Annotated in this window: 55 protein-coding genes (2 of these 55 running past the window's edge); 20 read left to right on the top strand and 35 right to left on the bottom strand. The window is 69.7% G+C overall.

Translation table 11 applies throughout. The annotated features are described in order from the left end of the window. The 3 genes in view from GL325_RS01355 to GL325_RS01345 are tightly spaced (at most 8 nt apart) and all read right to left on the bottom strand, a layout consistent with a single transcriptional unit that may run on beyond the window. Positions 1–359: the 5' end (the start) of an SPFH domain-containing protein gene (locus GL325_RS01355; protein WP_154594892.1), read on the bottom strand. The gene continues 724 nt to the left of window position 1, outside the view; 359 of the gene's 1,083 nt are visible here — the first part of the coding sequence; its start codon is at positions 357–359; its stop codon lies off the left edge, out of view. Further along, on the bottom strand, positions 360–809 hold the full coding sequence (locus GL325_RS01350; protein ID WP_154594891.1) for an NfeD family protein: 450 nt from the start codon (positions 807–809) through the stop codon (positions 360–362). An 8-nt stretch (positions 810–817) separates the two neighbouring features. Next, complete coding sequence (locus tag GL325_RS01345) at positions 818–1,621, bottom strand: ABC transporter ATP-binding protein (protein ID WP_187768362.1); 804 nt, start codon at positions 1,619–1,621, stop codon at positions 818–820. A gap of 51 nt (positions 1,622–1,672) precedes the next feature. Here GL325_RS01345 and serB point away from each other — a divergent pair, with 51 nt between their 5' ends. Beyond that, positions 1,673–2,905 (top strand): phosphoserine phosphatase SerB, encoded by a 1,233-nt coding sequence (gene serB / locus GL325_RS01340; RefSeq protein ID WP_187768361.1) that lies wholly within the window; start codon positions 1,673–1,675, stop codon positions 2,903–2,905. A gap of 10 nt (positions 2,906–2,915) precedes the next feature. Here serB and GL325_RS01335 read toward each other — a convergent pair whose 3' ends face one another. Further along, entirely contained in the window at positions 2,916–3,131 is a 216-nt protein-coding gene (locus tag GL325_RS01335; protein ID WP_154594889.1) for a dodecin, read from the bottom strand. 60 nt (positions 3,132–3,191) lie between these two features. On the opposite strand from GL325_RS01335, the gene GL325_RS01330 reads away from it, so the two are divergent. Both GL325_RS01330 and GL325_RS01325 read left to right on the top strand, forming a co-directional pair. Then, on the top strand, positions 3,192–3,473 hold the full coding sequence (locus tag GL325_RS01330) for a DUF3099 domain-containing protein (protein WP_154594888.1): 282 nt from the start codon (positions 3,192–3,194) through the stop codon (positions 3,471–3,473). Next, a complete protein-coding gene (locus GL325_RS01325) occupies positions 3,474–4,211 on the top strand; it encodes an SURF1 family protein (RefSeq protein WP_187768360.1) in 738 nt (245 codons plus the stop codon). Here the strand turns inward: GL325_RS01325 and GL325_RS01320 are convergent. From GL325_RS01320 to GL325_RS01280, 9 genes are all read right to left on the bottom strand, one after another. After that, positions 4,184–5,785, bottom strand: a complete 1,602-nt coding sequence (locus GL325_RS01320) for an ABC-F family ATP-binding cassette domain-containing protein (protein ID WP_154594886.1) — start codon at positions 5,783–5,785, stop codon at positions 4,184–4,186. The genes GL325_RS01325 and GL325_RS01320 overlap by 28 nt on opposite strands. Before the next feature lie 231 nt (positions 5,786–6,016). Beyond that, on the bottom strand, positions 6,017–6,376 hold the full coding sequence (locus tag GL325_RS01315) for a metal-sulfur cluster assembly factor (protein WP_146827855.1): 360 nt from the start codon (positions 6,374–6,376) through the stop codon (positions 6,017–6,019). Then, positions 6,373–6,828 (bottom strand): Fe-S cluster assembly sulfur transfer protein SufU, encoded by a 456-nt coding sequence (gene sufU, locus GL325_RS01310; RefSeq protein WP_154594885.1) that lies wholly within the window; start codon positions 6,826–6,828, stop codon positions 6,373–6,375. Before sufU ends, GL325_RS01315 begins: the two co-directional genes overlap by 4 nt. 1 nt (position 6,829) lies before the next feature. Continuing rightward, positions 6,830–8,062: a cysteine desulfurase gene (locus tag GL325_RS01305; RefSeq protein WP_154594884.1), complete on the bottom strand. Its 1,233-nt coding sequence runs from the start codon at positions 8,060–8,062 to the stop codon at positions 6,830–6,832. Positions 8,063–8,064: 2 nt separating this feature from the next. After that, a complete protein-coding gene (gene sufC, locus GL325_RS01300; protein ID WP_154594883.1) occupies positions 8,065–8,823 on the bottom strand; it encodes a Fe-S cluster assembly ATPase SufC in 759 nt (252 codons plus the stop codon). After that, positions 8,820–9,146 carry a non-heme iron oxygenase ferredoxin subunit gene (locus GL325_RS01295; protein ID WP_154594882.1) on the bottom strand — a complete coding sequence of 109 codons (327 nt, stop codon included), beginning with the start codon at positions 9,144–9,146 and terminating at the stop codon, positions 8,820–8,822. Before GL325_RS01295 ends, sufC begins: the two co-directional genes overlap by 4 nt. Further along, a complete protein-coding gene (sufD, locus tag GL325_RS01290; protein ID WP_187768359.1) occupies positions 9,143–10,324 on the bottom strand; it encodes a Fe-S cluster assembly protein SufD in 1,182 nt (393 codons plus the stop codon). The genes GL325_RS01295 and sufD overlap by 4 nt, the downstream gene beginning before the upstream one ends. After that, positions 10,321–11,757, bottom strand: coding sequence for a Fe-S cluster assembly protein SufB (gene sufB, locus GL325_RS01285; protein ID WP_187768358.1), 1,437 nt, complete (start codon positions 11,755–11,757; stop codon positions 10,321–10,323). Before sufB ends, sufD begins: the two co-directional genes overlap by 4 nt. Then, positions 11,754–12,464 (bottom strand): metalloregulator ArsR/SmtB family transcription factor, encoded by a 711-nt coding sequence (locus GL325_RS01280; RefSeq protein WP_187411371.1) that lies wholly within the window; start codon positions 12,462–12,464, stop codon positions 11,754–11,756. The genes sufB and GL325_RS01280 overlap by 4 nt, the downstream gene beginning before the upstream one ends. Before the next feature lie 127 nt (positions 12,465–12,591). On the opposite strand from GL325_RS01280, the gene GL325_RS01275 reads away from it, so the two are divergent. Both GL325_RS01275 and GL325_RS01270 read left to right on the top strand, forming a co-directional pair. Further along, entirely contained in the window at positions 12,592–13,110 is a 519-nt protein-coding gene (locus tag GL325_RS01275; protein ID WP_187768357.1) for a hypothetical protein, read from the top strand. A gap of 158 nt (positions 13,111–13,268) precedes the next feature. After that, positions 13,269–14,327, top strand: coding sequence for a DNA polymerase domain-containing protein (locus GL325_RS01270; RefSeq protein ID WP_187768356.1), 1,059 nt, complete (start codon positions 13,269–13,271; stop codon positions 14,325–14,327). On the opposite strand, the gene GL325_RS01265 is transcribed toward GL325_RS01270, so the two are convergent. Continuing rightward, a complete protein-coding gene (locus GL325_RS01265; protein ID WP_187768355.1) occupies positions 14,324–15,028 on the bottom strand; it encodes a GAF and ANTAR domain-containing protein in 705 nt (234 codons plus the stop codon). The two genes, GL325_RS01270 and GL325_RS01265, sit on opposite strands and share 4 nt — an antisense overlap. Positions 15,029–15,145: 117 nt before the next feature. After that, a complete protein-coding gene (locus GL325_RS01260; RefSeq protein WP_187768354.1) occupies positions 15,146–18,538 on the bottom strand; it encodes a M14 family zinc carboxypeptidase in 3,393 nt (1,130 codons plus the stop codon). 128 nt (positions 18,539–18,666) lie between these two features. On the opposite strand from GL325_RS01260, the gene GL325_RS01255 reads away from it, so the two are divergent. After that, the gene (locus GL325_RS01255) at positions 18,667–19,326 is read left to right on the top strand and encodes a DUF2510 domain-containing protein (RefSeq protein ID WP_187768353.1); all 660 of its coding nucleotides are present in this window, start codon (positions 18,667–18,669) and stop codon (positions 19,324–19,326) included. Here GL325_RS01255 and GL325_RS01250 read toward each other — a convergent pair. Then, positions 19,323–20,411, bottom strand: a complete 1,089-nt coding sequence (locus tag GL325_RS01250) for an ATP-dependent DNA ligase (RefSeq protein ID WP_187768352.1) — start codon at positions 20,409–20,411, stop codon at positions 19,323–19,325. The genes GL325_RS01255 and GL325_RS01250 overlap by 4 nt on opposite strands. A gap of 31 nt (positions 20,412–20,442) precedes the next feature. On the opposite strand from GL325_RS01250, the gene GL325_RS01245 reads away from it, so the two are divergent. Genes GL325_RS01245 through GL325_RS01235 form a run of 3 tightly spaced genes read left to right on the top strand, consistent with a single transcriptional unit; the run spans position 20,443 to position 23,017 of the window. Then, positions 20,443–21,387, top strand: a complete 945-nt coding sequence (locus GL325_RS01245) for an ABC transporter ATP-binding protein (RefSeq protein ID WP_255955333.1) — start codon at positions 20,443–20,445, stop codon at positions 21,385–21,387. Next, on the top strand, positions 21,384–22,154 hold the full coding sequence (locus GL325_RS01240; protein ID WP_154594873.1) for an ABC transporter permease: 771 nt from the start codon (positions 21,384–21,386) through the stop codon (positions 22,152–22,154). Before GL325_RS01245 ends, GL325_RS01240 begins: the two co-directional genes overlap by 4 nt. Beyond that, on the top strand, positions 22,145–23,017 hold the full coding sequence (locus GL325_RS01235; protein WP_230081282.1) for a heme A synthase: 873 nt from the start codon (positions 22,145–22,147) through the stop codon (positions 23,015–23,017). The genes GL325_RS01240 and GL325_RS01235 overlap by 10 nt, the downstream gene beginning before the upstream one ends. Here the strand turns inward: GL325_RS01235 and GL325_RS01230 are convergent. Genes GL325_RS01230 through GL325_RS01220 form a run of 3 tightly spaced genes read right to left on the bottom strand, consistent with a single transcriptional unit; the run spans position 22,911 to position 24,771 of the window. Next, positions 22,911–23,450, bottom strand: a complete 540-nt coding sequence (locus GL325_RS01230; protein WP_187411373.1) for a GNAT family N-acetyltransferase — start codon at positions 23,448–23,450, stop codon at positions 22,911–22,913. The genes GL325_RS01235 and GL325_RS01230 overlap by 107 nt on opposite strands. Continuing rightward, on the bottom strand, positions 23,447–23,815 hold the full coding sequence (locus GL325_RS01225) for a hypothetical protein (RefSeq protein WP_187411374.1): 369 nt from the start codon (positions 23,813–23,815) through the stop codon (positions 23,447–23,449). The genes GL325_RS01230 and GL325_RS01225 overlap by 4 nt, the downstream gene beginning before the upstream one ends. Before the next feature lie 20 nt (positions 23,816–23,835). Continuing rightward, on the bottom strand, positions 23,836–24,771 hold the full coding sequence (locus GL325_RS01220; protein ID WP_187411375.1) for a heme o synthase: 936 nt from the start codon (positions 24,769–24,771) through the stop codon (positions 23,836–23,838). A gap of 82 nt (positions 24,772–24,853) precedes the next feature. Here GL325_RS01220 and tkt point away from each other — a divergent pair, with 82 nt between their 5' ends. From tkt to pgl, 6 genes are read left to right on the top strand one after another with little or no spacing between them, the layout of a single operon-like run. Beyond that, a complete protein-coding gene (gene tkt / locus GL325_RS01215) occupies positions 24,854–27,037 on the top strand; it encodes a transketolase (RefSeq protein ID WP_187411376.1) in 2,184 nt (727 codons plus the stop codon). 24 nt (positions 27,038–27,061) lie between these two features. Beyond that, positions 27,062–28,150: a transaldolase gene (tal, locus tag GL325_RS01210; protein ID WP_187768351.1), complete on the top strand. Its 1,089-nt coding sequence runs from the start codon at positions 27,062–27,064 to the stop codon at positions 28,148–28,150. 1 nt (position 28,151) lies between these two features. Next, a complete protein-coding gene (locus tag GL325_RS01205; RefSeq protein ID WP_187768350.1) occupies positions 28,152–29,711 on the top strand; it encodes a glucose-6-phosphate isomerase in 1,560 nt (519 codons plus the stop codon). Next, entirely contained in the window at positions 29,708–31,225 is a 1,518-nt protein-coding gene (gene zwf, locus GL325_RS01200) for a glucose-6-phosphate dehydrogenase (RefSeq protein ID WP_187768349.1), read from the top strand. Before GL325_RS01205 ends, zwf begins: the two co-directional genes overlap by 4 nt. A 1-nt stretch (position 31,226) precedes the next feature. Further along, a complete protein-coding gene (locus tag GL325_RS01195) occupies positions 31,227–32,141 on the top strand; it encodes a glucose-6-phosphate dehydrogenase assembly protein OpcA (RefSeq protein WP_187768348.1) in 915 nt (304 codons plus the stop codon). A gap of 3 nt (positions 32,142–32,144) precedes the next feature. After that, the gene (gene pgl, locus GL325_RS01190) at positions 32,145–32,849 is read left to right on the top strand and encodes a 6-phosphogluconolactonase (protein ID WP_187768347.1); all 705 of its coding nucleotides are present in this window, start codon (positions 32,145–32,147) and stop codon (positions 32,847–32,849) included. Between the two features lie 15 nt (positions 32,850–32,864). On the opposite strand, the gene GL325_RS01185 is transcribed toward pgl, so the two are convergent. The 10 genes from GL325_RS01185 to uvrA form a co-directional block, all read right to left on the bottom strand. Beyond that, positions 32,865–33,221, bottom strand: coding sequence for an RNA polymerase-binding protein RbpA (locus GL325_RS01185; protein WP_373681474.1), 357 nt, complete (start codon positions 33,219–33,221; stop codon positions 32,865–32,867). After that, positions 33,218–33,454, bottom strand: coding sequence for a preprotein translocase subunit SecG (gene secG, locus GL325_RS01180; RefSeq protein WP_187411377.1), 237 nt, complete (start codon positions 33,452–33,454; stop codon positions 33,218–33,220). The genes GL325_RS01185 and secG overlap by 4 nt, the downstream gene beginning before the upstream one ends. Positions 33,455–33,467: 13 nt before the next feature. Continuing rightward, the gene (gene tpiA / locus GL325_RS01175) at positions 33,468–34,265 is read right to left on the bottom strand and encodes a triose-phosphate isomerase (protein WP_154594866.1); all 798 of its coding nucleotides are present in this window, start codon (positions 34,263–34,265) and stop codon (positions 33,468–33,470) included. Next, positions 34,262–35,458: a phosphoglycerate kinase gene (gene pgk, locus GL325_RS01170; protein WP_187768346.1), complete on the bottom strand. Its 1,197-nt coding sequence runs from the start codon at positions 35,456–35,458 to the stop codon at positions 34,262–34,264. Before pgk ends, tpiA begins: the two co-directional genes overlap by 4 nt. A 10-nt stretch (positions 35,459–35,468) precedes the next feature. Beyond that, a complete protein-coding gene (gene gap / locus GL325_RS01165; protein ID WP_187411379.1) occupies positions 35,469–36,467 on the bottom strand; it encodes a type I glyceraldehyde-3-phosphate dehydrogenase in 999 nt (332 codons plus the stop codon). Between the two features lie 96 nt (positions 36,468–36,563). Beyond that, a complete protein-coding gene (whiA, locus tag GL325_RS01160) occupies positions 36,564–37,547 on the bottom strand; it encodes a DNA-binding protein WhiA (RefSeq protein WP_154594865.1) in 984 nt (327 codons plus the stop codon). Positions 37,548–37,597: 50 nt separating this feature from the next. Continuing rightward, entirely contained in the window at positions 37,598–38,563 is a 966-nt protein-coding gene (gene yvcK, locus GL325_RS01155) for a uridine diphosphate-N-acetylglucosamine-binding protein YvcK (RefSeq protein WP_187768345.1), read from the bottom strand. Further along, positions 38,560–39,423 carry an RNase adapter RapZ gene (gene rapZ / locus GL325_RS01150; RefSeq protein WP_154594863.1) on the bottom strand — a complete coding sequence of 288 codons (864 nt, stop codon included), beginning with the start codon at positions 39,421–39,423 and terminating at the stop codon, positions 38,560–38,562. The genes yvcK and rapZ overlap by 4 nt, the downstream gene beginning before the upstream one ends. An 8-nt stretch (positions 39,424–39,431) precedes the next feature. Then, positions 39,432–41,375, bottom strand: a complete 1,944-nt coding sequence (uvrC, locus tag GL325_RS01145) for an excinuclease ABC subunit UvrC (RefSeq protein ID WP_187411380.1) — start codon at positions 41,373–41,375, stop codon at positions 39,432–39,434. A 36-nt stretch (positions 41,376–41,411) separates the two neighbouring features. Next, a complete protein-coding gene (uvrA, locus tag GL325_RS01140) occupies positions 41,412–44,270 on the bottom strand; it encodes an excinuclease ABC subunit UvrA (protein WP_187411381.1) in 2,859 nt (952 codons plus the stop codon). Between the two features lie 57 nt (positions 44,271–44,327). Here uvrA and GL325_RS01135 point away from each other — a divergent pair, with 57 nt between their 5' ends. Then, on the top strand, positions 44,328–44,981 hold the full coding sequence (locus tag GL325_RS01135) for an MBL fold metallo-hydrolase (protein WP_187768344.1): 654 nt from the start codon (positions 44,328–44,330) through the stop codon (positions 44,979–44,981). 42 nt (positions 44,982–45,023) lie between these two features. On the opposite strand, the gene GL325_RS01130 is transcribed toward GL325_RS01135, so the two are convergent. Beyond that, positions 45,024–46,262, bottom strand: a complete 1,239-nt coding sequence (locus tag GL325_RS01130) for a cytochrome P450 (RefSeq protein WP_255955324.1) — start codon at positions 46,260–46,262, stop codon at positions 45,024–45,026. Between the two features lie 118 nt (positions 46,263–46,380). Between GL325_RS01130 and GL325_RS01125 the strand changes: the two genes are divergently transcribed. Then, positions 46,381–47,796, top strand: a complete 1,416-nt coding sequence (locus tag GL325_RS01125) for an APC family permease (RefSeq protein WP_154594861.1) — start codon at positions 46,381–46,383, stop codon at positions 47,794–47,796. 15 nt (positions 47,797–47,811) lie between these two features. Here GL325_RS01125 and GL325_RS01120 read toward each other — a convergent pair whose 3' ends face one another. From GL325_RS01120 to GL325_RS01105, 4 genes are all read right to left on the bottom strand, one after another. Further along, positions 47,812–48,807, bottom strand: coding sequence for a TerC family protein (locus GL325_RS01120; protein ID WP_187411383.1), 996 nt, complete (start codon positions 48,805–48,807; stop codon positions 47,812–47,814). Positions 48,808–48,990: 183 nt separating this feature from the next. Next, positions 48,991–51,075: an excinuclease ABC subunit UvrB gene (gene uvrB / locus GL325_RS01115; RefSeq protein ID WP_154594860.1), complete on the bottom strand. Its 2,085-nt coding sequence runs from the start codon at positions 51,073–51,075 to the stop codon at positions 48,991–48,993. Positions 51,076–51,123: 48 nt separating this feature from the next. Beyond that, on the bottom strand, positions 51,124–51,654 hold the full coding sequence (locus tag GL325_RS01110; protein WP_187768342.1) for a carboxymuconolactone decarboxylase family protein: 531 nt from the start codon (positions 51,652–51,654) through the stop codon (positions 51,124–51,126). After that, positions 51,651–52,517: an SDR family oxidoreductase gene (locus GL325_RS01105; protein WP_187768341.1), complete on the bottom strand. Its 867-nt coding sequence runs from the start codon at positions 52,515–52,517 to the stop codon at positions 51,651–51,653. The genes GL325_RS01110 and GL325_RS01105 overlap by 4 nt, the downstream gene beginning before the upstream one ends. A 105-nt stretch (positions 52,518–52,622) precedes the next feature. Here GL325_RS01105 and GL325_RS01100 point away from each other — a divergent pair, with 105 nt between their 5' ends. Continuing rightward, complete coding sequence (locus GL325_RS01100) at positions 52,623–53,276, top strand: TetR/AcrR family transcriptional regulator (protein WP_154594857.1); 654 nt, start codon at positions 52,623–52,625, stop codon at positions 53,274–53,276. A 67-nt stretch (positions 53,277–53,343) separates the two neighbouring features. On the opposite strand, the gene GL325_RS01095 is transcribed toward GL325_RS01100, so the two are convergent. Beyond that, positions 53,344–54,684: an acetyl-CoA C-acetyltransferase gene (locus tag GL325_RS01095; RefSeq protein WP_223110943.1), complete on the bottom strand. Its 1,341-nt coding sequence runs from the start codon at positions 54,682–54,684 to the stop codon at positions 53,344–53,346. Between the two features lie 129 nt (positions 54,685–54,813). Here GL325_RS01095 and GL325_RS01090 point away from each other — a divergent pair, with 129 nt between their 5' ends. Both GL325_RS01090 and GL325_RS15855 read left to right on the top strand, forming a co-directional pair. Continuing rightward, a complete protein-coding gene (locus tag GL325_RS01090) occupies positions 54,814–56,145 on the top strand; it encodes a 3-oxoacyl-ACP reductase (protein ID WP_187768339.1) in 1,332 nt (443 codons plus the stop codon). Between the two features lies 1 nt (position 56,146). Continuing rightward, a protein-coding gene (locus GL325_RS15855) for a MaoC/PaaZ C-terminal domain-containing protein (protein ID WP_223110942.1) crosses the window boundary here: on the top strand, positions 56,147–56,723 show its 5' portion. 302 nt of this gene lie beyond the right edge of the window; only the first 577 of its 879 coding nucleotides appear in the window; its start codon is at positions 56,147–56,149; its stop codon lies off the right edge, out of view.

The following is a 56,723-nucleotide window of genomic DNA, read 5'->3' as shown; positions in this document are numbered from 1 at the left end:
AACGTGGTCGTCGTGAGCTGGTGGATGCCCTCGATGTAGTTGACGATCTCGTAGGTCGCGGCGACCGGGTTGTTGACCGTGTACAGGATGACCGTGTCGATCTCGACGGTCAGGTTGTCCTCGGTGATGACGCCCTGCGGCGGGAACGAGACGACCTGCTCACGCTGGTCGACGCGGTACTTGACCCGGTCGATGAACGGGATGATCAGGTGCGGCCCGGGCGTCAGCGTCGTGCGGTACTTGCCGAGTCGCTCGACGATCCCGGCGAAGTTCTGCGGGATGATCTTCAGACTCATCGCTGCGGTGGCGATCAGCAGCACCACCAGCAGGATGAAGAAGACCACGATTGCGGATTCCATTCAGCTCTCCTTCCGGACGACGCGGGCGATCGCACCGTCGATGGCGGCGACGAGCAACTCGTCGCCAGGTTCGTAGACGGCCTCGGGGTCCACGGGACGCGCGGTCCAAAGCACGTCGCCGATGAGGACGCGGCCGGCGAGCCGGTTGACCTCCTCGTCGACGATCGCCGAGTGACCGACCAGGCCGTGCTGACCCGAGGGCAGCGACGGTCCGTCATAGAGCCGCGCGACGATGCGGGGACGCACCAGCGCCAGCAGGGCGACCGAGACGACTCCGAAGAGTCCCAACGGGATGGCCAACGGCGCTCCGGCGGCGGCGGCCACCGCGGCGCTGAACGCCGCGATGCCGAACATGAGGAAGATGAGCTCGCCACTGGCCAGCTCGATGAGGCACAGGATCACGCCGAGCGCTGTCCACGTGACCCAGATGTCGTCCCCGAACCAATCCATGGCCCCTCCTAGTTCGCTCGGTGCCGTGCGGGTGGACGGCGGGCCGAGAAGCGTCCGGCGACGTGACTGACCTCGAGCCGCTGCCGGAAGGCGGTCGAGAGGTTCTGCGAGGTGAGGGTCTCCTCGATGGGCCCGGCCGCGACCACGCGGCCGGCCGAGAGCAGCAGCGCGTGCGTGAAGCCCGGGGCGATCTCCTCGAGGTGGTGCGACACCATCACGAGCGAGGGGCCGGTGGAGTCGGACGCCAGCGCCTCGAGGCTCTCGACGAGGTCCTCGCGGGCCCCCACGTCCAGGCCGGCGGCGGGCTCGTCCAGCAGGACGACCTCCGGGTCGGTCATGAGGGAGCGCGCCAGCAGGACCCGCTTCTTCTCGCCCTCGGAGAGGGTTCCGAAGGTCCGGTCGGCCAGGCCCGCGATCCCCAGCTCGGCCAGCATCGCCATCGCGCGGCGGTGGTCCTCGTCGTCGTACTCCTCGTTCCAGCGGCCCAGGACGGCGTAGGCGGCGGAGAGGATGAGGTTGCGGACCGTCTCGGTGGGCGGCACGCGCTCGGCGATCGCCGCGCTCGTGTGGCCGATGCGCGGACGGAGCTCGAACACGTCGACGGCGCCCAGGCGCTCGCCGAGGATCTCGGCACTGCCGGAGGTCGGGTGCATGTTGGCCGAGGCCACCTGCAACAAGGTCGTCTTGCCGGCTCCGTTGGGGCCCACGATCACCCAGTGCTCCCCCGGCTCGACGCGCCAGGAGACATGGTCCAGCAGCAGCTTGCCCGATCGCATGATCGTGACGTCGGTCAGGTCGAACACGGCGGTCACAGGCCCAACCTATCCGGTTCGTCGCAACCAACTGGCGATACCCTCGACACGATGAGCACGCCGGCTGCCGAACACGTCCCGACCCTGCACCTGACCGCCCCCACGGTCCTGGTCACCTTCAGCGGTCCCGACCGCTCCGGCGTGTCCACGCGGGTCTTCTCCGCGCTGGACGATCACGGCGTCGAGGTGATCGACGTCGAGCAGCTCGTGGTGCGTGGCCGGCTCGTCCTCAGCGTGCTGGTCACGACTCCCGACGACCTGCCCCGGTTCGAGTCGGACGTGACCCGCGTCGGCGCGGAGCTCGGCCTCGAGGTCGAGTCCGTCCACGGCACCGGCGACAACCGCCCCCGCCGCGTGGGTCGCTCGCAGGTGGTCGTGCTGGGCGCACCGCTCATGCCCGACGCGCTGGCGGCGCTGACCGAGGGCATCAACCAGCTCGGCGGCAACATCGACCGCATCGTGCGGATGGCCCGCTACCCGGTCACCGCGATCCGGATGGAGGTCTCGGGCGCCGATCCCGACGCCCTGCAGTCCGATCTCGCCGCGATCGGGCACCGGTACGGCACCGACGTGGCCGTGCAGGAGCACGGAATCCTGCGCCATGCCCAGCGCCTGGTGGTGATGGACGTCGACTCGACCCTCATCCAGGGCGAGGTCATCGAGATGCTCGCGGCGCACGCCGGCTGCCAGGAGGCCGTCGCCGAGGTCACCGAGCGCGCGATGCGCGGCGAGCTGGACTTCTCCGAGTCCCTCCACGAGCGCGTCGCCCAACTGCGCGGCGTGCCCGAGTCGGCCCTGGACGAGGTCTATGCCGGCCTCGAGTACACCCCCGGCGCGCGCACGATGATCCGCACCCTGAAGCGCCTGGGGTACCGCTTCGCGCTCGTCAGCGGCGGCTTCACGCAGATCATCGAGCGGATCGCCGACGACCTGGGCATCGACTACTTCGCGGCCAACGAACTGGAGGTGCGCGACGGTGAGCTGACCGGCCGCGTCGTCGGGCGGGTCGTCGACCGCGCGGGCAAGGCCGACGCACTGCGCGCCTTCGCGGGTCAGGCCGGCATCAACGTGCGCAACACCGTGGCCATCGGCGACGGCGCCAACGACTTGGACATGCTGGCCGCGGCCGGGCTGGGGATCGCGTTCAACGCCAAGCCCCTCGTGCGCGACCAGGCACAGACATCCGTGAACGTGCCGTACCTCGACGCGATCGTCTACCTCATGGGCATCACGCGCGAGGAGGTCGAGGCGGCCGACGCCGCCGACGGCACCCCCTCGGCGTGATGCGCGGTTCCTACTCGTCGTCCTCGAGGCGGAAGCCCAACTTCATCGTGACCTGGTAGTGCTCGACCTCGCTGTCGACGATCTGGCCACGGATCCCGACGACCTCGAACCAGTCGAGGTGGCGCAGGGTCTGGGCGGCACGGGCGATGCCGCTGTCGATGGCCTCGCTGACCCCGGCCGGGGACGTTCCGACGATTTCGGTGACGCGGTAGGTGCGGTTGCTCATGAAGCCATCGTCCCACCGCCGGGCGGCTGGCGGGCAGGAGCCACGGCGTAGAGTGGTCACATGGCACGCGGCGACTCCGAAGAGGTCCACTCGATCACGAGTGCGCGCGCGCCCCACAGCGCCGAGGTCGACCATCGCGAGCGCAACTACCTCATCTCGATGGCGATCCGCGTGGCGTGCTTCCTGGCCTTCGTGGCCGTCGACCACTGGATCCGCTGGGTCCTGCTCCTCGGCGCGGTCGTCCTGCCGTACATCGCCGTCGTGATCGGCAACTCCGCCATCCGCAATCCGGGCGACGGTCCGTCCCCGTTCGGCGTGGATCGCAAGGAACTGGACGGCTAGGTGTTGCGCTTCCTCCTGAGCCCGCGCTGGATCGGGCTCGCGATCTTCGTCGTGGCGATGGCGGTCACGTGTTACGTCCTCGGCGGCTGGCAGTACGACCGCTGGGAGCAGCGCAAGGCCGACAACGCGGTCGTCGAGGCCAACCTCGAGGCCAAGCCCGCCCCCGTCTCCGACGTGCTGGCCGACGGCTGGGACCCCGACCTCGAGTACCGCACGGTCTCCGCGACCGGAACGTTCGACTCCGCGCACGAGGTCACGGTGCGATTCGCCCACCGCGACAGCCAGCCGGGCGTCCAGGTCATCACTCCCCTACGGCTCACCGACGGCCGGGTCGTGCTGGTCGACCGTGGCTGGATCCAGGGCCCGCGCAACGGCGAGGCCCCCGAGGACGTCCCCGCGGCCCCGACGGGTCCCGTCACGATCACCGGCTGGCTGCAGCCGGCCAGCACCGCCGACACGGCCGCCACCACCCCGCGCGACGGCCAGGTCCGCGCCGTCAACAGCGCCCGCTGGACGAAGTTCCTCGGCAGTGAGCCGCTGCCGGGCTACATCGAGATGACCGAGCCGAAGCAGGACGGGCTGAAGGCGCCCGAGGATCCTGACCTCGGCACCGGACCGCACCTGTTCTACGCGCTCCAGTGGTACTTCTTCATGGGCCTCGCCCTGCTGGGGTACGTCTGGTTCGCCCGCGACGAGGTCCGCAACCAGCGTCAGGCCAAGCTGACCAGGTCGGCGTAGGAGTCGGACCAGAGGTCCTCCTCGCCGTCGGGCAGCAGCAGCACCCGGTCGGGCTCCAGCGCGTGCACGGCGCCCTCGTCGTGGGTCACCAGCACGATCGCGCCCTCGTAGGAACGGATCGCCGCCAGCACCTCCTCGCGGGACGCGGGGTCGAGGTTGTTGGTCGGCTCGTCCAGCAGCAGCACGTTGGCCGACGACACGATGAGGCTGGCCAGGGCCAGTCGGGTCTTCTCGCCACCGGACAGCACGCCGGCCGGCTTGGCCGTGTCGTCGCCGGTGAACAGGAACGAGCCCAGGACGCTGCGCGCCTCGGTGTCGGTCAGGTGCGGCGCGGCGCTCTGCATGTTCTCCAGCACCGAGCGTGAGGTGTCGAGCGTCTCGTGCTCCTGGGCGTAGTAGCCGATCTTGAGCCCGTGCCCGGGGATGATCTCGCCGGTGTCGGACTGGTCGACACCACCCAGCAGGCGCAGCAGCGTGGTCTTGCCCGCGCCGTTGAGTCCGAGGATGACGACGCGGCTGCCCCGGTCGATCGCCAGGTCGACGTCGGTGAAGATCTCCAGCGAGCCGTAGGACTTCGACAGGCCCGTGGCCATGAGCGGCGTCTTGCCGCAGGGCGCCGGCTTGGGGAACGCGATCTTGGCGACCTTGTCGACGACGCGCACGTCCTCGAGCCCGGCCATCATCTTCTCGGCGCGCTTGAGCATCTGCTGCGCGGCCGTGGCCTTGGACGCCTTGGCGCGCATGCGGTTGCCCTGGTCGATGAGTCGCTCGGCCTGCTTCATGGCCGTGGCGCGCTCGCGCTTGCGACGGGCCTCGTCGGCCTCGCGCTGCTTGAGGTACGGGCGCCAGCCCATGTTGTAGATGTCGATCTGGCCGCGGTTGGCGTCGAGGTAGAAGACCTTGTTGACCGTCTCCTCGACCAGGTCGACGTCGTGGCTGATGACCACGAAGCCGCCCGAGAAGTTCTTGAGGAAGTTGCGCAGCCACACGATCGAGTCGGCGTCGAGGTGGTTGGTCGGCTCGTCCAACAGCAGGATGTCGGCGTCCGAGAACAGGATGCGGGCCAGCTCGATGCGGCGGCGCTGACCACCGGACAGCGTGCTGAGCGGCTGCTCGAGCACGCGCTCGGGCAGACCGAGCGCCAGCGCGATCGTGGCCGCCTCGGACTCGGCCGCATAGCCGCCGCCGGCACCGAACTCGGCGTCGGCGCGCGAGTAGCGACGCATCGCGTCCTCGGCCACGGCGCCGTCCTCGGACGCCATGTCCTTCTCGGCCTGACGCATCCGGCGCAGCGCCTCGTCGAGGCCGCGGGCGGCCAGGATGCGGTCGCGGGCGGTGACGCTGGGGTCGCCGACGCGCGGGTCCTGCGGCAGGTAGCCGACCGTCCCCGTGCGGGTGATGCTGCCCTCGGCGGGCTCGCCGCCGGCACCGGCCAGCATCTTGGTCAGCGTGGTCTTGCCGGCGCCGTTGCGGCCGACGAGACCGATCTTGTCGCCACGGGCGACCTGGAAGGAGACGTCGGACATCAGGACGCGCGCGCCGAAGCGCAGCTCCACGTGGGAAGCGGTGATCATGGAAGAGCCTTCGTGAGGGTGGACGGGCGAGGACGCAGGGGTCGAGCAGAGGCTCGCGCGTCACTCCAGCCGGATCATGTCCACCGAGCCAGTCTACGGAGCCATCCCCCGCGGCGCGAAATCGTCCTCACTGCGCACATTTGGAAACGGATCCACGTTCTGATCGCTCAGTAACGTGGATCCGTTTCCAAAAGTGGAGATTGGGGTAGCGGTGGCGGGTCGCGGGGCGACTCAGCCGATGTTGAAGCCGAGGGCGCGCAGCATCTCGCGGCCGTCGTCGGTGATCTTGTCCGGGCCCCACGGCGGCATCCAGACCCACTCGATCCGGAAGTCGTTCACCAGGCCGTCGAGGGCCGCACGGGTCTGGTCCTCGATGACGTCGGTCAGCGGGCAGGCCGCCGACGTGAGGGTCATCTGGAGGATCGTGTTGCTGTGCTCATCGGTGTGGACGCCGTAGACGAGGCCCAGGTCGACGACGTTGATGCCGAGCTCGGGGTCGACGACGTCCTTCATCGCCTCCCAGATGTCCTCGTCGCTCGTGGCGCCGGGCTGCACGGTGACGTCGGGCAGATCGCTGTGGTCAGTGGTCATGAATCCTCCTTGGCCGAAGCTTGGGCGACGGCGTCCTTCCAGGCCATCCAGGACAGCAGTGCGCACTTCACGCGCGCCGGGAACTGCGCGACGCCCGCGAAGGCGATGCCGTCCTCGAGCACGTCCTCGTCAGGTTCGACCTGACCGCGGCCCTGCATGAGCTCCTGGAAGGCATCGAGTGTGGTCAATGCATCGCCGACGGTCTTTCCGACGACCAGGTCGTTCAGCACCGAGGCGGACGCCTGGCTGATGGAGCAGCCGACGGCGTCGTACGAGACGTCCGCCACCTGCTCCCCCTCCAGGTGCACGCGCAGGGTGATCTCGTCACCGCACGTGGGGTTCACGTGGTGGACCTCGGCCTCGTAGGGGTCGCGAAGTCCGGCCCCGTGCGGGCGCTTGTAGTGGTCCAGGATGATCTCCTGGTACATCGCATCGACGTTTGACGCGTTCATCTCACGCTCCGAAGTACGACTGGGTGTGGCGGATCCCCGCGACGAGCGCGTCGATCTCGGCCTCGGTCGTGTACAGGTAGAACGACGCACGCGTCGTGGACTGGACGCCGAAGTGCTGGTGCAACGGCTTGGCACAGTGGTGACCCGCGCGAACGGCGACGCCCTGCGAATCGAGCAGCTGCGCGACGTCGTGGGGGTGCACCCCATCGACGGTGAAGCTGATCGCTCCCCCGCGATCGACCGGCTCCTTGGGGCCGACGATCGTGACGCCCGGCAACTCGTTCATCGCGCTCAGTGCGTACGCGGTGATCTGCTGCTCGTGCGCCGCGACGTTCTCCATGCCCAGACCGGTCAGGTAGTCGACCGCCGCGCCCAGCCCGACGGACTGCGCGATCGGCGGCGTGCCGGCCTCGAACCGGTGCGGCGGCGCGGCGAACGTCGTGCGCTCCATCGACACCGTCTCGATCATCTCGCCGCCCCCGAGGAACGGCGGCAGCTCGGCGAGCAGGTCGTAGCGGCCCCACAGGACACCGATGCCGGTCGGGCCGACCATCTTGTGTCCGGTGAACGCGACGAAGTCGGCGCCCAGGGCGGCGACGTCGACCGGCAGCTGCGGCACGGCCTGCGACGCGTCGATCACGACGAGCGCACCGACCTCGCGGGCGCGACGGACGATCTCGGCCACGGGGTTGATCGTGCCGAGCATGTTCGACACCCACGTCACCGCGACGACCTTGGTGCGCTCGGTCAGCGTGTGCGAGTCGAGGTCGAGACGACCCTCGGGCGTCACGCCGTACCAGCGCAGGTCGGCGCCGGTGCGCTGCGTCAGCAGCTGCCACGGCACGAGGTTGGAGTGGTGCTCCATCTGGGTCACCACGACCTCGTCCCCCGCGCCGACGCGCCCGCCGTCACCCAGGACGCGCGCCACCAGGTTGAGCGCCTCGGAGGCGTTCTTGGTGAACACGACCTCCTCGCGGCGGGGCGCGTTGATGAACCCCGCCACCTTGTCGCGGCCCGACTCGAAGGCCTCACTGGCCTCCGCGCCGAGCTGGTGCATCGCGCGGGCGACGTTGGCGTTGTGCTCGAGGTAGTGACGCTCGATCGCCTCGACGACCTGACGCGGCTTCTGCGACGTGTTGGCGCTGTCCAGGTACACCAGAGGGCGGTCCCCCGCCATCGTCCTGGACAAGATGGGGAAGTCCTTGCGGATCGCCTCGACGTCGAAGCCGGCCATGATCAGAGAGCCGCCTTGAGGAACTTGTCGTAACCCGAGACCTCGAGCTCCTCGGCCAGCTCACGCCCGCCGGTCTCGGCCAGACGGCCGGCGACGAAGACGTGAACGAAGTCGGGGTTGATGTAGTTCAGGATGCGCGTGTAGTGCGTGATCAGCAGCACGCCACGGTCACCCTGCGCCGAGTAGCGGTTGACGCCGTCGGAGACGACGCGCAGGGCGTCGATGTCCAGGCCGGAGTCGGTCTCGTCGAGGATCGCGAACTTCGGGTTCAGCAGCTCGAGCTGGGCGATCTCGTGGCGCTTCTTCTCGCCACCGGAGAAGCCCTCGTTCACCGAACGCTGGGCGAAGGTCGGGTCGAGCGTCATGCGCTCGAGCGCCGCGTTGACGTCCTTGACCCACGTGCGCAGCTTGGGGGCCTCGCCGTCGATGGCGGTCTTGGCGGTGCGCAGGAAGTTCGCGACCGAGACGCCGGGAACCTCGACGGGGTACTGCATCGCCAGGAACAGGCCGGCGCGGGCGCGCTCGTCGACGCTCATCTCGAGGATGTTCTCGCCGTCGAGGAGGACCTCGCCGTCGGTGACCGTGTACTTGGGGTGTCCGGCGATCGAGTACGCGAGGGTCGACTTGCCGGAGCCGTTCGGGCCCATGATGGCGTGGACCTCGCCGGAGTTGATGGTCAGATCGACGCCGCGGAGGATCTCCTTGGCGCCGTCCTCGGTGTCGACGGACACGTGGAGGTTCTTGATCTCCAGGGTGCTCATACGTTTTCTCCTTGGTTGGGGAGGTCGACCCACACGGTCTCTCCCTCGATCTTGGTCTGGTAGACGGGAACCGGTTCGGTGGCCGGGAGGCCCAGCGCCTTGCCGGTGCGCAGGTCGAAGCGCGACCCGTGCAGGAAGCACTCGATCTCACAGCCCTCGACGTCGCCGTCGGACAGCGGGATCTCGGCGTGCGAGCACCAGTCCTGAATGCAGTAGACGGTGTCGCCGTCGCGCACGAGTGCCAGGTCATGGCCCTCGAACTCGATCCCGAGGGCGGCGCCCTCGGGGACGTCAGCGAGCTTCGCGACCTCCTGGAAGGTCATGCACCCACCGCCCCGGGGGTGCCGACCACGGTGGACAGCTCCTCCTCGATGGCGGCCAACAGGCGATCCTGCAGGTCCTGGACACCGACGCGGCGGATGATGTCGTTGAAGAAGCCGTGGATCACGAGGCGCTTGGCCTCGCTCGGGTCGATGCCGCGGCTCTGCAGGTAGAACAGGTGCTGGTCGTCGAAACGACCCGTCGTCGAGGCGTGCCCCGCGCCGGCGATGTCGCCGGTCTCGATCTCGAGGTTCGGCACCGAGTCGGCGCGGGCACCGTCGGTCAGCACGAGGTTGTCGTTCTGCTCGAACGTCTCGATGCCCTCGGCGATCTTGCGGATCAGGACGTTGCCGATCCACACGGTGTGCGCGTCCTGACCCTGCAGCGCGCCCTTGTACTCGACGTTGCTGCGGGTCTTGGGCGCCGTGTGGTCGACGAACTGACGGTGCTCGAGGTGCTGGCCGGCGTCGGCGAAGTACACGCCGAGTAGGTCCACGCTGCCACCGGTGCCCCGGTAGTCGACGTTCGTGGACGAGCGGACGAGGTCGCCGCCGAGCGTGAACTCGAAGAAGCGGACCGCCGCGTCACGGCCGACGCTGATGCCGTTCTGCACGGCGTGGACGGCATCGTCGTCCCAGTCGGCCAGGTTGATGACGTCCAGCTGGGCACCGTCGCCGACGACGTACGTGACGGTCGAGGCGTAGGTGGCCGAGCCGACGTGGTCGAAGGTGATCGTGGCCTTCGAGAAGGGCGCGACCTTGACCACGATGTGGCCCCACACGGTCCGCTCGGTCGAGGTGCCGCTGAGCGTGATGCGCGCGGGGGCGTCCAGCTCGCCGTCGATCGACAGCAGCGTGGCCCCTCCGGCGTTCTGCACGGCCAACGCGGACAGCCGGTCCAGCGGCGCGATGCCGCCGATCGCCTTGGCCTCGTCGGTGGTGATCGTGGTCAGCGTCGCGCCGGCGGGAAGCTCGTCCTTCCACTCCAGGTGCGCGTCCGACGGATCGCCGTCGAGCAGTCCGCGCAGCCGCTTGAGCGGCGTGAAGCGCCAGATCTCCTCCATGCCGGTCGGCTTGGGGTGGGCCTCGACGTCGTAGGACGGCTCGGGATGCAGGTGGCTCTGGACGTGGTCCAGCTCCAACGCGGCGGCCATCTGATCGGTGTGTTCGATGGTGGTCATCCGACAGCACCCTCCATTTGCAGCTCGATGAGTCGGTTCAGCTCCAGCGCGTACTCCATGGGCAGCTCACGAGCGATGGGCTCGACGAAACCGCGGACGATCATCGCCATCGCCTCGTCCTCCTCCATGCCGCGCTGCATGAAGTAGAAGAGCTGGTCGTCGTTGATCTTGGAGACGGTCGCCTCGTGGCCGAGGGTCACGTCGTCCTCGCGGACGTCGACGTACGGGTACGTGTCGGAGCGGCTGATCTGGTCGACCAGCAAGGCGTCGCACTTGACGGTGCTGGCCGAGCCGTAGGCGCCCTCGTTGACCTGCAACAGGCCGCGGTAGGACGTGCGGCCGCCGCCACGGGCGACGGACTTGCTCAGGATCGAGCTCGACGTGTTCGGCGCGACGTGCACCATCTTGGCGCCGGTGTCCTGGTACTGGCCCTCGCCGGCGAAGGCGATCGACAGCGTCTCGCCGCGCGCCTGCTCGCCCATCAGGTAGACGGCCGGGTACTTCATGGTGACCTTGGAGCCGATGTTGCCGTCGACCCACTCCATGGTGGCGCCGGCCTCGCACGTGGCGCGCTTGGTGACCAGGTTGTACACGTTGTTCGACCAGTTCTGGATCGTCGTGTAGCGGACGCGGGCGCCCTTCTTCACGATGATCTCGACGACCGCGGAGTGCAGCGAGTCGGTCTTGTAGATCGGCGCCGTGCAGCCCTCGACGTAGTGGATGTAGGAATCCTCGTCGGCGATGATCAGCGTGCGCTCGAACTGACCCATGTTCTCGGTGTTGATCCGGAAGTAGGCCTGCAGCGGGATGTCGACGTGGACGCCCTTGGGCACGTAGATGAACGAGCCGCCGGACCACACGGACGTGTTGAGCGCGGCGAACTTGTTGTCGCCGACCGGGATCACGGTGCCGAAGTACTCCTCGAAGAGCTCGGGGTGCTCCTTCAGCGCGGTGTCGGTGTCGAGGAAGATGACACCCTGCTGCTCCAGGTCCTCACGGATCTGGTGGTAGACGACCTCGGACTCGTACTGGGCCGCGACGCCGGAGACCAGGCGCTGCTTCTCGGCCTCGGGAATGCCGAGGCGGTCGTACGTGTTCTTGATGTCCTCGGGGAGCTCGTCCCACGTGGTCGCCTGCTTCTCGGTCGACCGGACGAAGTACTTGATGTTGTCGAAGTCGATCTGGTCCAGATCGGCGCCCCACGTCGGCATCGGCTTGCGGTTGAAGAGCTTGAGGCCCTTCAGGCGCAGGTCGAGCATCCACTGGGGCTCGTTCTTCTTGGCCGAGATGTCGCGCACGACGGCCTCGCTGAGGCCGCGCTGCGCGCTGGCTCCGGCGACGTCGGCGTCGTGCCAACCGAACTCGTAGTTTCCGACATCCTTCAGACCCGGGTTCAGGTCTTCGATCGAGGTCGTGTCGTTCGTGGTCGTCATGGCGACTCCCCTTCGTGGTGGGACACAGTGCTGGTGGTCTGGGCGGCGCGCGGCAGGTGCGTGGTGCACACGCCGTCACCGTGGGCGATGGTGGCGAGTCGCTGGACATGGGAGCCCAGCAGGTCCGCGAAGACCTCGGTCTCGGCCTCGCACAATTGGGGGAACTCCTCGGCGACGTGGGCCACCGGGCAGTGGTGCTGGCAGATCTGCTCGCCCAGCGGGGTCGAGCTGGCCGAGGCGGCGAAGCCGTCGGCGGTGAGGGCCTGGGCCAGCACCGACGCCTGCTCCTCGATCGGCACGCCGGACAGCAGTCGCTCGTAGCGGCTGCGGAAGTCGGCGAGCCGGTGCCGGGCGAAGTCCATGACGGCCGTGTCGCCACCGGTGGCGCGCAGGAAGCGCAGCGCCTCGGCGGCGAGGTCGTCGTAGGAGTGGGCGAACGTGTCGCGACCGGCGGCGGTCAGGGCGAAGACCCGGGCCGGACGGCCGCGGCGGCGCTGTCCGCGGATCCGCTCCTCGTGCGACTCGACGAGACCCTGCTCGACGAGGTGCTCGAGGTGGCGGCGCACGGCCGCGGGCGTGAGCCCGAGGCGGCTGGCCAGGCTCGTGGCGGTGCTCGGGCCGTTCTCGAGGATGCTCTCGGCCACGCGATCGCGCGTCGAGAGGTCGTCGACGTGCGACACCTCTTGATCCGCGTTCACGTATTTCACAACACCATTGTTGCGTTATTGATTCCGCCCGTTCAACGAAGGCTCCCCTCAGTGAGCCGGGCCTCATCGAGGACTGTCCCCGAAAACAAGACGCGCTGAAGCGCGTCACATCACTACGCTCACGACCATGCTGACTCCGAGGATGCGCACCGCGGCCGGCTCCCTGGCACTGGCGACCACGCTCCTCATGAGCGGGTGCGGCACCGAGGAGGGCGACCCCGAGGCGCCGGCGCCCACCACCGCACCGACCGCCGTGACCGAGAATGAGGTCGTCACCGTCCTCGAGGCGTTCTGGGCCGAGCGGGTACGCGTGGAGTCTTCGGGTCGCTACGACACCGCCGACTTCTCCGGGATCCTGAGCCGCCGGATGATCGAGCCCCAGAGCCAGCAGTACCGGCAGTTCGACGAGATGGGCTTCCGCCGGGTGGGCCGGCCCCAGTTGCGTGACTTCACCGCCGAGGTCGACGGTGACACGGCGATCGCCACGGTGTGTGTACAGGAGGACGAGTGGGGTGCCGAGGCTGACGTCCAGATCGCCGAGCCCGAGCCCCAGGGCTGGTACGCCAGCAGCCATCGCCTCGAGCGAGCCGGCGACGCGTGGCTGATCGGCGACACCGCCAAGCCCCCAGCCGGAGTGTCGTGCTGAGATCGGGGCCGTCTGGCCGCCGCCCCTTGGTTCACCCAGCGGTCGGACGCGTGCTCGATGACCTTCCGTCGCGCCGACCACCACCGCCAGCGCCGACGTTCCGGTGCTCGAAGTCCAATCGATCGTCACCAAGGTCGACTGACCCTTAGGGTCGGGCCATGGGGGCATCAGCAGTCGAGGTCGAGGCCGGCGGGCGCGCCGTGCGTGTCTCGAGCCCGGACCGGGTCATCTACGAGAAGACCGACCGCACGCCGGACATCACCAAACTCGAGGTCGTCGAGTACTTCGTCGCTGTCCAGGACGGGCTCATGCGCGCACTGCGCGAGCGTCCGACGACGCTCGAGCGGTGGCCCAAGGGCGTCCGTGAGGACATGGTCATGGCGACCCGGGCCGACAGCCACGGGGATGCGTTCTACCAGAAGCGGGTGCCCAAGGGCGCTCCCCCGTACCTCGAGACGGTGCGTATCCACTTCCCCTCGGGACGGCGGGCCGACGAGATCTGTCCCACCGAGATCGCGGTGGCCGCATGGGCCGCGCACATGGGCACGGTCACCTTCCACCCGTGGCCCGTGCGGCGCGCCGACGTCGACCATCCCGACGAGATCCGCATCGACCTCGATCCCCAGCCGGGCACCGACTTCACCGACGCCCAGCGCGTGGCCAAGGCCGCCAAGGAGCTGTTGGAGGAGATCGGCATCCGGGGCTTCGCCAAGACCAGCGGCAACCGCGGCGTGCACATCTTCGCCCGGATCGAGCCGCGCTGGACCTTCACCGACGTGCGCCACGCGGCCCTGGCCTTCGGCCGCGAGCTCGAGCGCCGCGACGACGGCGTGACCACCGCCTGGTGGAAGGAGGAGCGCGGCGAGTCGATCTTCGTCGACTTCAACCAGAACGCCCGGGACCGCACGATCGCGAGCGCGTACAGCCTGCGGCCGAAGCCGGGCGCCCCGGTCTCGACGCCGATGACGTGGGACGAGCTGTTCGCCGTGGAGGACCCGCGCGACTTCAACCTCACGACCGTTCCGGCGCTGCTCGAGCAGCGTCCGGACCCGTGGCGCGAGATCGACGACGTCCAGCACTCGTTGCAGACCTTGCTCGACTGGTACGACCGCGACGAGGAGAACGGCCTGGGCGAGATGCCCTATCCGCCGGACTACCCGAAGATGCCCGGCGAGCCCCGGCGCGTCCAGCCATCGCGCAAGAAGCAGGACGGCTAGGGCCCGGCGGACTCCGGGCGGAGACCCGGGTGGCCCATCAGCGAGCGGGTGCGCAACAGCTCCTGGGCCACCTCGATCAGCCGCACGTTCTCGGTCTGGGAGATCCGCCGCAGGTAGGCGAAGGCCGTCTCGGCGTCCAGGTCGTACACCTGCATCAGCACGCCCTGGGCCTGCCCGATGACGTTGCGACTGTCCAGCGCGACCCGCAGGTTGACGTTCGTCTCGGCGTTGGCGTAGGCCACGGCCGCATGTGAGGCGAGCAGCTCCAGCACCTCAAGGTCGGCGCGGGTGAACGCCGCCTCGCGAGTGTCGTAGACGTTCAAGGAGCCGAACCGCCGTCCTGCCGTCTCCATCCGCGCGCTGATGGTGGAGCGGTATCCCAGGTCTCGCGCCCGCAGGGACCAGCGCGGCCATCGGGCGTCCGGCAGCTTCACGACCAAGTAGGAGCTGGCCCCGGTGCGGATCGCATCGAGGCACGGGCCCTCGTCCAGCTCGGCCTGCAGGTCATGGGCGATCTCGACCGGCGCCGAGGTGCCGGCGAACGTCTCGACGCGGCCCTTGGCCTTGGCGAGCATGATGCCGGAGTCCTCACCCTTGACGGCGGTACGGGCGTACTCGGTGATGTGCCGGACTGCCTGCTCCGGCGCCTCGTGGACCTCGGCCGCCATGTCGATCAGCAGCCGGTGGAAGTCCTGATCCATGCCGCCCTCCCCCCGGTGCGCGACCTCGCGCGAGGCGCGGGACTCATCGTCGCACGAGTGGAGGCCATCGCGACCGCCCCGCCGAGTGATCGGCGGGGCGGCCCGGCGGCGGGACGATCAGCGGCGGACCGTGATCTTCCCCTTCTTCGTGGCGGCCTTCAGGTGGGCGTTGCCCAGGTAGGAGACCGTCACCCGCTTCGTGCCCCGACTCAGACGGGGCAGCTTGACCGAGCCCTTGCCCTTCGCATTGATCGCGATCACGTACGAGCGCGAGCCGACCCGCACGAGGGCCTTGCCGCGGGCGTTCACGCCCGCCGGGGCCTTGACCCTGACCGTGACCCGGGCGCGGGTCGTCGTCCTGACCTTCTTCGGCGTGACCTTGAGCGCCACCTTGGCCGTGGCCTTGGTGACCCGCAGGACGATCGGGCCCGCCGAGCTGGCGGGGACGCCGCCGGCGCCGCGGTAGGTCGCCGTGACGAGGCGTGCGCCTGTCGTGGCGAACGCGCCCAGCGCGACCGACGCGCGACCGTTGCGGTCGAGCGTGGCCGTGCGGAGTCGCTTGCCGTCGACGAACACGTCGACCACGCCTTCGCCCGCCGTGACATCACCGTCGCGGTCGACCGTGACCGTGACGGACGCCTTGGCACGCTTCTGACCGGCGACGACGCTCGTCGGAGACACCATGAGGTCGACGACTGCACTCGGCACGCCCGGGGAGGCCTGCACCTTCAGCGCCACGGGCTGCGAGGTGCTCCCTGCGAGCTCGGCGCTGCCGCCGAACTGCGCGGTGACCAGGCGCTGACCGGCCGAGGGGATCGCCGGGAGGGCGATCTCCGCCGTGCCGTCAGCGCGCAGATCGGCCGAGCCGACGGCCTCGTCGTCCACGAACACCGTGACGACGCCCTCGGGGTCGGGCTGGTCACCCGCACCGGTGGCGGCCACCTTGATGGAGGCGGTGACGCCGGTCTTCCCGGCACCGATCGTGTACCGATCGAGCGTCAGCGACGTCGACGTGGCCGGCAGCGGCGCCTCGTACCCGACTCGGGCGATCCACGTGCGGTAGTTGCCCTCGCGCCCCGGGACGAAGTTCCGCTCGACGTTGCCCCGGCTGTCGACGGCGATCCACCGGATCTCGGCGCCCTCGTCGACCTTGAGGCGCTCGCCACCCTCACGCAGACCGGCGGCCGCGTACATCGTCGAGTGCAGGTTCGGGACCGTGCCGTCGGTCGTGTAGAAGATGCTCGCCGGCTCGTTCGTGGTGAACTCGACGTTCACCTTGCCCTCGGCGGCGCTCGAGGTGACCTTCACCTCGCTGGCGGGCGACACCGTGTCGGTGTCGTGGTCCCGGGCGATGCGCAGCATCTCGATGAGGCCGTTGGAGAACTCCATGGCCTCCTGGTGGGCACCCGGTCCCTTCGGGTCCGTCGCCTCGAACGGCGGCTGGAAGGTCGAGCCGACCTCGAAGTCCCACGCGTAGATCCCGTACTTGTACCAGAGCATGTCGCCGGAGTTGCCCGCCGCCGAGTAGAGGGTGTCCACCACGCGACCGGTGCGCGCCGGGGTCACCGACAGGCCACGATGGCGCTTGATGGCGGTCAGGATCCGCGAGGACGAGCCCTGGAACAGCGACTCCTCGGCCAGCGTCGGCTCGGGCGCGGTCTCGCGGCCGGGGACCTTGTAGGCCGCCGGCGACCACATGAAGTAGTTGCCCGAGCTGTGGACGTTCATCGACCACTTCATATTCGGGCGCGCGGCGACCCAGTCGACGTTCTGGGACTCGGGCTCGCTCAGCTCGGCCGGACCCGCGAAGGTGCCGCTCGTGCACACGTCGTTCGCGCCCGAGTAGCCGTCGAAGAAGCTGTACTCGTCGTAGTTGCGGTTGACGTCCACTCCCCACTGGTCGCGGCCGTTCGCGTCGGTGGCGCCGCCGTCGGCGCAGTGACGCGTCATGTTCTTGCGCTGCGAGTTGTAGTCGTAGAACGAGTAGTGGCCGCCGTCGGGGTTGACCGACGGGAGCACCCAGATCTCCAGGTTGTCCACGAGCTCGCGCGTCGGCGCGTGCGTCGCGTAGTTGCGCAGGAGCCGCTCGGCGGTCTCGAGCGTCACCAACGGCGGGACCCACTCACGCGCGTGCTCCTGCGCGTAGAAGAAGACGCCCGGCTTGGAGCCGTCGCGAACCTTGCCGATCTTGATGGCGTAGACCTCGTGCGGGTTGCGCGAGACGTACTCGGGCGCCTTGAGGTTGTCGCTCAGCGTCGTCTCCGGCGTCGCCGGGACGACACCGGTCCCCGCGTTGCCGCGGTAGGTGGAGGCCGAGACGAGCGCGCTCGCCTCGGGGCTCGCCGCGACGGCGGCCGCGACCTCCGAGGCCGTGCTCGTGGCGATGCCCGTGCCGTCGGTGGCCGAGGAGATGGTGATCGCGCGGTCCGCGACCGTCACGCTCAGGGCCTGGTCCGCTGCGGTCGGGTGCACGACGCGCAGCGTGATCCCGTTGCCTCCCTCGTGCCCCAGCTGCTTCGAGTCGAACGCCACCCGACGCGGGTCGTCCGCCGACGTCGTCCCGGCCGGAACGACCGCCTGGGCCAGGCGACGGTAGCCGTTGGTCTTGTTGGGCAGCTCGACGATCTCGGCCAGCTGCGGGTAGTCGGTCGCCAACTGGTGGATGCGGTCGTAGAGCTGCGTCGGATCGAGGTAGGACGTGATGAAGTCCTGCTGGTAGCCGTCGCCCTTGAACGGGTCGGGTTCGTCGCCGGTGGGCAGCCAGTCCGTCACCTTGGCGATCGCGACGTCCCCGCCGGGGCTGGTGATCCTGATCCGGTCCGGGCGGCTCGTCAGCGCCTGCTCGCCCGTCGTGGGGCTGGCGCCGCGGTGGTAGAGGTAGACGTTCGCGTCGACGAAGCGGTTGATCGTCTGGGTCCCGCCGCTGCCGAACGCCGTACCGGGACCGCTGTCGCGCTCCACCGTCAGCGCCGTGTTGGCGTCCTGCCCGTTCGCCCACTTCGCCTCCACCGACAGCACGGGCGTGCCGAACACGGTGTAGTACTCGGCCCGGGTGATCTTCACGTCGGAGACGTCGGGATGCGTCGCCTCGTCCACGAAGGCCGCGTTGGCGGCCTTCGCGGCGCGGATCGTCGCGTCCCGCTGGTCGAGCGCCGCGTCGGTGTCCTGCTGCGTGTAGAGGGTCTCTCCGGTCTCGAAGCCCGCTGTGCGCAACGCCTTGGCCTCGTTCCCCGTGATGATCGCGCGCACCTCGAGACCGCCCGGACGCTGTTCCACGCCATGATCGAGATCGACACCCGTCGCGACGAGCCGGTCGAGCTCGGCCGTGCCGGGCACCGTGATCGACACGACGGACGGCACCTCGTCCGGGAGGCGCTCGAGGGACACCGCGGCCGGGCCCGGAGGCGCGGCGGAGGCGACGGGAACGATGCTGGCCGCGGCGAGGGCGGGCAGCGCCAACGCCAGGACGGCCGCGGAGGCCTTCCTGCGCAGCGGGAGGAATGAGGCCATCAGCGTGGGTCCTGTCCATGGGCGACATGGGGGGTGCCCACACCCTAGATGTAACGCAGATCACACCGCCACCATCAGTTTCCCGAGAGCCTGCCCGGCCGCCCCGGTCCCGGCCGTATCCTCAACGCGTGAACCAGAAGGCGCCTGCGGGCTGGTACGACGATCCGGCCGGCAGCGGAGGCCAGCGGTTCTGGAACGGTCAGGCCTGGACCGAGCGGGTCGAGCCCACCGGGTCCACCACGCGAGCCACGCCCCGGCCCTCGCGCGGATCGCGCGAGCGGCTCCCTGACGGATACATGCTGTTGAACGGTGAGCGGGTGCCCTTGGGCCAGCTGACGCCGCCTCCGTCGACGCCACCGCGCCAGTTCGGCCCCGTCGGCGCGAAGAACCGCGGCGTCGTCGTCGCCGCGGCCGTCGCGATCGGCGTCGTGGTGCTGTTCCTCGTGTCGTCGCTGGTCCCGACGGAGGACCCGGGGATCGACCTGGGCGACTGGTCCGGTGGCGATGGCGACTTCGCCGCCCGGTACACGCTCGAGGTCGACTCACGCGACGGCATGGGCGTGGACGTGATCTGGTCCGACGGCACCGACGAGTACACCGAGACTGCGGTCGACCCGGGCTGGAGCACCGACATCGGCGCCGTGGACGGTGGGGTCCGCCTGGACGCGACGGCGAACGACGGCCGGGACATCCCCACGTGCCGCATCCTCGACGCGGACGGGTCCGTCATCATCAAGGCCACGGCGGCCTACCCCGGCGGGACGGCGACCTGCCGCTGGAACGACTAGAGCAAGACGTTGTCGAGGTCGTAGCGGGCGACCTCCTCCAGCTGCGCGTACGTGCACGACTCGGGCTCGCGGTCGGGGCGCCAGCGCTGGAACCGCGCGGTGTGGCGGAAACGTGCCTGGTCGCCCTCGCCCTCCATGTGCTCGTAGGCGACCTCGACGACACGCTCGGGCCGCAGCGGCACGAACGACAGGTCCTTGGTGCCGGTCCACCGGCTCTGCCCGCCCGGCAGCCGTCCGGACGCCTGCGCCTCGTCGTCGCGCCACCGGTCCCAGGGGTGCGACTCACCCGGCGCCACCTCCAGCGGCGCGAGCTCCTCGATCAGCTCGGCGCGCCGACTCTCGGTGAACGACGCCGCGACCCCGACGTGCTGCAGGCGCCCGTCGTCGGCATGCAGGCCCAGCAGCATCGAGCCCAGCAGCGGCCGCTCGGAGGTCGAGTTCTTGTGCAGCCGGTAGCCGGCCACCACGACGTCGGCGGTGCGGGCGTGCTTGACCTTCACCATCGTGCGTCCGTTCGACGCGTACGGACCGTCGAGGCGCTTCGCGATCACGCCGTCCAGTCCGGCGCCCTCGAAGGTCGTGAACCAGCGCTGCGCCTCGTCGGGGTCCTCGGTGACCCGGGTGACGTGGATCGGCGCGGTCGCCGCGGAGAGCGCGTCGACGAGCGCCGCCCGCCGGACGGCCAACGGCTCGTCGAGGAAGGACCGGTCACCGAGGGCGAGCAGGTCGAAGGCCACGAAGGACGCGGGCGTATCTCGGCTGAGCATCGTCACGCGCGAGGCGGCCGGGTGGATGCGGTTGCTCAGTGCGTCGAAGCTCAGCCGACCGTCCATCGCGATCACGATCTCGCCGTCGAGGACGCACCGCTCGGGCGTGTGCGCGCGGACCGCCTCCACGACGTCCGGGAAGTACCGGGTCAACGGCTTCGTCGAGCGGCTGGTGATCTCGATCTCATCGCCGTCGCGGAAGATCAGCGCCCGGAAACCGTCCCACTTGGGCTCGTAGAGCCACTCGTCGCCGCGAGGCACCTGCTTGGCGGACTTGGCGAGCATCGGCGCGACCGGCGGCATCACGGGCAGGTCCATGGCTTCAACCTGCCACAACTAGAATGTTCTGGTGCCCTCGACGACGTCTGTTCCCGCCGTGGAGGTTCGCGACCTCGTCATGCACTACGGCCGCGGCGACGCGGTCGTCCGAGCGGTCGACGGAGTGAATCTGACGGTCCAGCCCGGCACGGTCACCGCGATCCTCGGACCGAACGGTGCGGGCAAGACCACGACCATCGAGACGTGTGAGGGCTTCCGCCGTCCCCAGTCCGGCACGGTGCGCGTGCTGGGACTCGATCCCGTCGCCGATGCCGAGGCACTGCGCCCCCGCGTCGGGGTCATGCTGCAGTCCGGCGGCGCCTGGCTCGGCGTTCGCGCCGGCGAGATGCTGCGCCACATGGCCTCACTCCACGCCACTCCCCTGCCGGTCGAGCCCCTCGTCGAGCGGCTGGGCATGGAGTCGTTCGTCCGGACGCCGTACCGACGACTGTCCGGCGGTCAGAAGCAGCGGCTCTCGCTGGCGATGGCGATCATCGGCCGGCCCGAGCTGGTCTTCCTCGACGAGCCCACCGCGGGCCTCGACCCGCAGTCCCGCCGCGCGACGTGGGACCTCGTCGACGAGCTGCGCTCCCACGGGGTCACGACCGTCCTCACGACGCACTACATGGACGAGGCCCAGGAGCTGTCCGACCACGTCCACATCATCGACGCCGGCCGCGTCATCGCATCCGGCACGCCGGACGAGCTCGTCGCCGTCGGCGCCCAGAACACGATCCGGCTGCGCGCCCGCGCGAGCCTGGACCGTGCCTCGCTGGCCGCCGAGCTGCCGCCGGGAGCGACGGTGGCCGAGCCCGAGCCGGGCCTCTACGTGCTCACCACCGAGGTGGACCCGTCCGTGCTGCACCGGGTGACCGGGTGGTGCGCCGCCCACGGCGTGCTGATCGACTCGGTCCTCGTCGAACACCAGACCCTCGAGGACCGGTTCCTCGAGTTGACCGGGCGGGACCTGCGATGACCTCACTCGACCTCTCCCCCGCCCCCGGCGCCGCCTCGCGCGGACGCCGGCTGGCAGCGCAGACCGCGATGGAGCTGCGGCTGACCCTGCGCAACGGCGAACAGCTGCTGTTGACGTTCGTCATCCCGATCCTGCTGCTCGTCGCCGGCTCGCGGTCGGAGCGCCTCGTCGGCGGGGACCGCCCCATCGACGTCGTCGCGCCCGGCGTGCTGGCGCTCGCGATCCTCTCGACCTCCTTCACCTCGCTGGCCATCGCGACGGCCTTCGAGCGCCGCTACGGGGTGCTCAAGCGCCTCGGCGCCACGCCGCTGTCGCGCAGCGGGCTCCTGGGCGGCAAGGTCGCCGCGGTCGTCGTCCTGCAGCTCGGCCAGTTCGTCGTCCTCGGCGCACTCGCCGTCGCGCTGGGCTGGCGTCCGTCCGGTGGCGTCTCCGGCTGGCTCTGGCTGGTCGTGCTCGCCCTGTTGGCCACCGTCGCCTTCGGCGGCCTGGGCCTGCTCATGGCCGGCACCCTGCGCGCCGAGGCGACCCTGGCCGGGGCGAACCTCGTGTACGTGCTCCTCCTGGTCGGCGGCGGTGTCCTGCTGCCGCTCGACCGCTACCCGGACGCCGTGGCCGAAGCGCTGAGGCTGCTGCCGTCCGGGGCACTGGGCGAGGGCTTGCGTGACGCCTTCGCCACCGGATCGCCCGGTACGTTCGTCGTGGTGGTGCTCGCCGCGTGGGCCCTCGTGGCCGCGGCCGCCGCCGGAAGGTGGTTTCGATGGGAATGAACACAGTCTCGCGACGCACGGTGTCGCAGTCGACGGTCGAGAAGTGGGCGTGGGCCAACCTCGTCGCCAACACCCTGATCATCCTGACCGGCGGCCTCGTCCGGCTGACCGGCTCCGGCCTGGGCTGCCCGACGTGGCCGCGCTGCACGGACGAGTCGTTCGTGCCGCACGGAGCGCTCGGCTGGCACGGTGTCATCGAGTTCGGCAACCGCACCCTGACCTACGTGCTCATCGTCATCGCGATCGGCACCGTGCTCGCAACGTGGCGCTGGACCGGAGCCACGCGCAACCAGCTGCGTCTCGTGCTCGGCATCGCCATCGGGATCCCGTTCCAGGGCGTCATCGGCGGCATCACCGTGCTGACCGAACTGAACCCGTGGATCGTGTCGCTGCACCTGATCCTCTCGATGGCGCTGGTCGTCGCCGCGACGATCTTCCTGGTCACCCTGCGCCCGGACGAAGGCACCGTCGGGCGCGTCCCGGCGTGGATCGTCCAGGGTGCCTACGTCGTCCTGCTGGCCGTGATCTACATCGGCACGATCGTGACCGGCAGCGGACCGCACGCCGGTGACGCCAGCGCGCCGCGCAACGAGCTCGACCCCGCCTGGTGGAGCCGGATCCACGCCATCAGCGTGTGGCTCTTCCTGATCCTGACCGTCGCCGCGATCGTCCTCACCCGGGGTCGTGCACGCAAGGCCGGCGCGTGGGTGCTCGTGGCCGGACTGGCCCAGGGCCTCATCGGCTACGTGCAGTACTTCACTGATCTGCCGATCGTCCTGGTCGCGGCGCACCTGGTCGGGGCGGCCGTTCTGTTGGCGCTGGCCACGCGGTGGCTGCTGACGGCGCGTCCCGTCGCATCGTGAGGGTGCCCTCGTCGTCCGGCTCGCGTCCGACGAGCTCGAACCCGCAGCCGGCGTAGAACGCGATCCCCGCGGCGTTGTCGGCCATCACCCGCAGGGACAGCGGCCGGCGGCCCGCGCGAGCGACCACGGCGTCCACCAGCGCGTGGCCGACCCCGTGCCGGCGCGCCTGCGGTGCGACCCACATCGAGATCAGCTCAGGGGCGTCGGCCGTCGACAGCCCCACCATCCCGACGTCCTCACCGGCATCGTCGACGGCCAGGAAGATGCCCTCAGCCGAGGCGATGCGCTCGCGCCACTGATCCTCCGGGGTCCGAGGGCCGAGCCGGTGGGCCGAGCACGCGAACGCCGTGGGGTCCAGGGCCAGGGCGCGCGAGCGCACGTCACGCCAGCGGCGCCAGTCGTCAGGCTCGAGCTGCTCGATCCGCACGGTCACGCAGCCGGTCGGCCCTTGACGTCGACCCGGCGACGCACCGCCCACGAGCCCACGATCACCACGGTGGCGGCGATCGCCGCCCCGGCGGTGACCATCAGCCAGCCGATGGCGAACATGCCGCTGTCGTCGTCGGACCAGCTGGACCAGCAGCCCGCCGAGATCCCGACCACGGCCGAGACCACGAGGGGCAGCAGGTCCATCGTGCGCGCGAGCCAGCCGGCGGCCACCGCGATGACGAGCAGGACGACGACGAGCCCGGCCACCTGGCCGACCGTGTACTGGTCGTCGGAGTCGGTACCGAGGAAGATCCACCACGCGGCGAAGGCAGCGGCGGCGGGCAGGATCCAGACGAGGAAAGCGCGCATGACGCGAGCCTACGGCGTCGTCAGCCGATGAAGGGATCGACCGCCGCAGCGACGAACAGCAGCGCGAGGTACGCGTTGGAGAAGTGGAACAGGCGCATCGGCTTGATGATCGACAGTTCCTCGGTCTCGCGGGCACGGGCGCGCAGGTCGTAGGCCTCGATGAGGAACACGATGCCCAGCAGGATCGCCATCGACGGGAAGAACCAGCCCGTGTCGGCGACCGGCCAGACCACCAGCGAGGTCAGGACCGTCGCCCACGTGTAGCGGACGATCTGCCGGCCGACCTCGGCCGACGGCACGACCGACGGGAGCATCGGCACGTTCGCCGCCGAGTAGTCCTCGCGGTAGCGCATCGCCAGCGCCCAGAAGTGCGGCGGGGTCCAGAAGAAGACGACGAGGAAGAGCAGGAACGGCGTCCAGGCCAGCTCGTTGGTGACGGCCGTCCAGCCGATCAGCGGCGGGAAGCAGCCCGCGGCGCCTCCCCAGACGATGTTCTGGGTCGTGCGGCGCTTGAGGATCATCGTGTAACCGACGACGTAGAAGACGTTGGCGGCCAGCGCCAGCGCCGAGGACAGCCAGTTGACCGTCAGTCCCAACCAGGCGGTCGAGAGCACGCCCAGCACCAGACCGAAGACCAGCGCCTCCCGCGTGCCCACGTGATGGCGCGGCAGCGGCCGGCGGGCGGTGCGGCGCATCTTCTGGTCGATGTCGGCGTCCACGACGCAGTTCAGAGCGTTCGCGGAGCCGGCCGAGAGGGAGCCACCGATCAGCGTGGCCACGACGAGCCACAGGTCGGGAACGCCCTTCTGGGCGAGGAACATCACCGGAACCGTGGTCAGCAGGAGCAGTTCGATGATGCGGGGCTTGGTCAGCGCCACGTACGCGAGCACCACATCGCGGCGCCCGGGCCGATCGATACGGGTGTGCTCGTCGGCGGCGTGCGGAGTGACGGTCACATGGCAGAGTCTAATGCCCGGCGGATAGGCTCAGGAGGCAGACCTTGTTCGACCGACCTCGTGACGACCCAGGAGTTCCGCGGTGACCCACAGCCCCCACGCATCTGAACCGACGCTCGACTGGTCGGAGTTGGACGACCGCGCCGTCAACACCGCGCGGTTGCTGGCGGCCGACGCCGTCCAGAAGGCCGGTCACGGCCACCCCGGAACCGCGATGAGCCTGGCGCCTGCCGCCTACCTGATCTACCAGAAGTTGATGCGGCACGATCCCGCCGATCCGTCGTGGATCGGGCGCGACCGCTTCGTGCTGTCATGCGGCCACTCGAGCCTCACCCAGTACATCCAGCTGTACCTGGCGGGCTACCCGATGACGCTCGAGGACCTCCAGTCCCTGCGCACCTGGGGCAGTCAGACGCCGGGTCACCCCGAGTACGGCCACACCCCCGGCGTCGAGGTCACCACCGGCCCGCTCGGCCAGGGCGTCGCCAACGCGGTCGGCATGGCCATGGCCGCCCGCCGCGAGCGCGGCCTCTTCGACCCGTTCGCCGGTCCGGGCGAGAGCCCGTTCGACCACGACATCTACGCCATCTGCTCCGACGGCGACCTGCAGGAGGGCGTCTCGGCCGAGGCCTCCTCGCTCGCCGGCCTGCAGCAGCTGGGCAACCTCACCGTCCTGTACGACGACAACAAGATCTCCATCGAGGACGACACCGACGTCGCGTTCACCGAGGACGTCGCGCTGCGCTACGAGGCCTACGGCTGGCACGTCCAGACCGTCGACTGGACCCACGGCGGCGGCGAGTACCGCGAGGACGTCCACGCCCTCGCCGACGCGTTCGCGGCCGCGAAGCGCGTCACCGACCGCCCGAGCCTCATCGTCCTGCGCACGATCATCGCCTGGCCCGCACCGAACGCCCAGAACACCGGCGCCTCGCACGGCTCGGCCCTGGGCGCCGACGAGATCAAGGCCACCAAGAAGCTGCTCGGCTTCGATCCCGAGGTCGACTTCGCCGTCGCCGACGAGGTCCTCGAGCACACCCGCCAGGCCCTGGAGCGCGGCGAGGCGGCGCACGAGGAGTGGCAGACCCGCTTCGACCTCTGGGTCACGGCCAACGGCGAGCGCAAGGCACTGCTCGACCGGATGACCCGCCACGAGCTGCCCGAGGGCTGGGACGCGAACCTCCCGGTCTACGAGCCCAGCGAGAAGGGTGTCGCCACCCGCGTCGCCTCGGGCGACTTCCTCACCGCCGCCGCCGCGACCCTGCCGGAACTGTGGGGCGGCTCGGCCGACCTGGCCGGCTCGAACAACACGACCCCCAAGGACCAGCCCTCCTTCCTGCCGCCGCAGAACTCGACCAAGAAGTTCACCGGCGACTGGTACGGCCGGGTGCTGCACTTCGGCATCCGCGAGCACGCGATGGGCTCGATCATGAACGGCATCGCGCTGCACGGGCCCACCCGCCCGTACGGCGGCACGTTCCTGGTCTTCAGCGACTACATGCGCCCCGCCGTCCGGCTGGCCGCGCTGCAGGAGCTGCCCGTCACCTACGTCTGGACGCACGACTCGATCGGCCTGGGCGAGGACGGACCGACGCACCAGCCGGTCGAGCACCTCGCCGCCCTGCGCACGATCCCGGGCCTCGACGTCGTCCGCCCCGCGGACGCCAACGAGACCGTGGCCGTCTGGTCGACGATCCTGCAGCGCCATCACCGACCCGCCGCCCTGGCGCTGAGCCGGCAGAACCTGCCGGTCTTCCCCCGCGACGGCGAGTACGCCCCGGCGTCCGACGCCGCCAAGGGCGCCTACATCCTGCTCGACTCCCCCGCCGACCTGCACCACGCGACGCCCGACGTCATCCTCGTGGCCACGGGCTCGGAAGTGCAGCTGGCCGTGGCCGCGCGAGCGGCCCTGGCCGAGGAGGGCATCGCGGCGCGCGTCGTCTCGATGCCGTGTCGCGAATGGTTCGAGGAGCAGGACCAGGCGTACCGCGACAGCGTGATCCCGCCGCACGTGCGCGCTCGCGTCGCCATCGAGGCGGCCGTGGCGTTCGGCTGGCGCGACATCGTCGGCGATGCCGGACGCATCGTCTCGCTGGAGCACTTCGGCGCCTCGGCGTCGTACTCCGAGCTGTACGACCGCTTCGGCATCACCGCCGTCGCGGCGGTCGAGGCGGCCCGCGAGTCCATCCAGGCGGCGCAGCACGAGGGCGGAGTCCCCGTGTTCGCCCGGCCCACGGGACCGGTGCTCCCCGACACCACCCACTGAACCCCATCACCAGGAGTGATCGACATGACCGAACGACTGAAGGCTCTCAGCGACGCGGGGGTGTCGATCTGGCTCGACGACCTCTCGCGCGAGCGGATCGAGACCGGCAACCTGGCCGAGCTGGTGACGGATCGCTCCGTCGTCGGGGTCACCACGAACCCGACGATCTTCGCCTCGGCCCTCTCCAAGGGCGAGCGTTACGAGAAGCAGGTCGCCGAGCTGAAGGCGGCCGGCGCCGACGTCGACGCCACGGTCTTCGCCCTGACCACCACGGACGTCCGTGACGCGTGCGACGTCCTGCGCCCCGTCTACGACGCCACGGACGGCTTCGACGGCCGGGTCTCGATCGAGGTGGAGCCGGGCCTGGCCCGGGACACGGACGGCACGGTCGCGATGGCCGAGAAGCTGTGGAACGAGATCGACCGCCCCAACGTGATGATCAAGATCCCCGCCACGCGCGAGGGTCTGCCCGCGATCGCCGCGGCCATCGCCAAGGGCATCAGCGTGAACGTGACGCTGATCTTCTCCCTGGAGCGCTACCGCGGCGTCATGGACGCCTACCTCTACGGCCTCGAGCAGGCGGCGGCCGAGGGTCGCGACCTGTCGAAGATCCACTCGGTCGCGTCGTTCTTCATCAGCCGCGTCGATGCCGAGGTCGACGGGCGCCTCCCCGAGGACAGCCCGCTGCGCGGCAAGGCCGCCCTGGCGAACGCCCAGTTGGCCTACGCGACCTTCCAGGAGATCTTCGGCTCGGACCGGGCGAAGGCCCTGCTGGCGAAGGGCGCCCACCCGCAGCGGCCGCTGTGGGCCTCCACCGGAGTCAAGGACCCGGCCTACTCCGACACCCTCTACGTCACCGAGCTGGTCGTGGACGGCACCGTGAACACCATGCCCGAGAAGACGCTCGAGGCGTTCGCCGACCACGGCGAGGTCAAGGGCGACACGGTCACCGGCCGCGGCGACGAGGCGCAGCGCGTCTGGGACGAGCTGGAGGCGCAAGGCATCACCTACGACGAGGTCGTCGAGGGTCTCGAGACCGAGGGACTCAAGAAATTCGACGACTCGTGGACCGAGTTGCTCGAGACCGTCCGCGCCGAGCTCGACAAGGCCTGACATGACGTACCGGCTCCGCATCCACGTACCCCAGGACGAGTCGGTCGACGCGGCCGTCGAGGGACTCGTCGAGGAACGCTTCGCCTCCCGGCTCTTCGACGAGGACGGGACCCTGTGGGGTCCCGAGGCCGAGTCGGAGGCCTCGATCCGGCTGTCCTGGGTGACCCTGCACGAGTCCTCGCGGGCCCTCGTGCCGGACATCGTCGCGCTGCGCGACGACCTGCGGTCCCGGGGCATCACCCGTGTCGTGCTGTGCGGCATGGGCGGGTCGTCGCTCGCACCGGAGGTCATCTGTGCGGCCGCGGGAGTTCCGCTCGACGTGTTGGACTCCTCCAACCCGGACATGGTGCGGTCGGCGATCCGCGACCTGGAGTCGACGGTCGTCGTCGTGTCCAGCAAGTCCGGCGGCACGGTCGAGACCGACAGCCAGCGCCGGATCTTCGAGCAGGCCTTCACCGACGCGGGGCTCGACCCCCGTGACCACCTGGTGATCGTGACGGACCCGGGCTCGCCCCTGGACGAGGAGGCGACGGCGGCGGGGTACCGCGTGTTCCGGGCCGACCCTCACGTGGGCGGCCGCTACTCGGCGCTCACCGCGTTCGGGCTCGTCCCCAGCGGCATCGCCGGCGCCGACATCGCGACGCTGCTCGACCAGGCCGGCGAGCTCGTCCCCGAGCTCAGCGCCAATGAGACCGGCAACCCCGGTCTGCGCCTGGGCACCGCGCTCGGCGTCGCCGCCCAGCAGGGCGTCGACAAGGTCGTCCTGTACGACCACGACCAGCACGGGCTCGGCGACTGGATCGAGCAGCTGGTGGCCGAGTCCACGGGCAAGGAGGACACCGGCATCCTGCCGGTCGTCGCCCAGTCCCCCGACGACCCGATCACTGCCGACGAGTTCGTCGCCCACCTCGGCACGAGTGAGGCCCCGGATCGTCCGTGGGCCGCGGGCGTGGAGGCCTCGCTCGGCGCCCAGTTCATGATCTGGGAGGTCGCCACCGCGGTCGCCGGCCGACTGCTGTCGATCGACCCGTTCGACCAACCGGACGTCGAGAGCGCCAAGGCCGCGGCGCGCGAGCTGCTCGGCGGCAACGCCTCGCTGCCCGAGCCGGACCACGTGGGTGAGGTCGCGGACATCTACGGCTCGTCCGCAGCCACGATCGAGGACGCGATCTCCGCGCTGCTCGACCAGGTGGGCGAGCACGACTACCTCGCGCTGCAGTTCTACCTCGACCGCTGGGCCCTGGCCGGGCTGGAGTCCCTCGCCCCGGCGGTGTCGGGCCGGATCTCGCGACCGGTGACCTTCGGATGGGGCCCGCGGTTCCTGCACTCGACGGGTCAGTACCACAAGGGCGGGACGCCACGCGGCGTCTTCCTGCAGGTGACCGCCGACCCCGTGCAGGACGTACCCGTGCCGGGGCGCGACTTCACCCTCGGTCAGTTCATCGTCTCCCAGGCCGCCGGCGACGCCAGCGTGCTGCGCGACAAGGGCCGCCCCGTGCTGCGACTGCACCTGCACGACGTCGAGGCGGGTCTGGCCGCGATCAAGGACGCCCTGGCATGAACCCCAACCCCCTGCGCGACCCACGCGACCGGCGGCTGCCGCGGATCGCGGGGCCTTGCACGGTCGTGATGTTCGGGGTCACGGGCGACCTGGCCCGCAAGAAGCTGATCCCGGCGATCTACGACCTCGCCAACCGCGGCCTCCTGCCCCCGGGCTTCGGGCTCGTGGGGTTCGCCCGGCGCGACTGGGGGGACGGCACGTTCGCCTCCCTGCTGAAGAAGGCCGCCAAGGCCGGCGCCCGCACCGAGTGGAGCGAGACCGTCTGGAAGCAGCTCGCCGCCGGGATCCGCTTCGTCCCGGGCCAGTTCGACGACGACGATGCCTGGGAGGAGCTCGCCAAGACGCTCACCAAGCTCGACGAGCGCCAGGGCACGGGCGGCAACCACGCGTTCTACCTCTCGATCCCGCCCGGCCTCTTCCCCACGGTCGTGTCCAAGATCGACGAGCACGGGCTGGCCAAGCCCGGCGAGGGCTGGCGCCGGGTCGTCATCGAGAAGCCGTTCGGCCACGACCTCGAGTCGGCCAAGGAGCTCAACCACCTCATCGGCAACGTCTTCGAGGCCGAGTCGGTGTTCCGCATCGACCACTACCTCGGCAAGGAGACGGTCCAGAACATCCTGGCGCTGCGCTTCGCGAACCAGATGTTCGAGCCGGTCTGGAACGCCAACTACGTCGACCACGTCCAGATCACCATGGCCGAGGACATCGGCATCGGTTCGCGCGCCGGCTACTACGACGCCATCGGCGCCGCGCGGGACGTCATCCAGAACCATCTGCTGCAGCTGCTGGCACTCGTGGCGATGGAGGAGCCCGTCGCCTTCGACGCGTCCAGCCTGCGAGCCGAGAAGCAGAAGGTGCTCCGCAGCGTGCGGCTGCCCGACGACCTCGACAAGCACACGGCGCGCGCCCAGTACGTCGAAGGCTGGGCCGGCGGCCAGCCCGTCGTCGGGTACCGCGGCGAGGAGGGCATCGACGACGGCTCGTTGACCGAGACCTACGCCGCGCTGCGACTCGACATCCACACCCGCCGCTGGGCCGGTGTCCCCTTCTACCTGCGCACCGGCAAGCGACTGGGCCGGCGCGTCACCGAGGTGGCCGTCATCTTCAAGAAGGCACCGCACCTGCCCTTCGAGAACATCGACGTGACCGAGCTGGGCCACAACGCGCTGGTGATGCGGATCCAGCCCGACGAGGGCGTCACGATGCGCTTCGGCGCAAAGGTGCCCGGCACGACGATGGAGATCCGCGACGTCAACATGGACTTCGTCTACGGCGGATCCTTCGTCGAGAGCAGCCCCGAGGCGTACGAGCGGCTCATCCTGGACGTGCTCCTCGGCGACCCGCCGCTGTTCCCGCAGCACCGCGAGGTCGAGCTCTCCTGGGAGATCCTCGACCCCGTGATGGACCACTGGGCGCGCAAGCGCACGATCGACACCTACGAGGCCGGCACGTGGGGGCCCCAGTCGGCCGACGAGATGCTGGCCCGCGACGGACGCGTCTGGAGGCGACCCTGACATGGACATGGTCCTGGAGGACACCAACGCCTCGGCGGTCGCCAAGGCACTGACCAAGGGTCGCGCCCTCGCGGGCAGCCCGGCGATGGACATGGTCCTGACGCTGCTCATCGTCACCGACGAGGACAACGTGGCCGAGGCCATGAAGGCCGCCAACGTCCTGCAGCACGAGCACCCGTCCCGCGTCCTGGGCGTCATCCTCGGCGACGGGCGCGGCAAGCCCCGCCTGGACGCCCGCGTGCGGGTCGGCGCGGGATCGCCCGGCGAGTCGGTGTTGCTGCGCATGTCCGGTCCGCTGGTCAAGCACTCCGAGTCCGCCGTCCTGCCGCTGCTGCTGCCCGACTCCCCCGTCGTCGCGTGGTGGCCGGGCATCGGCCCGCAGGAGCCGTCGAAGGACCCGATCGGTCGTCTCGCCCGGCGGCGTCTGACCGACTCCGAGCGCACCCCCTCCCCCGTCACGTGGCTGCACCAGCTCGCTCCGGGATACAGCCCCGGCGACAACGACCTGGCGTGGACGCGGCTGACCCTGTGGCGTGCCCTGCTGGCCGCCGCGCTGGACCAGACGACGGGAACCGTGTCGGGCGGCCGGATCCAGGCCGACGACATCAACCCGGTCGCGGTCCTGCTGCGCGCCTGGCTCGAGTGCCGACTGAAGGTGCCCATCGAGTTCGTCGACGACGACTCCGGACCACAGATCCAGCGCGTCACGCTCTTCACCGACGTCGGTGACATCGACATCCGGCGGGTCGACACGATGAGCTGTGAGTTCAGCGTGCCGGGCTCGGCGTCGCGCATCGTGCCGATCCGGCGCCGCACGATCCCCGAGTTGCTGGCCGAGGACCTCCGACGCCTGGACGCCGACGAGGTGTACGGCGAGACCTTGGCGCACCTCGACGGCAACACGACGAAGGGATGAGCGATGACCATTCGCATCTTCGACAGCGGTGACGACCTCGCCCTGGCGGTCTCGCGGCAACTGGCCTCTCGGGTGCAGTCCATCCAGCTCACGGACCGCACGCCGCGACTGGTGCTGACCGGCGGCTCGATCGCGACCAAGATCTACGGACGCCTCTCGGCCGAGAGCGGCGCCCGGTGGTCGGCGGCGCACTACTGGTGGGGCGACGAGCGCTTCGTCCCCGAGGGCCACGAGGATCGCAACGACCGTCAGGCCCGGGAGGGCTTCCTGGACCGGCTCGCCGTTCCCGACGAGCACATCCATGCGATGCCGGCCCTCGATGGCGGCCTCGAGATCGCCGAGGCGGCCGACGCGTACGCCGCGCAACTGCCGGAGGAGCCGTTCGACGTCGTGCTGCTCGGGGTGGGCCCCGATGCCCACATCGCCTCGCTCTTCCCGGGGCACCCGCAGGTGCACGAGGTCGAGCGGCTGGCGGTCGAGGTGCTGGACTCCCCCAAGCCGCCGCCGGAGCGGATCACGCTGACCTATCCGGCCCTGAACCACACGCGTGCGACGTGGTTCGTCGTGTCGGGCGCCGACAAGGCCGAGGCGGTCGCGAAGGCTCTGGCCGGCACGCCGATCGACGAGGCGCCGGCCGCGGGCGCCCGCGGGATCGAGGAGACCATGTGGTTCCTCGACACCGCGGCCGCGTCGAAGCTGCCGCGCTGAGCGCGGCGGCCCCGATCAGAAGATGATCTCGCCCGCCTTGCGCTTGCTGCGCAGGGTGTCGAGGGCTTCCTTGAGGATGTCGGCGGCCTCGGTCTCGGAGCGACGCTCCTTCACGTAGGCCAGGTGCGTCTTGTACGGCTCGGTCTTCGGCGCATCCGGCCGGTTGTCCGAGTCCATGCTGGCGGGCATGCCGCACTTGGGGCAGTCCCACTCGACGGGCACCTCGGCCTCGATCGCGAACTGCAGCGTGATCGAGTGGTCGTTGGTGCAGAAGTACGAGATGAACTGACGGGGGGCCGCCTCGCCGCGCTCGGCCTCGCCCATGGGGCCGGAGCCGATGCGGCTGCCGCGAATCGCGCCGGCGGCCATCAGTTGCTCACCTTCAGCAGCAGGCCGAGCGCGAAGACGCACACGACCCACACCGCCGCGGTACCGACCGTGATGCGGTCGAGGTTGCGCTCGGCGACGGACGAGCCGCTGAGCGAGCTCGACACACCTCCGCCGAACATGTCGGACAGGCCGCCACCTCGGCCCTTGTGCATGAGCACGAGGACAATCATGAGCAGGCTGCTCAGGGTAAGCAGCAGGGAGAACGCGATGACCACGTCTCTCCTTTCGTCAGGACCCCGCGAGGTCGGGCATGTCGTAGAACCGGACGATCCCGGCGAACTCCTCCGCGACCAGACTGGCCCCGCCGACGAGCGCGCCGTCGACGTCGGGCTTAGCCATGATAGCGGCCACGTTCGCGGCCTTGACCGATCCACCGTACAGAATACGTGTCTGGTCGGCCACGTCCGCACCCCAGGTCTCGGCCAGGCGGCCACGGATGGCCGCGCACACCTCCTGGGCGTCCTCCGGAGTGGCGACCTCGCCCGTGCCGATGGCCCAGACCGGCTCGTACGCGACGACCAGTCCGGCGACCTGCTCGGCCGTGAAACCGGCCAGCGAGCCGTCGAGCTGGCCCAGCGTGTAGGCGACGTGCTCGCCGGCCTGGCGGACCTCGAGGCCCTCGCCGACGCACACGATCGGGGTCATGCCGGCGGCGAGCGCCTTGGCGGCCTTCTCGTTGACGAGCTGGTCGGACTCGTGGTGGTACTCACGTCGCTCGGAGTGACCGACGACGACGTAGGAGCAGCCCAGCTTGGCCAGCATCGCCGCCGAGATCTCGCCGGTGTACGCCCCGCCGTCGTGCGACGAGACGTCCTGCGCGCCGTAGCCGATCGGCAGCTTGTCGCCGTCGATCAGTGTCTGGACGCTGCGCAGGTCGGTGAACGGCGGGATGACGACGACCTCGCTCTTGGCGTAGTCGTGCTTCTTGTCCGACAGGGTCCACGCCAGCTTCTGGACCAGGACCACCGCCTCCTGATGGTTCAGGTTGGACTTCCAGTTGCCCGCCATCAACGGGGTACGCGTCATGCCTTCTCCTCCAGAACAGCCAGACCCGGGAGCGTCTTGCCCTCGAGGTACTCCAGGCTGGCGCCACCACCGGTCGAGATGTGACCGAACTGGTCGTCGGTGAAGCCCAGCTGCCGCACGGCGGCCGCGGAGTCGCCACCACCCACGACGGACAGGCCGTCGACCTCGGTCAGCGCCTGCGCGACCGTGCGGGTGCCAGCGGCGAACGGCGCCATCTCGAACACGCCCATCGGGCCGTTCCAGAAGACCGTCTTCGCGCCACGGATCACGTCGGCGAACGCCTCGGCGGACGCCGGTCCGATGTCGAGCCCCATCTGGTCGTCGGGGATCTGGTCGACCGTGACGGTGGTGGCCGGCGCATCGGCCTTGAACTCCGGCGCCACGACGACGTCGGTCGGCAGGACGATCGAGACGCCCAGCTCCTGGGCCCGGGAGAGGTACTCGCGGGCGACCGGGATCTGGTCCTCCTCCAGCAGCGACGAGCCGACGCCGTGGCCCTGGGCCGCGAGGAAGGTGAAGACCATCCCGCCGCCGATGACCAGGGTGTCCGCCTTCGTGAGCAGGTGGTCGATGACCCCGAGCTTGTCGGAGACCTTCGACCCGCCCAGCACGACCGCGTACGGCCGCTCGGGCGACTCCGTGAGCCGCTTGAGCACCTCGACCTCGGCTTGGACGAGCCCGCCGACGGCGGACGGCAGACGCTTGGCGATGTCGTAGACGCTGGCCTGCTTGCGGTGCACGACGCCGAAGCCGTCGGACACGAACACGTCGCCCAGCGCCGCGAGCTCGTCGGCGAACGCGCCGCGCTCGGCATCGTCCTTGCTGGTCTCGCCCGGGTTGAACCGGACGTTCTCGAGCAGGGCGACCTGACCGTTCTGGAGCTCCTCGACCGTGCGCTGCGCATCGACACCCACGGTGTCGGACGCGAAGCGCACGGTCTCGCCGAGGAGCTCGCTCAGTCGCGAGGCGACCGGCGCCAGGGAGTACTGCGGGTCCGGCTGGCCCTTGGGCCGGCCCAGGTGCGCCATCACGATGACGCGCGCACCCTCGTCGACCAGCTTCTGGATCGTCGGGACGCTCGCGCGGACGCGACCGTCGTCGGTGATCGTCGTGCCGTCGAGCGGCACGTTCAGGTCACTGCGGACCAGGACTCGTTTGCCCTTGAGCTTTCCCAGGTCGTCGATCGTCTTCACGACGAGCTCCTCAGAGGGAGGAGCCGACGAGGGACGTCAGGTCGACGAGGCGGTTGGAGTAGCCCCACTCGTTGTCGTACCAGCCGACGACCTTGACCTGATCGCCGATGACCTTGGTCAGCGGCGCGTCGAAGATGCACGAGTGCGGATCGGTGACGATGTCGCTCGAGACGATCGGGTCCTCGTTGTACTTGAGGAACCGCGAGCCCTCGGCGGCCTTGCGGACGATCTCGTTGATCTCCTCGACCGACGTCTCACGGCTGGCCGTGAACGTCAGGTCGGTGGCCGAGCCGGTCGGGACCGGGACGCGCAGCGCGTAGCCGTCGAGCTTGCCCTTGAGCTCGGGCAGGACGAGCGACACGGCCTTGGCGGCACCCGTCGACGTCGGCACGATGTTGAGAGCGGCGGCGCGGGCGCGACGCAGGTCCTTGTGCGGGGCGTCCTGCAGGTTCTGGTCCTGCGTGTAGGCGTGGATCGTGGTCATCAGACCGCGCTCGATGCCGATGCCGTCGTTGAGGGCCTTGGCCATCGGGGCGAGGCAGTTCGTCGTGCACGACGCGTTGGAGATGATCGTGTGCGATCCCGCGTCGTAGAGGCCGTCGTTGACGCCCATGACGATCGTGATGTCCTCGTTCTTGGCCGGGGCCGAGATGATGACCTTCTTCGCACCGCCGTCGATGTGCGCCTTCGCCTTGGTGGCGTCGGTGAAGAAGCCCGTCGACTCGACGACGATGTCAGCGCCGACCGAGGCCCAGTCGAGGTTCGCGGGATCGCGGTCCTCGAAGGCGACGATCTTCTGATCGCCGACGTAGATCGCCGTGTCGTCGAAGTTCACGTCGGCATCCAGGCGACCCAGGATCGAGTCGTACTTGAGCAGGGTGGCCAGCGTCTTGTTGTCGGTCAGGTCGTTGACGGCCACGATCTCGACGTCGGCTCCGGCGGCACGGGCCGCCCGGAAGAAGTTACGGCCGATGCGGCCGAATCCGTTGATACCTACGCGAACAGTCACGGGATGCTCCTGGAGTTGCCGGGTGAGAGATGCGTTACCTCTTCACCCTACCGAGACCTCCGCTCACGGCACACCGGGTACCGGGCCGCGGACCCCTCAGCCGTCCCCGAGCTGGTCCGGATGCAGACCGGCCTCCGTGTCGGGGATGCCCAGATCGTGGGCCCGCTTGTCCGCCATCGCGAGCAATCGCCGGATCCGCCCGGCGATCGCGTCCTTCGTCAGCGGCGGATCGTGCAACTGTCCGAGCTCCTCGAGGCTGGCCTCGCGGTGCTGGACGCGCAGGTCGCCGGCCATCCGCAGGTGGTCGGGCACGTCCTCACCGAGGATGTCCAGCGCGCGCTGGGCGCGAGCCCCCGCGGCGACCGCCGCGCGGGCGGACCGGCGCTGGTTGGCGTCGTCGAAGTTCGCCAGCCGGTTCGCGGTCGCGCGGACCTCGCGCCGCATCCGGCGCTCCTCCCACGCGAGCAGCGTCTCGTGGGCCCCCAGGCGGGTCAACAGCGCACCGATCGCCTCACCGTCGCGGATCACGACCCGGTCGCCACCACGGACCTCGCGGGCCTTGGCCGAGACGCCGATGCGGCGAGCGGCGCCCACCATCGCGAGCGCGGCCTCGGGGCCGGGACAGCCGATCTCCAGCGCGGAGGAGCGGCCCGGCTCGGTCAGGGAGCCACGGGCCAGGAAGGCGCCACGCCACGCGGCGACGGCATCACAGGACGGACCGGAGACGACCTGGGGCGGCAGGCCACGGACGGGGCGGCCGCCACCGTCGACCAGGCCGGTCTGGCGCGCGAGGAGCTCTCCGCCGCGGGCGATCCGGACCACGTACAGCGTGGTCTTCCGGACTCCGGCACCCTGCTGGACGATGATCTCGCTGTCGTGACCGTAGACGTCGGCGATCTCCTGACGGAGGCGCCGGGCGGCGGCGGCGGTGTCGAGCTCGGCCTCGATCACGATGCGGCCCGAGACGATGTGCAGGCCTCCGGAGAACCTGAGTGTGGTCGACACCTCGGCCTTGCGGCAGCATGCCTTCGTCACCGGGATCCGGGCCACTTCCGCCTTGACCTGTGCCGTCATCGCCATCGACCAACCCACCTCCAGTTCAGCGGTCCCGAGAAGCCCGCTGGCCCACTCTATGCCTGCGTTGGTGACCCTGGGGCGAACGTGGTGGCAAAGACCTCGGCGAGGGCCTGTGGATCGTGCTGATCGGGCCGGGTGGACGACCGCACGTCCGCCATCACGAGCTCGGCGCCCAGCGCCCGGGCGGCGTGCTGAAGCGAAGGAACGTCGACCGTGGTGTGCGCGTCGGCGACCACGACGTCCAGGTGCAGATCCGGCGCATGGGCGGCGAGCACCTCCAGGTGCTCCGCCGGGCTCAGGTGCTCGGTCTCGCCCGGTTGCCCGACGAGATTCAGCACCAGGGCCCGCTTGGCCGGCGTGCGCAGCAGCGCCTGGCGCAGCTGCGGGACCAGCAGGGTGGGCATCACGCTGGTGAACCACGACCCCGGCCCGATCGTCACCCACTCCGCGCTGTCCAGTGCCGCAACGGCCTGGGGGCACGCCGGCGGATTCGCCGGGTCGAGGCGCACGCCCAGGATCCGACCGGAGGTCGTCGCGACCTCGACCTGCCCGCGGACGAGCTCGACGTGCTCGGGCGAGCCGAACTCGACGTCGGCCTCGATGTCGAGCGGCACGTTGGCCATCGGCAGGACACGACCGCGCGCGCCGAGCAGCTCGGCGACGAGGTCCAAGCCGGACACCTGGTCGCCCTCCATCTCCCACAGCGCCGCCAGCAGCAGATTGCCGACGGGGTGGCCCGCCAGGGGCCCGTCTCCCCCGAAGCGGTGCTGCAGGATCTCGGCCCAGGCCCGGCCCCAGTCGTCGTCGCCGCACAACGCCGCGAGCGCCATCCGCAGGTCACCGGGCGGCAGGATGCCGAACTCGGTGCGGAGCCGCCCCGACGAGCCCCCGTTGTCCGCGACGGTGACGATGCCGGTGAGGTGGTGCGTGACCCGACGCAGGGCCGACAGCGTCGCCGCCAGCCCGTGTCCCCCGCCCAGCGCGACGACCGCGGGGCCGTCGTCGCGTGCGGGGCTCATTCCCGGCCCAGGTCGCGGTGGACCACGAGGGTGCGCACCTGCTGCGCGCGCAGTCGCTCGTCGAGGGCCTCGGCCATGGCGACACTGCGATGGCGCCCACCCGTGCAGCCGATGCCGACGGTGAGGAACAGCTTGTCCTCACGCAGGAACCCGTTCGTGATCATCGACAGCAGCTCGACGTACCGGTCGAGGAAGTCCTGGGCGCGGTCCTGGACGTAGACGTACTCGCGCACCGGATCGTCCTGGCCGCTGAGCGGGCGGAGCTCCTCGATCCAGTAGGGGTTCGGCAGGAACCGCATGTCGGCGACCATGTCGGCGTCGATCGGGATCCCGTACTTGAAGCCGAAGGAGACGATCGTGACGTGCAGGCCGCGTTCGTCCTCGACCTCGAAGGTCTGGCGGACCCGGTGGGCCAGCTGGTGGACGTTGAGCCGGCTCGTGTCGATGACGAGGTCGGCCCGTCCCCGGATGGCACGCAACAGCTCACGCTCGCGGACGAATCCGTCCATGAGCCGCCCCTGACGGCTGAGCGGGTGGGGACGGCGGGCGGCCTCCTGGCGGCGCACGAGCACCTCGTCGGCGGCCTCGAGGTAGAGGGTCCGGACGTTGATCCCCGCGTCCAGCACGGCCTCGATGGCGTCGACCAGCCCGAAGAAGAACGTGCGGGACCTCGAGTCGACCACGACGGCGAGGCGGTCGATGTCCTCGGCGGCGTCGACCGAGGCGACGAGCTCCTCGAGCATGCCCGGGGGCAGGTTGTCGACCACGTAGTAGCCGAGCTTCTCCAGCGCCTTGGCGGCGGTGCTGCGGCCCGCGCCGGTCATGCCGGTGACGAGGACGAACTCGGTCAGCTTGGTCATGGTCGGTCTCAGTCCTCCAGGATCTCGCCGGTGGCCATGTTGACCGCCGGGGCCGGCGACTCTCCCTCGTGGAGTGCCGCCACGATGGATTCTGCCGTAGCCGGGCCGATCCCGGGGACGACCGTGATCTCCTCCACACTCGCCGCCCGCAGTTTCTTCAGTGAACCGAAGTGACGCATGAGGGCACGACGCCGCGTCTCGCCCAGTCCGGGCACCGGGTCGAGCAGGCTCTCGACCATGGACTTGCTGCGCCGCTGGCGGTGGTGGGTGATGGCGAAGCGGTGCGCCTCGTCGCGCACGCGCTGCAGCAGGTAGAGGCCCTCGCTGGTGCGCGGCAGGATCACCGGGTCCTCCTCGCCGGGCAGCCACACCTCCTCGAGGCGCTTGGCCAGACCGCACAGCGCCACGCCGGTCACACCGAGGGCCTCCATCGCCTGCCGGGCGGCCTCGACCTGGGGCGGTCCACCGTCGACCACGACGAGGGACGGCGCGTAGGCGAAGCGGCGCGGCTTGCCGGTCTCGGGATCGATCCCGGGCTCGGTCTCGCCCTGGCGCTCGACCGCCCGCAGGTGGTGCGTGAACCGGCGCGTGATGACCTCGTGCATCGCGGCGACGTCGCTCTGGCCCTCGTGACGGACGGTGAACCGGCGGTACTCGGACTTGCGCGGCAGTCCGTCCTCGAAGACCACCATCGACGCGACGATCTCGGTGCCCTGCAGGTTCGAGACGTCGAAGCACTCGATGCGCAGAGGCGGAGCCGGCAGCTCGAGCGCCACCTGGATCTCCTCCAGGGCCCGGCTCCGTGTCGTGAGGTCGCCGGACCGCTTGAGCTTGTGACGGGCCATGGACTGCTTGGCGTTCTGCTCGACGGTCTCGAGCAGCGCCCGCTTGTCACCGCGGCGCGGCACCCGCAGCGTGACCTTGCCGCCGCGGCGCTCGGTGAGCAGCTCGGCGACGGCGTCGTGATCGGCCGGCAGCTCGGGAACGAGCACCTCACGCGGGATCGCCGAGGGCGCCACGTCGGAGTACAGCGTCATCAGGGCGCTCTGGACCAGCTCCGGCAGACCGGCGTCGTCGCCCTTGTCGGCCACCCAGCCGCGCTGACCGCGGATGCGGCCGCCGCGGACGTTGAAGATCTGGACGGCGACTTCGAGCGGGTCGTCGACGAAGCCGAGCACGTCGGCATCGGTGCCGTCGCCGAGCACGACGGACTGCTTCTCCAGGACACGGCGCATCGCCATCAGGTCGTCGCGGTACTTGGCCGCGAGCTCGTACTCCTGGGCGGCGGCGGCGTCGCGCATGCGCTGCTCGATCCCGCGCTCGAACCCGGCGGTCTGACCGCCCATGAACGCCAGGAAGTCGTCGACGATCTTGCGGTGCTCCTCGGGCGAGACCCGGCCGACGCACGGCGCCGAGCACTTGCCGATGTCACCGAGCAGGCACGGACGTCCGGCCGCCTTGGCCCGCTTGAACACGCCGGCGCTGCACGAGCGCATCGGGAAGACCCGCAGCAACGTGTCGACGGTGTCGCGGATGGCCCAGGCGTGACCGTAGGGCCCGAAGTAGCGCACGCCCTTGCGCTGGGCGCCGCGCATGACGAGCACGCGCGGGATCTCCTCCCCCACCGTCACCGCCAGCCACGGGTACGACTTGTCGTCGCGGTACTTGACGTTGAAGCGCGGGTCGAACTCCTTGATCCAGGAGTACTCCAGCGCCAGCGCCTCGACCTCGGTGTTGACCACCGTCCAGTCGACCGACGCGGCCGTGGTGACCATCTGGTGCGTGCGGGGATGCAGGTTGCCGAGGTCCTGGAAGTACGAGCTCAGCCGCGGCCGCAGGCTCTTGGCCTTGCCGACGTAGATGACCCGTCCCTGCTCGTCACGGAACCGGTAGACCCCCGGACTCGTCGGGATCTCACCCGGCCGCGGGCGGTAGGTCGACGGATCAGCCACGGTCCCACCCTAGGTGCCCGGTCACCGCGACCGGGCTCATGACAGCAGGGGCTTGAGGAACCGGCCGGTGTGGGACTCCGGATGCGCCGCCACGTCCTCGGGGGTGCCCTCGGCGACGACCATGCCGCCGCCGCTGCCGCCCTCGGGACCCATGTCGATGATCCAGTCCGAGGCCTTGATGACGTCGAGGTTGTGCTCGATGACGATCACGGAGTTTCCGGTGTCGACGAGGCGCTGCAGCACGATGAGCAGCTTGCGGATGTCCTCGAAGTGCAGACCCGTGGTCGGCTCGTCGAGCACGTACACCGTGCGGCCGGTGGACCGCTTCTGCAGCTCGGACGCGAGCTTGACGCGCTGCGCCTCGCCGCCGGACAGCGTCGGGGCGGGCTGGCCCAGGCGGACGTAGCCCAGACCGACGTCGACCAGGGTGCGCAGGTGGCGGGCGATGGCCGGGATGGCCTCGAAGAAGTCGACGGCCTCCTCGATCGGCATGTCCAGGACCTCGGCGATCGTGCGTCCCTTGTAACGGACCTCGAGCGTCTCGCGGTTGTACCGCGCACCGTGGCAGACCTCGCACGGGACGTAGACGTCCGGCAGGAAGTTCATCTCGATCTTGATCGTGCCGTCGCCGCGGCACGCCTCGCACCGGCCGCCCTTGATGTTGAACGAGAACCGGCCCTGCTGGTACCCGCGCATCTTGGCCTCGGGCGTCTGCGCGAAGAGCTTGCGCACGTGGTCGAAGACGCCGGTGTACGTGGCCGGGTTCGACCGCGGGGTGCGACCGATCGGCGACTGGTCGACGTGAATCACCTTGTCGACATTCTCGGTGCCCTCGATCGTGCGGTGCCGACCGGGGATCGTGCGCGCCTTGTAGATCTGGCGGGCGAGCGAGGTGTAGAGGATGTCGTTGACCAAGGTCGACTTGCCCGAGCCGGACACGCCGGTGACCGAGACCAGCTGACCCAGCGGGAACGAGACGTCGACGTTGCGCAGGTTGTTCTCGCGGGCGCCCTTGACCGTGAGCTGGCGGGACTTGTCGCGCGGGCGACGCGTCTCGGGCACCGGGATCGAGGCGCGGCCAGACAGGTACGCGCCGGTCATGGAGTCGGGGTTGGCCAGCAGCTCGTCGACGGTGCCCGAGACGATGACCTGTCCCCCGTGCTCGCCGGCGCCGGGGCCGATGTCGACGACCCAGTCCGACGCGCGGATCGTGTCCTCGTCGTGCTCGACGACGATGAGCGTGTTGCCGAGCTTCTTGAGTCGCACGAGCGTCTCGATCAGCCGGTGGTTGTCTCGCTGGTGCAGGCCGATGGACGGCTCGTCCAGCACGTACAGGACGCCGACCAGTCCGGCACCGATCTGGGTGGCGAGCCGGATGCGCTGGGCCTCGCCGCCGGACAGCGAGCCCGCCGCACGGTCGAGGGCCAGGTAGTCCAGGCCGACGTCGAGCAGGAAGCGCAGGCGCTCGTGGATCTCCTTGAGCACCCGCTCGCCGATCTGGCGCTCGCGGTCGGTCATGACCAGGGTCTGCAGGTACTCGGCCGCCTCGGCGATCGACAGGTGGCAGACCTCGGCGATGTTCTTCTCGCCGAACTTCTCGGACTCGAGCGTGACCGCGAGGATCACCGGCTTGAGCCGAGTGCCCTTGCAGGTCGGGCACGGGACCTCGCGCATGAAGCCCTCGAGCCGCTCGCGACTGGTGTCGGAGTCGGTCTCGGAGTGGCGCCGCTCGACGAACGCGCGGGCGCCCTCGAACTCGGCCCAGTAGGAGCGCTGGCGGCCGTACCGGTTCTTGTACTGGACGTGGACCTTGGTGGAGTGCCCGTTCATGAGGGCGTCCTGGACCTCGGGCGACAGGTCGCGCCACGGAGTGTCGACGTCGAAGCCCATCTCGTCGCCCAGGGAGCGCATGAGCCGCAGGAAGTAGTCCGACACCTGGGTGTAGCTCCACGCCGTGATCGCGCCCTCGGCCAGCGTCTTCTCGGGGTCGGGCACGAGCAGCTCGGCGTCGACCTCCTTGCGCGAGCCCAGACCGTGGCACTCGGGGCACGCGCCGTAGGGCGCGTTGAACGAGAACGAGCGGGGCTCGAGCTCGTCGACCTGGAGCGGGTGGTCGTTCGGGCACGCAAGCTTCTCGGAGAAGCGGCGGCGCCGGTTCGGGTCGTCCTCGTCCAGCCCGACGTAGTCAATGATGACCAGGCCGTCGGCCAGTCCCAGTGCCGTCTCGACGGACTCGGTCAGGCGCTGCTTGGACGAGGGCTTGACGGTGAGGCGGTCGACCACGACCTCGATCGTGTGCTTCTTCTGCTTGGCCAGCTTCGGCGGCTCGTCGGCGAGCATGTGCATCTCGCCGTTGACGATGGCGCGGCTGAAGCCGCCCTGCTGGAGCTGGCGGAACAGCTCGACGTACTCGCCCTTGCGACCGCGGATGACCGGCGCGAGCACCTGGAACTTGGTGCCCTCCTCGCCGGACTGGATGCGGTCGACGATCTGCTGGGGGGTCTGGCGGGCGATCGGCTCGCCGCAGGTCGGGCAGTGGGCCCGGCCGGCGCGCGCGTAGAGCAGGCGCAGGTAGTCGTAGACCTCGGTGATCGTGCCGACCGTCGAGCGCGGGTTGCGCGACGTCGACTTCTGGTCGATCGAGACCGCGGGCGACAGACCCTCGATGAAGTCGACGTCCGGCTTGTCCATCTGCCCCAGGAACTGGCGCGCATACGCCGAGAGCGACTCGACGTAACGGCGCTGGCCCTCGGCGAAGATGGTGTCGAACGCCAAGGACGACTTGCCGGACCCGGACAGGCCGGTGAAGACGATGAGGGAGTCCCGGGGTAGATCGACGGAGACATCCTTCAGGTTGTGCTCGCGGGCACCCCGGACTACGAGACGATCAGCCACCTATCCAGCGTACTGACCGAGCCTGACAGAAACCTCTCGACGGATAGGCTCGGAACCATGACGTACACCGGAGAGGTCACCGTCGGCGGTCCGCCCGACACCCGCGAGGCCGGCGACCTGCAGATCACCAAGATCGCCGTGGGTCCGATGGCCAACAACGCCTATCTCCTGCGCTGCGCCCTCACGGGTGAGCAGGTGCTGATCGACGCCGCCGACGAGGCTCCGAGACTGCTCGAGCTGATCGGCGACGGTGGCCTCGCCCGCGTCGTCACGACCCATCGCCACGGCGACCACTGGCAGGCCCTCGCCGCGGTGGTCGAGGCCACCGGCGCCGAGACCGTCGCCGGTGAGGACGACGCCGACGAGCTGCCGGTCCCGGTCGACGTGCGGGTGCGTACCGGCGCCCGCGTGCGGGTCGGCTCGTGCGAGCTGGAGGTGATCGAGATCGTCGGCCACACGCCGGGCTCCATCGTGCTGGCCTACGACGACCCCGACGGCATCACCCACCTGTTCACCGGGGACTCGCTGTTCCCCGGGGGCGTCGGGAGGACGTGGTCCCCCGACGACTTCATCCGTCTCGTCAACGACGTCGAGACGAAGATCTTCGACCGGTTCGACGACGACACGTGGTTCTACCCGGGCCACGGCGACGACTCGACGCTCGGCGCCGAGCGCGCCAGCGTGCCGGACTGGCGCGCCCGCGGATGGTAGCCTTCGGCTGCTCCGCTGTGGATCCGATCGGGCGGACGTCCCTCAGAAGGTGACGGGAAGGGACTCGATCCCGAAGACGAAGCTGAGCTGACGGAACTCGAGGTCGGACTCCGGCACGGCCAGGGCGAGATCGGGGAATCGGTTCAGCAGCTTCGGCAGCGCGATCCGCAGTTCCATCCGGGCCAGCTCGGCCCCGATGCACCGGTGGATGCCGTGGCCGAACGCGAGGTGCCCGCTCGCCGGGACCCGCGCCGGGTCGAACACGTCGGGCTGGTCCCCGGCACTGGCCCCGTCGCGGTTGGCGCCGCTGAGCGAGACCAGCAGGACGTCGCCGGCCTTGATCGACTCGCCGAAGAGCTCCATGTCCTGCTTGGCGAAGCGCGGGAACGCCACCTGCACGACCGAGAAGTAGCGCAGCAGCTCCTCGATGACCCGGTCGAGGGTCTTGCGGTCGCCGCTGCGGACCAGCTCGGCGTAGGCGGGGTCACGGGTCAGCACGATCGTGCTGAGGGCGATCATGCCCGCGGTCGTCTCGTACCCGCCGGTGAAGACACCGTCGGCCAGCCCGGCGAGGTCGTGATCGGTGATCGTGTCGCCCTCGTTGCGGATGATCTGGCCGATCAGGCCGGGCCCGGGCTCCTTGCGCTGGCGTGCCACCGCGTCGAACAGGAACTCGCGCTGCTCCGAGACGGCGCCGAAGGCGGCCGCTCCCCCGTTGGTCGCGTCGAACCGCGCGCTACCCAGTTCGGCGAAGGCCTGCCGGTCCTCGTAGTCCAGGCCCAGCAGGGCGCAGATCGTGTTGAACGGGATGGGGAACGCCAGCACCTTCGCCAGATCCGCCCCGGGGCCGGCGGCCTCGAGGTCGTCCAGGGCGCGGTCGACGAACTGCTCGATCAACGGCTCCAGCCGGGCGAGGCGGCGCATCGTGAACTCGGGCGTGATGATCTTGCGCAGGCGCGTGTGGACCGGCGGATCGGTGAAGCCCAGTCCCCCGATGTCGTCCGAGGTCGCCGGCCCGTCGCCGGAGAACAGGTGACGGATGTCCGTCGAGTAGATGTCGCGGGCCGTGAGGACCTCGCGCGCCTGCTCGTGACCGGTGACGAGGTACGCCGTGAAGTCGAACGGCAGATCCAGGCGGTGCAGGGGTCCGGAGTCGCGGATCTGCGCCAGTCGCGGCACCGGGTCCAGACCCACCCGTTGCAGCGGCGTCTTCGTCGGCTCGGGGATGAACGTGAAGCTCGCGAGGTCGATGCCGCGCTTGGCCACATGGCGTCGGGCCACCGACGTCACCACCCGCGCGCGGACTTCCCGCAACCATCTCACCCGACACACGATATCGGTCGGGGTTGCCGGATCGGACACGCGGCGCGACTCTGTAGGCACAACCTGAGGGGGATCCATGGCGTCGACGACCGATCAACCCGAACAGCCCACGGAACTGCGGCGTGTCCTGGGGCCGAAACTCTTGTTGCTCTTCATCATCGGCGACATCCTCGGCACCGGCGTCTACGCGTTGACCGGACAGGTGGCCGCCGAGGTCGGCGGAGCGGCCTGGCTGCCCTTCGCGGTCGCGTTCGCGGTGGCGCTGCTGACGGCGCTGTCCTACCTCGAGCTCGTCACGAAGTATCCGCAGGCGGCCGGTGCGGCGCTCTACGTGCACAAGGCGTTCGGCATCCACTTCCTGACGTTCATCGTCGCCTTCACCGTCATGTGCTCGGGCATCACGTCGGCGTCGACCGCCTCGCGCGCCTTCGCCGCGAACCTCGCCGTGGGGATCGACTGGGAGGCCTCGAACCTGCAGGTCATGGCGATCGCCCTGGCTTTCATGCTGCTGATCGCCGCGATCAACCTGCGTGGCGTCAGTGAGGGCGTCAAGACCAATGTCGTGCTGACCCTCATCGAGCTGTCAGGCCTGCTGCTGGTGATCCTGGTCGGGCTCTACGCCGTCGCCGGCGGCGACGCCGACTGGGGGGCGGTCGTCGCGTTCGACACCCCGGACGACAAGAGCGTCTTCCTCGCCGTGACCACCGCCACCTCGTTGGCGTTCTTCGCGATGGTCGGCTTCGAGGACGCCGTCAACATGGCCGAGGAGTGCCACGAGCCGAACCGGATCTTCCCCAAGATCATGCTGACCGGACTGGGCGTCACCGGAACGATCTACATCCTGGTCTCGATCTGCGCGGTCGCGCTCGTACCGGTCGGCGAGCTCGCCGGGAACGACACTCCGCTGGTCACGGTGGTCGAGCGGGGCGCCCCCGGTATGCCGATCGACGACATCCTGCCCTTCATCTCGATGTTCGCCGTGGCCAACTCGGCCCTGATCAACATGCTGATGGCCAGCCGCCTGCTCTACGGCATGGCCAAGCAGGGGGTCATCCCCCACAGCCTCGCCCGAGTGAGCCGACGCCAGACGCCGTGGCTGGCGATCGCATTCACCACCGTGCTCTCCCTGGGCCTGATCGCCTACGTGTCGAACGCGAGCGACGAGGCGGTCCAGGTGCTCGGCGGCACGACCAGCCTGCTGTTGCTGGCGGTCTTCGCCGTGGTGAACACGGCCGTCCTGATCCTGCGCAAGGACCGGGTCGAGCACTCCCACTTCAGGACCCGGGCCCCGATCGCCCTGCTCGGGGTGGTGACGTGCGTCTACCTCGTGACGCCGTTGTCGGGACGGCCGGGCTCGCAGTACGAGATCGCCGGGATCCTGCTGGCGATCGGCCTGGTGCTGTCCGTGCCGATGTACCTGCTCAGCCGACGCCGGGGCGAGCGGCTGCAGGTCGGCGCACCCGACGACCTGCCGCCGCACGACATCCCTTGAGCGGCCGTCCCGCGGTCAGTGTCCGATGCGGTCCGGGTACTTCTTGGAGTACCAGAGACTGGCCACGGCCGTGATGGTCAGCGTCGCGATGATGACGCCCAGACTCAGCAGCGTCGGCACCTCGGGGATCGGGACCGGCCCGATGTGGTGCACCGGATGGCCGCCGTTGATGAACGGCAGCTCGTTCTCGTGCAGGGCGTGGAGCACGAGCTTGATGCCGATGTAGAACAGCAGGAACGCCAGGCCGTACGACAGGAACACCAGGCGCTGCAGCAGGTCGCCGAGCAGGAAGTACAGCTGGCGCAGGCCCATCAGCGCGAACACGTTCGCGGTGAAGACGATGTACGGCTCCTTGGTCAGGCCGAAGATCGCCGGGATCGAGTCGAGCGCGAACAGGATGTCGGTGGTGCCCAGGGCGATGATGACCAGCGCCATGGGGGTGATGGCGCGACGGCCGTTCTCGCGGACGACGAGCTTGAGGCCGTCCCACGTGTCGCTCATGTTGAAGCGGTTGCGGGCGAACCGGACGACGGCGTTCTCGGCGTCGTCCTCCTCGTCCTTGTCCGCGGCCAGCTTGACGGCCGTGTAGAGCAGGAACGCACCGAAGATGTAGAAGACCCACGAGAACTCGTTGATCGCCACCGCGCCGAGCGCGATGAAGATGCCGCGGAACACCAGCGCCAGAATGATGCCGACGAGCAGCGCCTCCTGCTGGTACTTCCGCGGGACGGCGAAGCTGCTCATGATGATGATGAAGATGAACAGGTTGTCGATCGAGAGGCTGTACTCGGTCAACCATCCGGCGTAGAACTCGATGCCGAACTGCTGGCCGTGGAAGGCCCAGACCCAGGCGCCGAAGGCGACGGCCAGGCCGATGTAGATCGACAGGTAGACCGCGCACTCCTTCGTCGAGGGCTCGTGCGGTTTACGGGCGATCACGACGATGTCGAACAGCAGGATGGCGATGGTCACCGCGAGGGTGACTCCCCATTCGAGCATGCTGACGTTCACAGGCGGTCCTCTGCTTCTCTCTCCGGGTCATGTGGACTCGGAGGTCTCTTCCACCGGGCTGCAGACGATGACCGGTCCGGCGCCCCGGGTGGTCCGCGAGGACCTCCGTGCTGACGACACGCCGATGATGGGAATACTCCCCTCCACGGTCAAGTCTGACAGCCGAACGCAGGCCGCGCGAACTCAGGTCCCGGCGCTGATCATCCCGCGCAGTTCGCGCTTGAGATCGCTGATCTCGTCGCGGAGTCGCGCCGCGACCTCGAACTGCAGGTCGGCGGCCGCCTGGTGCATCTGTTCGGACAGTTGGTCGATGAGCGAGGCCAACTCCCCCGACGGCAGGTCGGCGAGATCCTTCGTGTGCTGGCCCAACGGCACCGCGGCGCCCCGGCGCTTGTGATCGCCCGTCGCGGCCAACAGCGCCCGCGTGTCCTCGTCCTCACGGGCGAGCATGTCGGTGATGTCGCCGATCTTCTTGCGCAACGGCTGCGGATCGATGCCCCGCTCGGTGTTGTACGCGACCTGCTTGATCCGGCGACGGTTGGTCTCGTCGATCGCCATCGCCATCGAGTCGGTGATCCGGTCGGCGTACATGATGACCTGGCCCGACACGTTGCGCGCCGCGCGACCGATCGTCTGGATGAGCGAGCGGCCCGAGCGCAAGAACCCCTCCTTGTCGGCGTCGAGGATCGCCACGAGGCTGACCTCGGGCAGGTCGAGGCCCTCGCGCAGCAGGTTGATGCCGACCAGGACGTCGTACTCGCCCATGCGCAACTCACGGAGCAGCTCGACGCGACGCAGCGTGTCGACCTCGCTGTGCAGGTAGCGGGTGCGGATGCCGGCCTCGAGCAGGTAGTCCGTGAGGTCCTCGGACATCTTCTTGGTGAGCGTGGTGACCAGGACGCGCTCGTTCTTGGCGACGCGGTCGTTGATCTCGCCGATGAGGTCGTCGATCTGGCCCTTCGTCGGCTTGACGATGACCTCGGGGTCGATCAGACCGGTCGGGCGGATGACCTGCTCGACGACGTCGCCGCCGACCTTCTCCATCTCGTAGTTGCCCGGGGTGGCCGACAGGTAGACCGTCTGGCCGATCCGCTCGAGGAACTCGGGCCACTTCAGCGGCCGGTTGTCCATGGCACTGGGCAGCCGGAAGCCGTGCTCGACGAGGGACCGCTTGCGGCTCATGTCGCCCTCGTACATCGCGCCGATCTGCGGGATCGTCACGTGGGACTCATCGACGACGAGCACGAAGTCCTGGGGGAAGTAGTCGAGCAGGCAGTTGGGGGCCGAGCCCGGCGGGCGGCCATCCATGTGGAGCGAGTAGTTCTCGATGCCCGAGCAGGTGCCGACCTGCTCCATCATCTCGAGGTCGTAGGTGGTGCGCATGCGCAGTCGCTGGGCCTCGAGCAGCTTGTTCTCGCGCTCGAGCACCTCGAGGCGCTCCTCGAGCTCGATCTTGATCCTCTCGATCGCGCGCGCCATCGTCTCGGGGCCGGCCGCGTAGTGCGTGGCGGCACCGACGTAGAGCTCCTGGTCGTCGCTGAGGATCTCGCCCGTCAGCGGGTGGAGCGTCATGAGGCGCTCGATCTCGTCCCCGAAGAACTCGACCCGTACCGCCATCTCCTGGTAGACGGGGAAGATCTCGACGGTGTCGCCCTTGACCCGGAAGGTGCCGCGCGTGGAGCTGACGTCGTTGCGGACGTACTGGGCCTGCACGAGCGTGCGCAGCAGGTGGTCGCGCCCCATCTCGTCACCGACCTTGAAGCCGATCCGGCGCTCGAGGTACTCCTGAGCCGAGCCGAGGCCGTAGATGCACGACACGGTGGCCACGACGATGACGTCGCGGCGGGTGAGCAGGGACCACGTGGCCGAGTGCCGCAGCCGCTCGACCTCCTCGTTGATCGAGGAGTCCTTCTCGATGTACGTGTCGCTCTGGGCGATGTACGCCTCGGGTTGGTAGTAGTCGTAGTACGAGACGAAGTACTCGACCGCGTTGTTCGGCAGCAGTTCGCGCAGCTCGTTGGCGAACTGCGCGGCGAGCGTCTTGTTGGGGAGCATGACGAGCATGGGGCGCTGCAGCTGCTCGGCCAGCCACGCGGTGGTGGCCGTCTTGCCGGTACCGGTGGCGCCCATGAGCACGACGTCGTTCGTGCCACCCTGGATCCGCTTCGTGATCTCGGCGATCGCGGCGGGCTGATCGCCGGCGGGCTGGTACTCGGAGACGACCTCGAACGGCGCCACCTGCCGCCTGAGCTCGGAGACTGGTCTCATGGCTCCAGCCTACGGACCCGCACCGACAGTTACGCCTCCGAAGACGGCTCAGCGGTCGGGCGCGATCCCCAGCACCCGGATCGTGGCGGCCAGGCCGCGGTACTGCCCGACGAGCAGGCAGAACTCGATCGCCTGACGCTCGTCCCAGTACGCCCGCAAGCGACGCCATGCGGCGTCGTCGAGGTCGTCCGTGGCCATCAGCAGGTCGGTCGCCTCAAGCAGGACGGCGTCGGCGGGCCTCCACCCGGTCAGGTCGTCCACGGCGGTGCGCTCCAGTTCGGTCGCCGTCAGGCCGGCCCGGTGCCCCAGGCGCACGTGGTGACGACGCTCGTAGTCGCTGTCACAGCGGTGCGCGACCCGCAGGATGACCAGCTCGGTCTCGCGCCGCGGCAGCCGACCGCCCAGCATGAGAGCCCCGGAGTACGCCAGCCAGAACCGGAACAGCGACCGGTTGCGGCCCAGCGTCGTGAAGAGGTGAGCCTCGCGCACCCCCGCGCCGCGCGAGAGCAGTCTCGAGAGCAGGTGGTTCACCGGACCGAGCTGGCGGAGCCGACCGGGCCGGACCCGCGGCGTCCTCATCGCGCCGCCGCCCTCACGGCGCGGGCCTCGGCACGGGTCAGCTTGCGGTTCAGCAGCCGCATCGCGACCACGTACCCCCAGGGGAACCAGCGTTGGGCGTAGTGGCCGATCGCGACGTCGCGCGAGGTGTAGACCCAGTACCGGCGGCGCACGAGGCCCTTGACGATCGCGGCGGCCGCCTCGTCCGGCGTGATCGCGTGGCGCAGGAACTCCTGCTCCACCTTCTGCATCGCCGGCACGGAGCGATCGACCCCGACGACCTCCAGCCCCTGCACCAGCGGAGTGGCGACCGCTCCGGGGCAGACCAGGCTGACGCCGATGCGGTGGCGGCGCAGGTCGAAGCGCAGCACCTCGGAGATCCCGCGGAGTCCGAACTTGCTCGCACTGTAGGCCGCGTGCCACGGCAGGCCGAAGATGCCGGCGGCGCTGGACACGTTCACCACGTGGCCGCCCCGACCCGCGTCGATCATGGCCGGCAGGAAGGAGGACAGGACGTGCACCGGCCCCATCAGGTTGATGTCGATCAATCGCCGCCAGTGCTCCTCGGTGAGGCGGTCGATCGTGCCCCAGATCGAGATCCCGGCGATGTTCAGCAACACGTCCATGGGACCGAAGCGGACGTGGACCGCCTCGGCGAAGGACCTCACCGACGCGGCGTCGGTGAGGTCCAGCGCCGTGGCGACGAGGACCTCGCCACCGGCCGCACGCAACTCCTCGGCCACGGCGTCCAACGCACCCTGGTCCAGATCGGTCAGCACGAGGCGGGCTCCCTCCCGAGTGAGCGCCCGTGCTGTCGCAGCACCGATCCCGCCGGTCGCACCCGTCACCAGACACGTATTAGTACGGATGTCCAACTTCGCCATGCCGGACACACTAGGCCCCCGGGCGGTCGACCTCAAGAGGTACGCCGCCACGGGGCACGCGACGCGCGCGCGGCGACCGTTGACCCAGCCGATAGGGTCGAGGTCATGGCCATCGTGGAGCGCCGGGCGCAGCGTACGCGCGAAATCCTTGACGCGACTCGCACGCTCTTCGACGAGCGCCGCATGCGAGATGCCCAGATCGAGGACATCGCCCGCGCCGTCGGCATCAACCGAGCGATCATCTACCGGCACTTCACCACGAAGGAAGAACTCTTCGCGATGACGCTGGTCGACTACCTCAACGAGCTCGAGCAGCGCCTGGCCAAGTCCCAGGAGTCCGACCTCACCCCGGCCCAGCGGATCGACGTCATCACGGTCGAGTTCCTCGACTACGGCAGCGAGTTCCCGGCGTTCGTGGACTGCGCCCAGTCGCTGTTGCGCCACCGCGGCTCGGAGCTGCTGGAGCAGATCAGCCTCGATCGCCTCACCGAGCTGGGTGCCGCGATCAACCGCTGCTTCGACCACATCACCTCGGCCATCGAGGCCGGCAACGCGTCGGGCGCCTTCGACGTCAAGGACCCCGAGCTCGTCGCGAACATGATGTACACGCAGGGCCTGGGCATCTTGAACCTCGTGACCTTCCAGCGGTCGATCCGTGAGATGAACTCCGGGTTGCCCGCCATGGAGCACCTGCCGATGCCCGAGGTCGTCGAGCTGGCCAAGCGCTCGGTGCGGGCCATCGTCGAGGCCGAGGCCTGATCCTCCCCCAGACGTGAAGCGGGGCCGGTGGCTGTTGCCACCGGCCCCGCTTGCTGCGTGCTGAGCGTCAGCGCTCGAGGATCGCGACGACACCCTGGCCGCCGGCGGCGCAGATCGAGATCAGGCCACGGCCCGAGCCCTTCTCCTCCAGCAGCTTCGCCAGGTTCGCGATGATGCGTCCGCCGGTCGCGGCGAACGGGTGGGCGGCCGCGAGCGACGAGCCCTTGACGTTGAGCTTGCTGCGATCGATCGCACCCAGCGGCGCGTCCAGGCCGAGGCGCTGCTTGCAGAAGTCCGCGTCCTCCCACGCCGCGAGCGTCGACAGCACCTGGCCGGCGAACGCCTCGTGGATCTCGTAGAAGTCGAAGTCCTGCAGCGTCAGGCCGTTGCGCTCGAGCATCCGCGGCACCGCGTACGCCGGAGCCATCAGCAGGCCCTCGCCGCCGTTGACGTAGTCCACGGCCGCCGTCTCGTAGTCGACCAGGAACGCCTTGACGTCCCAGCCGCGGCGGGCGGCCTCCTCCTCCGAGGCGAGCAGCGCCACCGAGGCGCCGTCCGACAGCGGGGTGGAGTTGCCGGCCGTCATGGTGGCGGCGTCGCCGAGCTGCTTGCCGAAGACCGGCTTGAGCTTGGCCAGCTTCTCGACCGTGGAGTCCGGACGCAGGTGCGTGTCGCGCTCGACGCCGTTGAAGGACGTGACGAGGTCGTCCTGCCAGCCCGCCTCCCACGAGGCCGCGAGGTTCTGGTGCGAGCGGGCGGCCAGCTCGTCCTGGGCCTCGCGGGTGATGCCCCACTCGTGGGTGGTGAGCGCCTGGTGGTCGCCCATCGACAGGCCGGTACGCGGCTCGGCGTTGCGCGGCTGGTCGGGAGCCAGGTGGCCGGGACGGATCTTCGTCAGCAGCTTGACGAGGGCCTTCTTGTCGCCCTTGGCGTTCGCCTGGTTGGCCTGCAGCAGGATCTTGCGCAGCTTGTCGTTGACCGCGAGCGGGGCGTCGGAGGTGGTGTCCGTGCCACCGGCGATGCCGAAGTCGATCTTGCCCAGCGCGATCTTGTTCGCGACCTGGAACGCGGCCTGCAGGCCCGTGCCACAGGCCTGCTGGATGTCGGTGGCGGGCGTCGCCGGCGAGAGCTTGGAGCCGAGGACGACCTCGCGGGTGAGGTTGAAGTCGCGGGCGTGCTTGAGCACGGCTCCGGCGACGACCTCTCCGGCGCGCTCGCCCTCGAGGCCGAAGCGGTCGACGAGACCGTCGAGGGCCGCGGTCAGCATCTCCTGGTTGGAGACGCCGGCGTAGACGGTGTTCGAGCGCGCGAACGGGATGCGGTTGCCACCGATGACGGCGACGCGACGGATGGTGTCGGCGTCCGACGACGCGGCCTTCGCGGCCTTCTTTGAGGGCTGGTTCGCCATGAGAAACCTTTCGTCTGCGACGTTCGTCGCTTTCCTTTGCCGTGGCCCTGGGGTGCAGGCTAGAGTCACCTTAACGCGTTCAGATACCGATGGTATCCGAGAGATCCGAGAGATAGGACACATCCTGCGATGAGCGACCGTTACAAGTCGATGATCCAGAACCCGATCGGTCAGTTCCTGGTCAAGAACCTGGGCCTGCCGAACCCGCCGGAACTCCAGCGATACCGCGGTGGCGCCCTCGTGGACGGTCCCGTCCTGGTCGGCGGGAACGGCCTGCTGGCCGACTCCCTGCCGGGCCTGCTGAAGGCCTCGGGGATCGAGACCACGACCGTCCGCGCCGAGGGACGCCGCTACCAGGGCCTGGTCCTGGACGCGTCCGGCATCGACTCCCCCGCCGGCACCGTCGCGATCCAGGAGTTCTTCACGCCGGTCCTGCGCAGCCTGGCCAGCAACGCCAAGATCGTCGTGATCGGCCTGTTGCCCGAGCGCACCGAGACCGTCAGCGCCGCGATCGCGCAGCGCGGCCTCGAGGGCTTCGTGCGCTCGCTGGCCAAGGAGATCGGCGCGAACGGCAGCACCGCGAACCTCGTCTACGTCACGCCCGAGTCCAAGGACGCCGTCGGCTCGACGCTGGGCTTCCTGCTGTCGCCGAAGTCCGCCTTCGTCGACGGCCAGGTCGTGCGCCTGGGCACCACGGGGCTCGTCGAGGCCGACTCCCCCGCCGATCCGGCCAAGCCGCTCGCCGGCAAGGTCGCTCTGGTCACCGGCGCCTCGCGTGGCCTCGGTGCCGCCATGGCCCGCACCCTGCACCGCGACGGCGCCCAGATCATCGGTCTGGACGTCCCGCCGCTGGCCGAGGACCTCGAGCACCTCATGGCCGAGCTCGGCGGCTCGTCGATCATCTGCGACATCACCGCCGACGACGCGCCCGAGAAGATCGCCGAGGGCCTCGGCGACGGTGTGGACTTCGTGGTGCACAACGCGGGCATCACCCGCGACAAGCGCCTCAAGAACATGAAGTCCGAGAACTGGGCCAAGGTCGTCGACATCAGCGTCGGCGCCCCGGAGCGGATCACCGCCCATCTGCTCGACAACAAGCTGATCCGTCCCGGTGGACGCATCATCGGCATCTCGTCGATCGCGGGCATCGCCGGCAACAACGGCCAGACCAACTACGGCACGGCCAAGGCCGGCGTCATCGGCTTCGTCCAGGCGCTCGCACCGCGCACGGTCGACGCGGGCATCACCGTCAACGCCATCGCCCCGGGCTTCATCGAGACCGACATGGTCAAGACGATGCCGCTGGGCATCCGCGAGGCCGGACGCCGACTCAGCTCGCTGTCCCAGGGCGGCCAGCCGGTCGACGTCGCCGAGGCCATCGCCTGGTACTGCCACCCGGGGTCCTCGGCGATCTCGGGCAACGTGGTCCGGGTCTGCGGCCAGGGCTTCCTCGGTGCCTGAGGTGACGACACGCACGTTCGACAAGGCGCCCGCGGGGCTGCCCCTGATGCTCAAGGCGGCGTTGCCGGCGATCCCCGTCGTCGGCAACCTGCCGGGGATCAAGCACCAGAAGGGCGGGCTGCCCGAGACGACGCTGCGGCGCAACCGCGTCACGACGGACCTGGCCCACCTGGATCGCTACAACGAGGTGTGCGGGTTCTCGCGCTCGGAGACGCTGCCGGCGACGTACCCGCACATCGCGGCGCACACGCTGCACCTGAGCCTCATGACGGACACGGCGTTCCCGTTCCCGCCCATGGGCGCGGTGCACCTGCGCAACCGCATCACCCAGTACCGCCCGATCGGCCGGGAGGAGATCTACGACCTCTCCCTGCACGCGGCGTCGGACGAGCCGCACCCGAAGGGCCGGCTCATCTCACTGGTCAGCGAGGCACGGGTCGGCGGCGAGCTGGTGTGGGACGAGACCATGACGGTCCTGTTCCGCAGCCGCACTGGCGGCGACGAGCCCCTCGCGCCGCCCCTGGCGGGAGTGGAGGCCCCCGAGGGTGTCGTCCACTGGAAGCTCGGCAGCGACCTCG

The sequence above is a fragment of the Aeromicrobium sp. 636 genome (assembly GCF_024433585.1).
GTDB lineage: Bacteria > Actinomycetota > Actinomycetes > Propionibacteriales > Nocardioidaceae > Aeromicrobium > Aeromicrobium senzhongii.
Note: the sequence above shows the minus strand (reverse complement) of the source record. Positions and strands in the feature narration are given on the sequence as shown.

What these genes read in the sequence shown, in the direction of transcription:
- GL325_RS01350 (WP_154594891.1), bottom strand. Translation starts at nt 809, where the DNA reads ATGGATTGGTTCGGGGACGACATCTGGGTCACGTGGACAGCGCTCGGC.
- serB (WP_187768361.1), top strand. Translation starts at nt 1,673, where the DNA reads ATGAGCACGCCGGCTGCCGAACACGTCCCGACCCTGCACCTGACCGCC.
- GL325_RS01335 (WP_154594889.1), bottom strand. Translation starts at nt 3,131, where the DNA reads ATGAGCAACCGCACCTACCGCGTCACCGAAATCGTCGGAACGTCCCCG.
- GL325_RS01330 (WP_154594888.1), top strand. Translation starts at nt 3,192, where the DNA reads ATGGCACGCGGCGACTCCGAAGAGGTCCACTCGATCACGAGTGCGCGC.
- GL325_RS01320 (WP_154594886.1), bottom strand. Translation starts at nt 5,785, where the DNA reads ATGATCACCGCTTCCCACGTGGAGCTGCGCTTCGGCGCGCGCGTCCTG.
- GL325_RS01315 (WP_146827855.1), bottom strand. Translation starts at nt 6,376, where the DNA reads ATGACCACTGACCACAGCGATCTGCCCGACGTCACCGTGCAGCCCGGC.
- sufU (WP_154594885.1), bottom strand. Translation starts at nt 6,828, where the DNA reads ATGAACGCGTCAAACGTCGATGCGATGTACCAGGAGATCATCCTGGAC.
- GL325_RS01305 (WP_154594884.1), bottom strand. Translation starts at nt 8,062, where the DNA reads ATGGCCGGCTTCGACGTCGAGGCGATCCGCAAGGACTTCCCCATCTTG.
- sufC (WP_154594883.1), bottom strand. Translation starts at nt 8,823, where the DNA reads ATGAGCACCCTGGAGATCAAGAACCTCCACGTGTCCGTCGACACCGAG.
- GL325_RS01295 (WP_154594882.1), bottom strand. Translation starts at nt 9,146, where the DNA reads ATGACCTTCCAGGAGGTCGCGAAGCTCGCTGACGTCCCCGAGGGCGCC.
- sufD (WP_187768359.1), bottom strand. Translation starts at nt 10,324, where the DNA reads ATGACCACCATCGAACACACCGATCAGATGGCCGCCGCGTTGGAGCTG.
- sufB (WP_187768358.1), bottom strand. Translation starts at nt 11,757, where the DNA reads ATGACGACCACGAACGACACGACCTCGATCGAAGACCTGAACCCGGGT.
- GL325_RS01275 (WP_187768357.1), top strand. Translation starts at nt 12,592, where the DNA reads ATGCTGACTCCGAGGATGCGCACCGCGGCCGGCTCCCTGGCACTGGCG.
- GL325_RS01270 (WP_187768356.1), top strand. Translation starts at nt 13,269, where the DNA reads ATGGGGGCATCAGCAGTCGAGGTCGAGGCCGGCGGGCGCGCCGTGCGT.
- GL325_RS01265 (WP_187768355.1), bottom strand. Translation starts at nt 15,028, where the DNA reads ATGGATCAGGACTTCCACCGGCTGCTGATCGACATGGCGGCCGAGGTC.
- GL325_RS01260 (WP_187768354.1), bottom strand. Translation starts at nt 18,538, where the DNA reads ATGGCCTCATTCCTCCCGCTGCGCAGGAAGGCCTCCGCGGCCGTCCTG.
- GL325_RS01250 (WP_187768352.1), bottom strand. Translation starts at nt 20,411, where the DNA reads ATGGACCTGCCCGTGATGCCGCCGGTCGCGCCGATGCTCGCCAAGTCC.
- GL325_RS01240 (WP_154594873.1), top strand. Translation starts at nt 21,384, where the DNA reads ATGACCTCACTCGACCTCTCCCCCGCCCCCGGCGCCGCCTCGCGCGGA.
- GL325_RS01235 (WP_230081282.1), top strand. Translation starts at nt 22,145, where the DNA reads ATGGGAATGAACACAGTCTCGCGACGCACGGTGTCGCAGTCGACGGTC.
- GL325_RS01225 (WP_187411374.1), bottom strand. Translation starts at nt 23,815, where the DNA reads ATGCGCGCTTTCCTCGTCTGGATCCTGCCCGCCGCCGCTGCCTTCGCC.
- tal (WP_187768351.1), top strand. Translation starts at nt 27,062, where the DNA reads ATGACCGAACGACTGAAGGCTCTCAGCGACGCGGGGGTGTCGATCTGG.
- GL325_RS01205 (WP_187768350.1), top strand. Translation starts at nt 28,152, where the DNA reads ATGACGTACCGGCTCCGCATCCACGTACCCCAGGACGAGTCGGTCGAC.
- zwf (WP_187768349.1), top strand. Translation starts at nt 29,708, where the DNA reads ATGAACCCCAACCCCCTGCGCGACCCACGCGACCGGCGGCTGCCGCGG.
- GL325_RS01195 (WP_187768348.1), top strand. Translation starts at nt 31,227, where the DNA reads ATGGACATGGTCCTGGAGGACACCAACGCCTCGGCGGTCGCCAAGGCA.
- pgl (WP_187768347.1), top strand. Translation starts at nt 32,145, where the DNA reads ATGACCATTCGCATCTTCGACAGCGGTGACGACCTCGCCCTGGCGGTC.
- tpiA (WP_154594866.1), bottom strand. Translation starts at nt 34,265, where the DNA reads ATGACGCGTACCCCGTTGATGGCGGGCAACTGGAAGTCCAACCTGAAC.
- whiA (WP_154594865.1), bottom strand. Translation starts at nt 37,547, where the DNA reads ATGGCGATGACGGCACAGGTCAAGGCGGAAGTGGCCCGGATCCCGGTG.
- yvcK (WP_187768345.1), bottom strand. Translation starts at nt 38,563, where the DNA reads ATGAGCCCCGCACGCGACGACGGCCCCGCGGTCGTCGCGCTGGGCGGG.
- rapZ (WP_154594863.1), bottom strand. Translation starts at nt 39,423, where the DNA reads ATGACCAAGCTGACCGAGTTCGTCCTCGTCACCGGCATGACCGGCGCG.
- GL325_RS01135 (WP_187768344.1), top strand. Translation starts at nt 44,328, where the DNA reads ATGACGTACACCGGAGAGGTCACCGTCGGCGGTCCGCCCGACACCCGC.
- GL325_RS01125 (WP_154594861.1), top strand. Translation starts at nt 46,381, where the DNA reads ATGGCGTCGACGACCGATCAACCCGAACAGCCCACGGAACTGCGGCGT.
- uvrB (WP_154594860.1), bottom strand. Translation starts at nt 51,075, where the DNA reads ATGAGACCAGTCTCCGAGCTCAGGCGGCAGGTGGCGCCGTTCGAGGTC.
- GL325_RS01110 (WP_187768342.1), bottom strand. Translation starts at nt 51,654, where the DNA reads ATGAGGACGCCGCGGGTCCGGCCCGGTCGGCTCCGCCAGCTCGGTCCG.
- GL325_RS01105 (WP_187768341.1), bottom strand. Translation starts at nt 52,517, where the DNA reads ATGGCGAAGTTGGACATCCGTACTAATACGTGTCTGGTGACGGGTGCG.
- GL325_RS01100 (WP_154594857.1), top strand. Translation starts at nt 52,623, where the DNA reads ATGGCCATCGTGGAGCGCCGGGCGCAGCGTACGCGCGAAATCCTTGAC.
- GL325_RS01095 (WP_223110943.1), bottom strand. Translation starts at nt 54,684, where the DNA reads ATGGCGAACCAGCCCTCAAAGAAGGCCGCGAAGGCCGCGTCGTCGGAC.
- GL325_RS01090 (WP_187768339.1), top strand. Translation starts at nt 54,814, where the DNA reads ATGAGCGACCGTTACAAGTCGATGATCCAGAACCCGATCGGTCAGTTC.